This is a genomic window from Hymenobacter sp. 15J16-1T3B, assembly GCF_020711235.1.
GTDB lineage: Bacteria > Bacteroidota > Bacteroidia > Cytophagales > Hymenobacteraceae > Solirubrum.
Genome location: NZ_JAJFAV010000017.1, coordinates 1 through 56,765, shown reverse-complemented (window position 1 = coordinate 56,765; position 56,765 = coordinate 1). Strand labels below are relative to the sequence as shown.

The window sequence follows — 56,765 nt, the reverse complement described above, 5'->3', positions numbered from 1 at the left end:
CGTGTTGGGCTCCACGCTCATTAGGCTGCGCACGTCCTGGTCGAGGTCCATGTGCCAGGCCGAAGCGTGGTTGTTTTTCTTGTAGGTAGCGCCGGTCGGCAGCGGGTAGAGGCTGCTCTTGGTCCAGAACGTTTCGGGCAGGGCCGGAAAGCCCAGGCTCTGGTAAAACCGCTCGGCCTGCTTGACCTGCCATTCGGCACCTTTCTTGGCCAGAATGGGGTCGAGGTTGAGGCCTTTCACGTCGACCAGGGCGCTCCAGTCCTGGCCCCAGCGGTTAGGCAGCCAGTGAGCGGGCAGGTAATCAGGCACCTGCTTGGCGCCGTACTTTTTGGCCAGTTCGTAGCGGGCGTAGGTGTGCAGTTCGCGGTAGAGCGGGCGCAGCTCCTGGTTGATTTTGCGCACCAGCTCCATCATTTCCTGCCGGGTCATGCCGTAGTCGGAGGCCTGGTAGGTGAAGTAGTCGGGGTAACCCAAGCCCTGCACCACCTTGTTGCGCAGGGCGCGCAGGTTCAGCAGGCCGTCCTTGAGCGTGGGCCCCACGGCCTTGGAGGCTTCCCAGGCGGCCAGACGCTTTTGCGGGTTCTTTTCCTCGCGCAGCACCCGGTCCAGGTCGTTGGTCGTCACCGCCTTGCCCTGGTACTTGTAGGTGAAGCCGTAGAGCTTCTCGGTTTGCTGGGTTTCGGCCTTGATGCGCAGTTTCACCACGTCGCCGGCCGTTTGGGGCGAGGCGGCGGCGTTGTAGAGGGCAGTTTTGAGCTGCTTGACCTGCAGGGGCGTCAGCTCGCTTTCGTGGCCCAGCAGCTGGCGCAGCCGCTCGATGTTGACGGTGCTGCCGGTGAAGGCGGCCAGGGCTTCGTTGGCGCGGGCCGTGGCGGCGGCGTTGCTGGAGTCGCCGGCCACGATGTGGGTGTTGGAGCGCCATTCCGCCTCGCTCGACTGGGTGTAGAGCTGCTGGTATTTGCCCGAGTAATCTTTCAAAAACTCCTCGGCTTCGTTGCGCCAGTTGGTGGGCGCAACGGGCTGGGTGGCCGGCTCGGCCGGCGCGGGCGGCGGGGTGGCGGCGGTGGGGGCGGTGGCTTTCTGGGCGCAGCCGGCCAGCAGGGCGGCCGTGAGCAGGGGCAGGACGTGCTTGTGCATGGGGAAAAGCGGAAAACCGGGCGCAGGGCCGCCCGAACCGGTGAAGTGCGCCGAAAATAACCATCCGCAGCCATACCGGCCCGGCGGCGCACCATTGAGCGGACCGGGCGCTATTTTCGACGGCACGTTGTTGCCCTCAGGTCTTCTGCCGTTTTAAGTCATGCCAGCCCCCGTCTCCTTCGCCGAAATCGGCGCGCATTACGCCGTCAACCTCGTTATCCTGGTTATGCGCTACGCCCTGTTTGCCGGCGTTGCCTACCTGGTATTTTGGGTGTGGCGCCGCGCCCAGTGGCAGCCCCGCCGCATTCAGCCCTCGTTTCCGGAGCGTCAACATCTGCGCACCGAAATCGTGTATTCCGGGCTCAGCTGCCTGATCTTCGCGGCGGTGGGAGCGGGGTTGTTCGTCGCCCGCAAGCACGGCTACTCGCTCCTGTACACCGACGTGAGCCGCTACGGCTGGCCCTACCTCGTGCTGAGCGTGGTGGTGGCCATCGGGGCCCACGACGCGTATTTCTACTGGACGCACCGCTTCATGCACCTGCCGGTGGTGTTTCGCTATGTGCACCGGGTGCACCACCTCTCGCGTAATCCCTCGCCCTGGGCCGCTTTCTCGTTTCACCCCCTGGAAGCGGTGATTGAGGCCGCCATTGTGCCGTTGCTGGCGTTTGTGCTGCCCCTGCACCCGCTGGCGCTGGGCGGGTTTATGCTCTACCAGATGGGCATGAACGTGCTCGGTCACCTCGGCTACGAGCCCTACCCGCGGTGGTTTCTCCAGACGCGCTTCGGGCGGCTGCATAACACCAGCACCCACCACAACATGCACCACCAGTACGTCCGCCACAACTTCGGGCTGTACTTCAACTGGTGGGACCGGCTCATGGGCACCAACCACCCCCGCTACGAGGAGCGGTTTGAGCAGGCCGCCGGCGGCCTGCCCGCCAAGGAAAAACAATTGGCTTAGACCGGCCCCCGGCTGGTGGCGGCAAGTGGGCGCGGGAAAACAGGGCCACTCACATGAATTGGGGATGCGCGCGAGGCGGCCTGGCTGGTATACTTGCGGGGAAGTTCTCCCTCTCGCCGTCCATGGCCACCAGACACAAAGTCATCCTGCTCGGCGCCTTGGCCATTGCCTACGGCTGCGGCCACATCTACCTGCAGCAGCGCTATTCCGATACCGTGCTCGACCGCATCCGCGCGCTGGAGCCGCAGTCGGCCGCGGCGGTGCGGGCCTTGCCGACGGGCGCGCCCGTGCTGGTGGAGGGCACCGTCGCCGAAACCAACCCCAAGCACAACTACTCGCTGGTGGCCTACGTGCGCAGCAGCGAGCTGAAGCTGTCGAGAAACGAGCCGGGCCACTGGGTGGAGGACGACTGGGTGGCGCCCCGGCTGCAGCTCAACATTGCGGGCGGCACCGCTACCCTGGAGCCGGGCTACGCCCTGCGCAAGACGTCGGTGGGCCGCCAAACCAAGCTCTACCACTACAGCGGCTTCGACCGCGGCGCCAAGGTGTTTGCCGTGGGCACGCGCACGGCGGCGGGCACCATTCGGGCGCGGGCGCTGTACGGCGGCACGCGGGACCGGTTTCTGTTCACGAGCACCGGCGAAACCTGGGTTACCTACTTCACCGATTTGTTTGCCATCGGCTTGGGCACCCTGATGATAGGCGTGACGGTGTGGGCCACGCGCGGCCGGCCGGTGGCGCCGCGGCGGGCCGTGCGCGTCAGCTAACTGCGCCCTTACGCCGCGTCGGCCTCTTGGGCGCGCTGGCAGCAGTTCTTGAACTTCTCGCCTGAGCCGCAGGGGCAGGGGTCGTTGCGGCCCAGGCGCTTGGGCGCTTTCTTGAGCAGGCGGCGCGGGTCGAAGCGGGCGTAGCGCAGGCCGGGGTCCTGGCGAAAGGTGCGGGTGAGCAGCTCGTAGAGGGCCGGGTGGTGTTGCTCCAGCTGCTCGGGCTTCTCGAAGAAGTACTCCAGCACCACGGCGAAAAATTCGGCCGTGCTCGTGCCGCCGTAGTCGCCGATGGTGGATTTGCCGGCCCGGATCTGCTCGATTTCCTCGTGCATCACGCGCCGCCACTCCGGCACCAGCTCCCGCGGCAGCATGAGCAGCGGCACCCCGTCGATTTGCCCGTCGGCCTCGTCGAGCAGGTGGGCAAACTCGTGAATGCCCACGTTCTGCTTGTCCTTGGCGTCGCGGAAGCCCTGCTCCAGCGCGGCCTTGCTCAAGCGCATGTAGTGGTCGGTCTGGAAGTTCTGGACCGAGCCGAGCAGGGTGCCTTCCAGCGGCGCCACTTCCTGGAATTCGTCGCGCGGCAGCTGCCAGGCATCGGGGAAGACGAGCACCTCGCCCAGGTTGTCGTACTCCCAGCCGCCGCGGAAGCCGAAGATGGGAATGACGGCCGAGCAGGCCACCAGCAGCCGCGTCGCATCATCGATGCTGGTTTTGATGCCGGTGATGCGCGTTTGGGCGAGAAACAGCTGCACTTGCTTTTCGAAGCGCAACTTTTCCGTGTCGGTGAGGGCGGAGTAAAAGGCCACGCGCTCGGTCAGCAGCTGCCGCCAGGCCTCGGGAAAGGGCTGGCGCAGCACCGCCGCCCGCTGCCGCGGGCCGGCCGTGGCGAAGCGGTAAATCACGAAGGCCACCAGGGCCAGTACGGCCAGGCCGATGAGGTAATTCATAGCGCGCAAGAACGGCAGGCGCGGCGGATAGTTGCGGCCCGGGCCGTAGCAAGGGAACCAGCACGTCATCCTGAGCAGAGCGAACCGAAGGTCGACGTAGTCAAGGACCTTCGGTTCGCTCTGCTCAGGATGACGGGCTAATAACCTGCGTACCGCTGCTATTCCGCACTCACTGCTTCACCACGCGGCGGTGCGTCTGCCCGCCACTGGTGCTGACCGTCAGCGTGTAGATGCCCGCCGGCAGGCCGCGCAGGTCTAGTTGCCCGCGGCGGCTGATGCTCAGGCGGCGGCAGGCTCGCCCCGTCAGGTCGCGCAGCGTCAGCTCGGCCGGTTCGGCGCCGGTCGTCACGTTCAGCACATCCTGCGCCGGGTTGGGATACACTTGCGCCTCGGCGGCGCCCGTTGCAGCCGCGGCGGCCGTAACCAGGCTGCCGCGGGCTACCGGCGCGGGCACGAAGCCCTGGGCGTTGAGCCGCCACTTAAACGAGGAGAGGCTGGGGTCGAGCACGTTCTGCACGATGGCGGCGTTGTCGGCCGTGGAGCCGCTTTGCGGGCGCAGGTACTTGCCGGAGGAGCGGTTTTTCAGCCAATAGTAGTCGGCGTCGCCGGAGGGCTGCAGCTGCCACTGGCTCGCGGACTCGTAGCGGTTCGTGGCGTCGAGCACCACCTGGCCAATGGGGCGGCCGTCGAGGTTGTACTCGGCGCTGCTGCCGGTGGGGCGCAGGGCGCGGCCGGTGTACTGGTTCAGCAGGTAGAAGTAGCCCGGCTCGGCCGGCTGCACCAGCCACCGGAAGGAGCTGAGCGTGAGGTCGGGGCTGGTGTCCTGCACGATGTTGTTGGTGCTCAGCCCGTCCAGGGGCCGCAGGTAGCCGCCCGTAAGCTTGTCGACGGCCAGAAAGGTCTGCTGCTCCACCGGGGCCGCGTCGCCCTCGGCGTACACGAGCTGGCTGAGCACCTTGCCCTGATAATCCAGGTTGTAGACGTGGGTGCTGCGCGGGGCCAGCGTGCCGTTGAGCTGGGTGGTGGCGCCCGGGTAGCCTTCGAGTTTGATGCGCACCTGCTCGGCGCCGTGGTAGGCGTTATCGAGGGCGGCGCGGTAGGTATAGCTGGTGCTGGCCTGCAGGTTCATCAGCATCACGGTGTAGCCCGGGGCCGTGCCCGTGGAGCAGCGCATGGCCACGACCACCACGCGGTCGGCTTCGCCGCTTTGCTGGCCGTTCATCACGTTGTCGCGGCGGTGCTGGCTGAGCAGCGCCAGGTGCTGCAGGGTGGAGCGGCGCGAGCCGTCGGCGTTGAATAGGGAGAAGTCGGTGCTGCCCTGGCTGCCGTTGCTTTCGTAGATGCTCCAGGGTACCACGGCCAGGCCGCTGCGCTTCATCACCTCTTTGGCCATCAGGGCCACAAACTGCCCGGCCCGAAAATCCCAGGGCTTAAGCTGCCCGCTGCCCGAGCCGGCTTCGGCATTCACCTCCATCAGGGCCAGGCGCAACGCCGGGGAACCGATGCCCAGGCCGGTGCGCGTGGCGTTGGCCGCGTCGATATAGCCCTGCAGCAAGTCAAAGCGCGCGTCCAGCTCCGACTCGGTTTTGTCGCCGTAGAAGTGAAAGGAGAGGTAGTCGAGCATGGGCACGGCGCCCACTTTCTGCACGCCCACGTCCTCCAGAAACTTCTTGTAGTAGTCGCTGATAACCTGCGGGTAGAACAGCCGGAAGTCCGGCCCGACGAGCTTGCTGCCGGGCGCGGTGGTTTTGAGCTGGGTGGCCAGCAGCTTGAACTGCGCCACCCAGCTCGCGTAGGTGTAGCCGCCGGTGGCCGGAAACGAGTAGGTGCCCGCCGACCACGCCGCCGGCTCGTTGAGGGTCGTGGTGCTGGCGTCGGCCGGGTCGGCCTCGTTGCCGATGGACCAGTAGGTAATGTTGTAGCCCTTGGTGGTGTTGAAGTAGGTGATAAAGCTGTTGAGCTGCGCCGGGGTGAGCTGGATGGGCACCTGCACGATGGGCTCACAGCCGGTGGCTTTGGCGTACTGAATGGCCGCGTCGTACTGGCTGGGCGAGGTCCAGTCGTTGTTGTAGAGGTTGCCGCCGATGCGCATCCACTGCAGGTCGGCTTCCTTCAGGCTGGCCTGCAGCGGCGAGAGGCTGGCCCCCGGGTACCAGTAGTTGACGCCGAAAAAGCGCGCGTTGATGGCCTGCGCCCCGACCCGGCTCGGGCCCGCGAACAGAAGCAGCGCCAGCAACAGCAGGCAGCGGCCGGGCCCGCCGGTGGGCAATACACGGGAATGCGGTAAGGTGTTGGGCATGATGGGAATGATGGTTGTGGTGGGAAAAGGAAGCACTCAGCCGGAGCCAGGCCCCGGAGCTGATTCGGTAGGAGTGGAGGCGGCGCGAAACCGCACGGCGGGGCATTGGTAGAGCGGCCGGCCCGGGTGCAGAGCCGATTGAACCGCGCCGGGAAGGCGTGGACCGCGGGGACGCGGCCGGCCATAGAAAGGCGGCGCGCTTGTTGGGCACGGAGTACCGGGCGCCGGTTAAAAGCCGCCGCGAAAAAATTTATGAACGAGAGCCGCTAGTACAGCCGCTTGACCTGAATACCGTTGAGCACCGCCTCGCCGCGCTGCGCCCGAAACTCCACCACGATGCCCTGCCCGGCCGGCGCCTTGACCGGAAAGCTCAGGCTCACGGCCTGCAGGGGCGTCAGGTAGTGGTCGGGGCCCAGGGCCGCGGCCACCACTTGCCCGTTGATCAGCACGTCGAAGCGGCGGCTGGGGGCGGGCGCTGCCCCGGGCGCGGCGCCGGGCTGGGCGAGGTTGTAGACCAGCTGCTCGGCGGGCGGGGCCGTTTCCAGCTCCGCGAAGTGCAGCGTCACTTCGTACTGCCCGGCGGGCACGTCGAGGCGAAACTGCTGCAGGCCCACGCGCTGGGTTTGGTACACCGCGTCGTATTCGGTGCCGAGAATGTTGCGGCTGGAGCCGTAGGGCAGCTGCCCGTTGCCAGCCTGCCGGTACACCTGCCCGCCCACGTAGCCCCAGCCGCCGGGCTGGTAGGCCTGCTCGGGCAGCCACACCTGCTGCCGGGCCTCGTCGCTGAATTGCCGCTCGTCGCCCAGGCTCACGTTCAGCTCGGTGAAGGGCACGGCCGCCGCAGTCAGCTGCGCGGGCACCAGCTGAAACTCGATGTCGGCTTGGTCGGTAACGGTCTGGCCCGGCACGGTGGCCACCAGCTGATTGGTTCCGGGACCGAACGGCACCTGGAAGCGCGCCACGCCCTCCGCAGCCGGCTTGGTGCCCAGCGTGCGGCCGTTCAGGCGCAGCTCCACGGCCGGCTGGTTGGTAAACACGTCCACGGCCTGGCGGCACACGAGCGAATCCGGGCCGGCAGCCACGCCCGCGCGCCGCCGCCAGCCCCGCGCCCCGATGGCCACAAACGGCGCGGAGAGCAGCTGGGCCTGGTAGAGCAAATAGGCGTCCTTGGGCTGCCGGTCCCCGGTTAGCAAGCCCTTGTTGTTGACGTGCGGCACGGCTTCCTGCCGCTTTTCGGAGTTGAATTCGGCCAAGTTCCACACCGCGCTGCCGGCCACGAAGGGGCGGGTCCGCATTTCCCGCAGGTAGTACTGGTGGTAGGCGGTGGAGTACTCGCTGGTTTTGTCGAAGCGCCGGGGCTGCAGGCTGTGCAGGCGGATGTCGGAATCGGCGCCGTACTCCGTGACCAGCAGCGGCTTGTCGGGCAGCTCGCGGCGGTGGCGCTCCAAAAACGCCGGGAAGTCCTCCAGCTTGGGCGAGTACCAGCCCTGGTAGAGGTTCCAGCCCACCACCGTCGGAATGCGCAGCAGGCCCGCGTCGCGGTACAGCTCGAAGGCGCCGTGGCACACGAGCATGGTGGCCCGGGCGGGGTCTTCGCGGCGGGTGAGGTCGTCGAGGCGCTGGGCCAGGCGGGCCACGTTTTGCAGGTAGGCGCGGCCGGCGTCGTTGTCCTTTTTCAGGCCCGGTGGCAGCTGCAGCAGCACCTCGTTCATGTAGGCCCAGATGACCACCGACGGGTGGTTGTAGCTCTGCCGGATCATCTCGGTCTGCATCGAGTCGCAGCGCCGGTAAAAGGCCTCCGACTCGGTAATGGCGTTGACGACGGGTATTTCCACCGAGGCTAGAATGCCCAGCCGGTCGCAGGCCTGGAGCACGGCGGGGTCCTGCGGGTAGTGCGACACGCGCAGGAAGTTGCCGCCCATCTGCTTGACGAGGCGCACGTCGCGCTCGTGCAGGGCTTCGGGCAGGGCGTTGCCGAGCCCGGGCTGGTCCTGGTGGCGGTTGGTGCCGATGAGCTTGAGCGGCTGCCCGTTCAGGAAAAAGCCCTGGGCTGCATCGAAGCGAAACCAGCGCAGCCCCACGGGGTTGACCACCTCGTCGAGCGGCTGGCCCTGCTCGCTGAGCACTTCCGACACCACGCGGTAGAGGTACGGGTCGGCCGGTGACCACAGATGCGGCCGCTGCACGGGCTTGAACGCCTGCTCGAACGCGCCTTGCTGCCCCGCCTTGAGCTTGAGTTTAACGGTGTGTTCGGCCACCACGCGGCCGGCCGCGTCGAGCAAGCGGCTGCGCACCCGCACGGTGCGCGGGGCCGCATCCGCGTTGCGGACCGCCCCGCGCAGCTGCACCGCAGCCGCCGCGGCCGACACCGCGGGCGTGGTCACGAACACGCCCGCGGAGGCGTAGTTGTCGAGGTCGAAATGCACGGGTTGGGCCGCCACCAAGGACACGCCCCGGTACAGACCGCCGTAGAAGGTGAAATCGGCCGACAGCGGCGGAATGTTCGGGTTGTGGCGGTTGGTGACTTGCACCAGCAGCTCGGCGGCGTTGTCTTGGGTAGCCGTGGCCCGCAGCGCCTCGCTGAGCGGCACGCGAAAGGCCGTGTAGCCGCCCGCGTGGCGGCCGGCCAGCCGCCCGTTCACGTACACCGCGGTTTCCTGGTTGGCCCCGGCAAAGTGCAGGTACAGGCGCTGCTGCTGCCAGCCAGCGGGCAGAAGCAATGTTTTGCGGTACCAGCCCGTGCCGCGGTAGTAGCCCGGCTCGTCGTCGAGCACGTCCTGCGCATTCCAGGTGTGGGGCAGGCTCACGGCTTCCCAGCCGGTGGCGGGCGGCGCGGCGGGGCTGAGGCGGCCTTCGGCGTCCTTCTGAAACTGCCAGCCGGTGTTCAGACGCTGGGTGGTGCGGCCCTGGGCCCAGGCGGCGGCGCTTAGCCCCGGCAACAAGAGCAACAGGATGAGCCGCCGCCCGGCCGTCGGCAACGACCGGAGCGCGGCCCCGACGGGCCAGCCAAAAACCATGATGGAGCGCGAGAAGGTGAGAAGTGCCTTCAAGCTTCCGAAACCGGAGTCCGGCAAGCAAGCAAAGCCCTGGATTTACTCACGGAAACGTTTGCGGGCGGCCCGTTGGCAGGTGCTCAGAGTCCGCCTCAAAGGCTGCCTAGCGGCAGGTGCGGCGCTAAGTTGGCGCGCAGCAAGGCCACGAGTTGCGGGTCCTGGAATTGATAATGGTCCGGAATGCGCAGGCACACCAGGGGCTTGCCGCGCAGCTCGTCGGCAAACTTGGCCCGCAACCGCTCGGCGTGCCGCTTTTCCATCACAAACACCGCGTCGGCCCAGCCCAGGTGCCCGGCCGTGACGCGCACGCGGGCGCCAGGCTCGGTGCCCGCCGAGCGGGCTTCGTAGTGCGGGTGGTGGTCGAACAGGCGCTCGGCCGTGAGGCTGCGCCAGCGGTTCATGCTGCAAATGAAGAGCAGCTTGCTGGCAGTGGCGGCAATAGTGGGCTCCGGCAAATGGGTAAGGGCAAGTAGGAGAAGGGGCCGAAAGTACGCCAGTACGTTATGAGAAATCGGCCGGCGGCCGAAGGTAAGCAGGCAACTAATTATTTCAAAGGTACCTTGCGAAACAAAGTACCTTTTCATACAATTGCAGTGCCCGGCGACGCTGATTTTCCGCCGTCAGGCTCACCTGCCCATGAGCCTCGTTCTGCACAACCTCACCAAAACCTACCCCAACGGCGTGCCCGCCCTACGCGGCGTCACGCTCACCATCCCACGCGGCCTTTACGGCCTGCTGGGCCCCAACGGCGCCGGCAAAAGCACGCTGATGCGCACCATTGCCACGTTGCAGGCGCCCGACGCGGGCAGCATCAGCTTCGAAGGCCGCTCCATCTTCGACGACCCGGAGGCGCACCGGGCGCGCCTGGGCTACCTGCCCCAGGACTTCGGCGTGTACCCCGGCGTGTCGGCGCTGGATTTGCTGGAGTACGTAGCCGTGCTCAAGGGCCTGCACGACAAAGCGGCCCGCCGCGCCCAGATCGAGGCCCTGCTGGTGCAAACCAACCTCTGGGAGCACCGCAAACGAGCCGTGAGCGGGTTTTCGGGCGGCATGCGCCAGCGCTTCGGCATTGCCCAGGCCCTGCTCGGCCAGCCCCGCCTGATGGTCGTCGACGAGCCCACCGCCGGCCTCGACCCGGAGGAGCGCAACCGGTTTCACAACCTGCTCAGCGAAATCGGCGAGCAGGTGGTGGTGATTCTCTCGACCCACATCGTGGAGGACGTGCGCCAGCTGTGCCCGCGCATGGCCATTCTGGCCAGCGGGCGGGTGCTGCGCGAAGGCGCGCCCGACGAGCTGGTGGCCGAGCTGCGCGGCCGGGTGTGGAGCAAGGCCGTGCCCAAAACCCTTGGGGCCCGGCTCAAGGCCGACGGCCTGTGGGTGCTGTCGGCGCAGCTGCACGCCGGCCAGACGCGCCTGCGGGTGCTGGCCGACGCGCCGCCCGCGCCCGGCTTCGCGCCGGTGGAGCCCGAACTGGAAGACGTGTATTTCTACGCCTTGGCCCAGGGCGAAGGCCGCGTGCCCGCCCCCGCCCTAGCCGTGCTATCCTGATGCTGCCCGGCCTGTTGCATTTCGAGTGGCGCTACCACACCCGGCGCGGCCCCTTCGCGGTAGCCGCCGCGGCCCTGGCCGTGATTAGCGCGTTTTTGGTGGGCACCGGTTATGGCCCGGCCAACGTGCACGTGAACTCGCCCTACGTGGTGGCCCAGAGCCTGGCCGTGCTCAGCCTGCTCGGCGTGTTCGTGCTGACGGTATTCTGCGCTCCGGCTGCCCTGCGCGACGTGGAGCACGGCATGACGGGCATCGTGTGGGCCACGCCGGTGGGCAAGCCCCGCTACCTGCTCGGCCGCCTGGGCGGGGCCCTGCTCGCCGGCGCGGCCGTGCTCACGCTGGCCGCGGCCGTGCTGCTGCTGGCCCCGCTGCTGCTGCCGGTGGCGCCCGAGCGCCTGGGCGCGGTGCGGCCCGGGGCCTACCTCTGGGCCTTGCTCGTGCTGGTGCTGCCCAATCTGCTGCTGGTGGGCGCGGTGCTGTTTGCCGTGGCCACGCTCACGCGCAGTACCCTGGCCACCTACGTCGGGGCCGTGGCCATCTACGCCCTGTACCTGGTCACGGCCCTGCTCATCGACTCGCCGCTGATGGCCGGCACGGCCCCGCCCACGCCCGAGGGCCTGGCCCGCGCCGCCCTGCTCGACCCGTTCGGCCTTTCGGCCTTTTTCGAGCAGACGCGCTACTGGACGCCCGCCGAGCGCGACGGGCGCCTGCTCGCGCTGTCGGGCCACCTGCTGCTCAACCGCCTGCTCTGGCTGGGCGTGACGGCGGCGGTGCTGGCGCTGGTGTACGCGCGGTTTTCCTTCGACGAGCCGGCCCGCCGCCCGGCCCCGCGGGTCCGGGCCGGTGCGGAAGCGGTTCCGGACGTCGCCTACGGGCCGGTAGCGCCGGTTTGGGGTTCGGGGGCCGCGTTTAGGCGCGCACTGGGCTGGGCGCTGCGCCTGGAGCTGCGCTACATCCTGCGCGGCTGGCCGTTTCTGACCTTGCTGGCGCTGTGGGTGTTTGTGGTGGGCATGGAATGCAGCGCCCAGACCGGCGGCGGGGAGTTCGGCACCCATCTGCTGCCCACTACCGGCCTGATGCTCGACGCCATCCGCCTGCCCCTGCTGCTGCTCGGCACGGTGGTCGTGGTGTACTACGCGGCCGAGGTGGTCTGGCGCGAGCGGGTGCTGGGCGTCGCGCCCCTGCTCGACGCCACGCCGGCCCCCAACGGGGTGTTTTTCCTGGCCAAAGCCGCCGCCCTGAGCGCCTTGCCGGTACTGCTGGCGTTGGTGGGCATAGCCGTGGGCGCCGCCACGCAGCTGGTGCAGGGCTACGCGCAAGTGGAGGTAGGCCTGTATTTGACCTTGTTGTGGTTGGCGGGCCTGCCGCTGGTGCTCTTTGCCCTGGGCGCGCTGGCCCTGCAGGTCGTCAGCCCCAACCGCTGGCTGGGCATGATGGCCGGGCTGCTGCTGGCTTTCGTGGCCTACCGCGGCAGCGTCGTGGGCCTGGAGCACCCGATGTGGCACTTCGGCACCGGCCCCAGCGGCGCCCACTCCGACCTCGACGGCTTCGGCCCGGTGCTGCCCTCGTTTGCCGCGTTCATGCTCTACTGGGCGTTGCTGGCCGGCTTGCTCACCGCGCTGAGCGGTGGCCTCTGGGCCCGCGGTACCGAAGTCCGCCTGGGCGCCCGCCTGCGCACCCTGCCCCAGCAGTGGCGCCCCGGCACCCGCCGCCTGCTGCTGGCCGGCACCGGCCTGCTGGCAGCCGTGGCCTGCTGGCTATACTGGCAAACCACGGTGCGCCACCCCTGGCAAAGCCGCGCTGCGCACGAAGCCTGGCAGGCCGATTATGAGCGTACCTACCGCCCGCTGGCCCGCCAGCCCCAGCCCGCCATCGTAGCCGTGCGCACCCAAGTCGACCTGTACCCGCGGGCCCGCCGCGCCGCCATCCGGGGCAGCTACGTGCTCGAAAACCAAACTGCCCGGCCGCTCGACACGGTGCTGGTGCAGTGGCCCGAGGACGTGGCCGAAGCCCGCCTCGCCCTGCCCGGCGCCCGCCTTCTGCGCCACGACGCCCGCTTCGGGGTGGACCTGCTGCGGCTGCCCCGGCCCCTGCCGCCCGGTGCCCGCACGCGCCTGCCCTTCCGCCTGGCCCTCGACCGCAGCGGCGTCCGCGCCGGGGGCTTCGGCTACGACGTGACGGCCAACGGCTCCATGCTGATGAGCGCCGAGGTCTTCCCCAGCCTGGGCTACCGCCCCGGCCGCGAGTTGAGCGACCCGGCCGCCCGGCGCCGGCAGCAGCTGCAGGCGCCGGCCACGGCCACGCCGGCCCTGCCTCGTACCGCTGCCGAACTGGCCGCCGTGCACGCCGCCGGCCCCGGCCGCGCCTGGCTCACCCTCGACGCCACCGTAAGCACCGACCCCGACCAGACGGCCCTGGCGCCGGGGCAGCTTGTGCGCCGCTGGACGCGCCACGGCCGGCGCTATTTCCACTACCGGCAGCCGCGCCCCATTACGCCCAATTTCGGCTTTCTCTCTGCCCGCTACGCCGTGCGCCGCGCCCGGCAGGGCCCCGTGACGGTGGAGGTGTGGTACCACCCCCAGCACGCGGCCAACGCGCCGCGCATGCTGGCCGCGGCCACTCGCTCGCTGCGGGTGCTTACCGCCCGTTACGGCGCTTATCCCCACTCCACACTGCGCATTGCCGAAGTGCCGGCCTGGGCCCCGTTCGGGGCTTATGCGCTGCCGGGCCTAGTGCTGTTTACCGAAGACCGGGGCTTCACCGCCGACCCTCAGTCCGCGGACGTGGATTTGGTGCTGCGCCGCGTCGCCCACGAGGTGTCGCACCAGTGGTGGGGCCACACCCTCGACCCGGCCGACGTGCGCGGCGGCAGCACCCTGATCGAAACCCTGGCCAAGCACTCCGAGCAGCTGGTGCTGGCCGATGCCTACGGCCCCGGCAGCCTGCCCGCCGTGCTGGCCTTCGACGAGGACCGCTACCTGGCCGGCCGCACCGTGGAAGCCGCTGCCGAGCCCGCCATGCTCGCCGTCGACGACCAAGCCTACCTCTACTACGGCAAGGGCGCGGTGATGATGAACAGCCTGCGCGTCCGGCTCGGCCCGGCCGCCGTCGACCGCGCCCTGACCCGCCTGCTGGCTACCTATGGCGGCCCGCGCGGCGGCGCCACCACCCGCGACCTGTGGACGGCCCTGCTCACCGAAGCCACCGCGCCCGCCGACCGCGCCGCCGTCGACGAGTGGCTCACCGGCCGGGTGATTCGCGAGCTGCGCGTGGATACCGCCCTGGTGACGCCGACCGGCGGCCAGTACCTGGCCGAGGTGCGCATCAGTGCCCGCAAAACCGCCGGTCAGGGCCGGCGCGACGTAGCGCTGAATCCGGACGGTGAGAGCTTCGACGTAGCCGTGCTGGACGGCCCGCCCGGAACCGGGCGGGAGCTGTACCGCGCCGAAGCGCCCGTCGTCGACGGCCGCATTCAGCTCCAGCTGCGGCTCGGCCGCCGCCCGGCCTATGTGGTGGTGGACCCCGCCGTGCGCTACCTCGACCGCGACCGGACGAACAACCAGCGGCGGTTCGCTGCCAGCAGATAAAGGGACTGAAAACAACGCGGACCGACTAGGAGAAGCAGCTGCTTCTCCTAGTCGGTCCGTTGGTGTAAGCTCAGGGCGCCGTTACCGCACTTCCGTCACGCGCACTTTCTTGCCCTTGATGCGGGCACCGGCCATGCTGTCCTGCACGGCACGGCCGGCTTCGCGGGGCACGGTGATGTAGCTGTAGTGGTCGAATACCTCGATGCGGCCGATGGCCTCGCGCTCCAGGCCGGCCACGTTGACCAGCGCGCCCACCAGGTCGTGGGCACTAACTTTCTCCTTGCGCCCGGCCGACACGTGCAGGGTCACGGTAGTCGGCTTGGGCGTCTTGGCCGCGGGCGGCAGGGCCGGGGCGTGCAGCGGTTCCCACTTGATTTCCTTGGCCACGGCCCAGCGCTGCACCAGCGCCTGCTCGGCGGGCGTGGCCAGGATGTGGGCTGTGCCCGCGGCGCCGGCGCGGGCCGTGCGGCCGGCGCGGTGCTGAAAGGTGTCGGCCTTCTCGGGCACTTCAAACTGGATAACCGTGTCGAGGTCCGTCACGTCGATGCCGCGGGCGGCTACGTCGGTGGCCACCAGGGCCAGGGCCGAGCCGTTGCGCAGCTTCAGCAGGGCTTTGTCGCGCTCGGGTTGGGGCAGCTTGCCGTGCAAGGCCTCGGCGGCCAGGCCGCGGCTGGTGAGGAAGCGGGCCAGCTCCTCGCAGCGCTGGCGGGTGTTGCAAAACACGAGGGCGCGGCCGGTGTCGGGCTTCTGCAGGATGTGAAACAGCGCGGCCGGCTTCTTCTCGGTGATGCCCACGTGGCCCAGCAGGGTCAAGGACTCGGGCAAGGCGTCAGCCTGGGCATCGGCCTGCACGTGGCGGGGGCGGGTGAGGTTTTTGCGCACCAGCTCCAGCACTTTCTCGGGCATGGTGGCCGAAAACAGCAGGGTCTGGCGGCGGCGCGGGAGGCGCTGCACGATATTGGCCAGGGCTTCCTGAAACTTCAGCTCCAGCAGCTTGTCCGTCTCGTCGATGACCAGCAGCTGCAGCTTGTTCGGGACAATCGTGCGGCGGTCGAGGTGGTCGAACAGGCGGCCGGGCGTGGCCACCACTACGTGCGGGGCTTGCTTGAGGCTCTTTGTTTCTTCCTGAAAGCTGTGCCCGCCGTAGAACGCGGCCACGCGCAGGTTCGGCAAAAACTTGCCGAGGCGCTTGAGTTCGTCGCGCACCTGCAGGGCCAGTTCGCGGGCCGGCACGAGCACCAGCACTTGCACCGCGTCCTGCGTCAGGTCGAGCTGCTGGAGCAGGGGCAAGCCGTAAGCGGCAGTTTTGCCCGAGCCGGTGGGCGCCTGCCCGGCAATGTCCTGCCCGGCCAGCACCAGCGGCACCACCTGCGCCTGAATGGCGGTAGGCTGTTCGTAGCGCAGCTCCGCGAGGGCGCGCAGCAGCGGTTCGCTCAGGCCAAGAGCGGCAAAATCGGGGGCGGGAGCGGCGGTAGGAAGGGGCGTAGCGGCAGCGTCGGACATCAGCGGAATCAACAATGGGGCTGCGAAGGTACGAAACTGCCCGGCCGCGGAGCCGGCGCCTGGGCCGCGGCGGGAGAGGAAGGTGACGAGGCGGCGTGTTCGGCCAGCCCGGCCCCGGCCGTTAGTGCGGAAAGTGCAAGCGGCGTACCGCCCGCTGCAGGCGGCTGACGGCCGCGCGCCGGTGCCGGGCCTGGGCCACTTCGGGCGTTTCGGCGGTGGCCAGGTCGGGCACGTTCACGAGGCGGTAGCGCACCCCCGAGGGCTTGGGCCGCAGCGGCTGCCCGCTGTACTGGGCGTACACTTTGGTAAAGCTGGCGCCGAAATAAAACATCATGGCCGAGTAGAACACGAAGAGCAGCAGCAGCACCACCGAGGACGCCGGTCCGTAAATGGGACCCAAGTTGCGCGGCACCAGCAGCAGGTGCAGCACCCGCTCGCCCAGCTCGAACAGCAAGCCCGTGAGCAGGGCCCCGCGCCACAGCGCCGCCCGGGGCACGTGGGCGTGGCTGAGGTTGCGGAACGCCAGGGCAAACCACGCCGTCAGAATCAGCAAGGACACCGCGTTGTTGAGCACCTGCGCCAAAACCAGCATGGCCGTCACGTCGAAATCGGCCACCAGCTCGCCAAATACGTGCAGGATGGAGTCGGCCAGGATGGCGGCCACGGCCAGCGCGGCCGTCACCAGCAGGGCCGAGGCCGAGCGGGCCCGCTCGCGCAGCACCCGCCCGAAACGGCCCACCTGCCGGCGCGGCCGCACCTGCCACAGCTCGTTCAGCGAGTTCTGAATGACCACGAACAGGGTGGTGGCCACGAACAGCAGAAAGCCAAAGCCGGCGGCCGTGACCCAGTGGCTGCGCTGCACGTTGGTCACGTTGGTCACAATCTGCTCCAGCAAATCGGCGCCGGTGCTGCTGATCAGGTCGGCCACTTTTTCCAGCAGCAGGGCCCGCACCTGCGAGGCCGGGTAAATGGCTCCGAGCACGCTGATAAACAAAATCAGGATGGGGGGCAGGGCAAACGTGGTGAAAAACGCCGTGGCCGCGCCCAGCCGCAGCGGGTCGTGGGCCGACAGCTCGCGGGCGGCGCGGCGCAGCAGCGTGAAGAAATCGGGCCAGCGGTGGTGCAGCCGGCCGGTGGGACGTACTTTTGTCATGCCGAACCCCGACAACCCGGGGCGTGGCCGGCCACTCCGGCCAGCCGTAGAAGTGTTGAGTGAAACGCGGCGCGGCCCCGGGCAGTTACCCGAAGGCAACCTGGCCGGCCCCGCGCGGCTCCTGCTGAATAGATGTCGACCGAAACCGTCACCCCCCAACCCGGATTTTTCCGCCGCCGCGTCGTCGAGCCGTTGCTCGGGCAATTACGCAAAGGTCTTTCGCCCACGCAATTGGCGCTTACCGTATCGTTGGGCGCGGCCTTCGGCTTGGTGCCGCTGCTGGGCGTGACCACCGTGCTGGGCACGGCCGTGGCCGTGTGGCTGCGCCTGAACGTGGGCGCCCTGCTGCTGGTGAGCCACCTGATGAGCCCGGTGCAGATTCTGCTGCTGCTGCCCCTGCTGCGCTACGGCGCCCAGCTGCTCGGCGGCGCCACCCGCAACCTGACCCTGGAGCGCCTGCAGTACCTGCTCAGCCACGACTGGCAGGCGGCCCTGCAGCTGTTTTGGCGGGCCGAGGTGGGGGCGCTGCTGCTCTGGCTGCTGGGCTCGGTGCCGGTGGTGCTGGTGCTGTATTTCTTGCTGCTGCCGCTGTTTCGGCGGGTGGCTCAGCGGCAGGCGGCGCAAGAGGCGGCCACCGCTGCTGAAGCCTAGCGGCGCACTGCCGGGGCACGAAAAACCCCGCGTCAACTCAATGGCGCGGGGTTTTGCTTTTGGTAGCCAGGGCTGCAGCCGGCTTAGGCCAGCGTGTCTTCGTCCGAATCCTCGGCCGTAGCGGCCAGGTCGGCGCGCAGGTACACGGGCTCCTGCTGGGTGAAGAAGGCCGTCAGCGGCTCGTTGGGGTCGGGGCTGAGGCGGGCCACGTCAATGGCCGTCTGCTCCAGGTGCTCCTGGATGGCCGGGCCCATTTCCTGCAGGAAGTCCATGTTTTCGTCCTCCACCCCGAAGGCCAGCAGCAGGCGGGAAGGCGCCTCTTCGCCCTCGATCTGCACCTGGGCTAGGTAAGCGACCATGATGTGGGCGTGCTGCGCGCAAAACTCGCGCAGCGCGCTGGCCAAGCCGGCGGGCGGCTCGGGCAAGGGCAGCAGCTGGGCCTGCGGCCCGGCTTCCTGGCCTTCCGCCGGCGGGTTGAAGATGCGGCCAGTCACCATGTCCTCGATTTCCGGGGCCACCAGCAGCTTGCCAAAGGGCGAGAAGGGATTCAGCACGCAATCGGCGCCCTGCGTCATCTGGAAGAAGCCCGGGGCCGGCACGCGCAGGTACGATACCTCGCCTTGCTGGGCGCCGCCCTCGAAAATGCGGTCGATGGAGGAGAAGATGGGCAGGCGGCCGTCGTGGAGCACGTGCAGCTGCACTTCGGTGCCCTCGGCCACGGTTACTTCGCCGGCTTCGGCGCCTTCGGGGGCGTTGGTAAGCACAAACAGCTCGGCCTGCATCAGCTCGTGGTAGAAGGCGAGGCGGTACTGCGGGTCCTGGGCGGCCAGCAGCAGCACCTGCTCCAGGTTGTTGCTGGGCTCGAAGGGCAGGGGCGGCGGCTCAGGCATGGGCGGCATGGGCGGCGCCGTGGCCGAGAACGAAGGCTGGATATCGGCCGCGCTCTTGGCGGCAAAGGCCGGGCGCTGGTAGCGCGGGCCGCCTTCGGGCTTGGCCGGGGCAGGTTGGGCAGGAGCGGGGCTGCTGGCCTCGGTGGGGGCGGGGGCAGCGGGTTGGGGGGCATTAACGGGCGGCGTGGCTGCCGGCTCGTCTTTTTTCTTTAGAAAGTCAAACAGACCCATGAGGCAATAATCGGATGAAGGTGCAAACTACGGATGTTTGGCCGAACAACCAGCCGAAAACTCCCCGAAAGCCGCCGAGGCGCCGCGTGCGCGGCTTAGCGCCCGTCGGAGCCCTGGCAGGCTTCCAGCAGCTGGCTGACTTCGCGAATGGTGTGCTTGGCTCCCCGGTTGCCCCAGGCGCCGTGCACGTAGTTCAGCAGGTTGGTTATCTGCGAGTCGGTCAGGTCCTCGTGGGCCGGCATCACCTGGTCGTAGGTCACGCCGTTCACCACTATCGGCCCGCGTTGCCCGCGCCGGATCAGGCAGGGCAGCTGGTCGCGGTGCTTGGTGAGGTAGTCGGAGCCGGCCAGCGGGGGCATGAGGCGGCGCAGGCCCTCGCCCTGCTCGCCGTGGCAGCTGGCGCAGTGTGAGGCATAGAGGCGCTGGCCCTCGTTCTGCCGGTCGGTAAAGCAGGCCGACAGCACGGCCGCGCCGGCCAGCAGCGCGCCGGCCGTGCGCAGCGCTAGGTGCAAGGAAACCGCGGCGGCCATCGGACTACTTGCTGGCCGTGGCCGCCGGCGCCGGGCCCATTTCTTTCAGCAGCCGCGGCAGCTCTTCGAGCAGGCGGTCCACTTCTTTCTCGTTCACCCCGTCGTACTGCCCGCGCACGTGGCGCTGCGGGTCCACCAGCACGAAGGCCCCGCTGTGCACGGCCCCGCCGGGGGCGGTGCTGTCGCGCTCTGCGGCCACCATGTACTGGCCGGCTAGGCGGAAAATCGTGTCGCGCGGGGCCGTTACGAAGTGCCACTGCTTGGCCGTGGGCACGCCCAGGCGCTGGGCGTAGTCGCGCAGCACTGGCAGGGTGTCGTGCTCCGGGTCGATGGTGTGGGAGAGGAAGCCCACGCGCGGGTCGTCCTTATATTTCTCGTACACGCGCAGCATCTGGCTCTGCATCTTGGGGCAGATGCTCGGGCAGGTGGCGAAAAAGAAGTCGGCGATGTAGACCTTGCCGGCAAAGGTGGCCGGGGTAACTACGGCGCTGTCTTGATCGAGCACGCTGAAGGCGGGAATGCGCGGAAACAGCGTGTCGCCGGGGGCCAGCACGGTGGGGAAGCCCAGCATGGGCAGGGGCTTGTCGGCGGCCGATTCGGCGCCGCCGTTGGGGCGGCAGGCGGGCAGCAGGGCGGCGCAGGCCAGCAGGCCCAGCAGGCCCAGCAGGGGGCGGAAAAATGCTTTTCGGGACATGGTTCAGTGGGCGGCCGGGGCGGCGGCTGACAGCTCCGCGCGGGCCGAATCAATGTTACGCTCCATCAACACGCCCACCGAGTCGATTCGTTTGAACTGCCGGTTCAGGTAGGCCATGGCCACCTCGTGGCGGGTGGTGTCGGCCGGCTTGCGGTACTGGTGCATCCAAGCCATCATGCCCGCGTCGGCGGCGAGCAGGGCGCGGCGGCGCGGGGCGGTGGCGGCCGAGTCGGGCAGCTTGCTCAGTTGCTGGCGCAGCTGGTAGAGCTCGTCCATCTTGGCCATCAGCTCGTCGTGGCGTTTGAGCACTTTTTCTTCGACGAAACCTTGCTGCTCCTTGTCGCTCTGCAGCTGCAGGCAGCCGGGCGCGAGCAGCAGCGCCAGTAAGGGCAGCGCCTGCCACCCGCTCAGGGTACTACGGTGGGTATTCACGCCCGCAAAGGTAACCCCCAAACGCCGGACGGCCAGCGGCCCGCACCTCAGCGGCCGTAGTGGGCGGGCGGGCCTGAGCAATCACCTGGTCCGCGCAGCGTGGCCTCGGACCCGGCGTGCAGGGTGCCACGCTGCGCGGACCACCAAGGTGGCCGCGCTGGAGCATAGGCGGCTACTGAAAATACGCCCAGGCCCAGCGGAACAGCTCGTAGCTGGCCCAGCCAACCAAGGCCAGGATGCCCGCCAGGGCCAGCACAACCATGACAATCAGGCCGGTGCCGGAGCCCTGGTAGCGGCCCTCGCCGTAGTGGCGGCGCAGCAGGCGCACATTTCGCTCGTTGCTCTTGTAGGCGAAGTCGAAGAGGTTGCCGATAACCGGAATGCTGCCCACGATGGTGTCGAGCAGGATGTTGAGTACCATGAGCACCACCACCTTGCGCGAGGCGCCGTGGCGCACCATGGTCAGCACCAGGGCCGCGGAAATGGCAAAAGTGCCCAGCTCCCCGACCACCGGAATAAGGCCCAGCAGCGGGTCGAGGCCAAAGCGAAAATTGGTGCCGGGCAGCCGGAACTGGCTGTCCATCAGCCGCGCCACGTGGTCGACCCACTGCAGGCGGGCGTCGGTTTCGGCCGGGCTGAGGGTGGAGCGCAAACGGGCGTATTTATTGGGCAGAGCGGTTTCCATGGGGAGTCGGAGTAGGAGGTTGGGAATTCTACGCAAACTGCCGGGTCGGGGTGATTTTTCGGGCCGGGCCAATCAATTCGGCCCGCGGACGGTTGTATGCCGTTGTTCCATTTATCCTTCTCCAAACACCTTTTTCGCATGAGCACCTTACCAACGCGCACGCTCGGCCAGCAGGGCCTACAGGTATCGGCCCTGGGCCTGGGCTGCATGGGCATGTCCGATTTCTACGCCGGCCGCGACGACCAGGAAAGCATCCGCACCATTCACCGCGCCACCGAGCTGGGCGTCACTTTCTTCGACACGGCCGATATGTACGGGCCCTATACCAACGAAGAGTTGGTGGGCCGCGCCCTCCAGGACCGCCGCCAGCAGGTGGTCATTGCCACCAAATTCGGCATTCAGCGCGACCCGAACGACCCCACCAAGCGCGGAATCAACGGCCGGCCCGAGTACGTGCGCCAGGCCGTGGAAGGCTCCCTCAAGCGCCTAGGCACCGACCACATCGACCTCTATTACCAGCACCGCGTCGACCCCAATACGCCCATCGAGGAAACCGTGGGGGCCATGGCCGAGCTGGTGAAAGAAGGCAAAGTGCGCTTCCTGGGCCTCTCCGAAGCCGGCGCCGACACCATCCGCCGCGCCCACGCCGTGCACCCCATCACCGCCCTGCAGTCGGAGTACTCGCTCTGGAGCCGCGACCCGGAAGACGGCATCCTGCAGACGGTGCGCGAGCTGGGCATCGGCTTTGTGCCGTACTCCCCGCTGGGTCGCGGCTTCCTCACCGGGCAGATCAAGCGCTTTGAAGACCTGGCCGCGGACGATTACCGCCGCCATACCCCGCGCTTCCAGGGCGAGAATTTTCAGAAAAACCTCGACCTCGTGGCCCGCATTAACGAGCTGGCCCAGCAGAAAGGCTGTACGCCCGGACAGCTGGCCCTGGCCTGGGTGCTGGCCCAGGGCGAGGACATTGCGCCCATTCCCGGCACCAAGCGCGTGCCCTACCTCGAAGAAAACGTGGGCGCCCTGCACGTGCAGCTCACCGCCAACGACCTGCGCCATATCGACGAAATAGCGCCCAAAGGGGCCGCCGCGGGCACCCGCTACCCGGCCGAGATGATGCAAGCCGTGAACCGGTAGGGGCGGCTTAGGGCGGGCGCGTATTTGTACGCGGAGACGAAATCGGGTATTTCTGCCCGCGTTCGGGGCGCCGGGGCTGATGAGGTTTGTGACGGCCGGAAAATGGGTTTCCCGCCGTCATCATTCCACTCCAATCCATGGCCTACCCCCCCGTTCACATCGTTAATTCCACGCCCGGCTCCGTTTCCGGCACGGTCACCTACCCCTCGTTTTTCTGCAGCGACGACAACTACTCGATTCCGTTTAACGGGCAGCCCTGGCAAGCCGGCGGCCGCGGTGTGTGCCTGGTAACAAAAATCACGGCGACGGTCGTCGTTGGCGGCCAGTCGTTTGAGGCGGTTCCGTACACCTCCTCGGGTACGTCCTACAGCCAGTTTGCCGTCATCCAAACGGGCGTCAACGCCTTCGCCGTCACCCGCGTAACCACCGAAGTAGGCGACGCCGGCGACAGCGTGGACGTGGGCGAATTGCTGGCCGAGCCCACCGCACAGCAGAAATAACCCCGGCGCCCGGCGCAACCACCCGTTGCGCCGGCCCGCCCGCACGGTTCCGAAAGGGCCGGCAACCCCAAGCGGGTTGCCGGCCCTTTTCTTGCTTCGTGACGCAGGCTTACTTTTTCGACGGCAGCAAATCAATCCAGCCGTCTTCGCTCACCACCACCGCCAAGGTGGCGTAGCGGGCCGACTCGACGTAGCGCACGGCCGAGTTGTAGCGGGAGCCGCGCGAGGAGTCGCCCTTTTCGGTGGCCAGCCCGTCGAGGATGGCGCCGATGGCGAAGCAGGTGCCCTGCGGGTCGATGAGCACGGCCCCGTCGATGTTGGTGACCAAGCGCAGCACCGAGGGCGTCATGTAGCGCGGCGCCACCCGGAAGCTCTGCCGCGTCAGGCGCTGGGCCTCCAGCCCGGCGTTGTCCGATACCACCAGAATGGTGCCGTGGGTCTGGTTGGTGGCCTGCATGGTCAGCTCCCAGAGGTTGGCCACAGCCGCGTCGTGCAAGTCCGGCCAGAGGTGGCGCACCGTGTCGGCAAACGCCTGCTCGTTGATGCGTCCCTTCGGCAGCCGCGGCGTGCCCGATACCACGCGCATCATCACGTGGTCAGCGTAGCTCAGCTCCCAGTTGTGGTGCGTGGTAAAGCGCACCGTGAACAGCGGCTCGTAGAGTGGGTCGGTAGGCTCGGTGAGGTAGCCCAGGCCGAATACGTGGGCCGCGTCGGAAACCAGCGAGGTGCGGTCCTCGCTCATCTCCAGTAGCTTGCGGATGGAGCGGTGGTCCCGCAGCGGCACCGGCGCCTCCAGCGTGAGCACCGGCACCACGGCCGGGTGGTTGCGGCGGGCAATGAGCATGGTGCCGTGCACTTCGGAGCCCTCGTGGCGCAGGCCGGCCACGCCGTTGCAGGCGTCGTAGAGACCGTGGTTGCCGCCGGCCGGGCCCTGCATGAAGCGCCGGGCCGCCGAGCGCAGCAGCTCGTTGTAGTCGCGGTCGAGAATGGGCCGGTCCTCCTCCTGGTCGAGGTCGGAGCCGCGCAGGGCCTTGCTGCACTCCAGCAAAAACTCGCGCACCACCGCGTGCAGCAAGGACTGCGCCCGGGACTCGTGGGTGACTTCGCCGGGCAAGCGGTAGTAGCTCTTGAGCGCCTCCGTCGAGAGCTGCAGCACCGTCATGATGAGGTAGCCGTTGATGAGTACCGGCAGGGCGCAGAAGGCGCGCTTGCCCTCCTCGGCGGCCAACGGGGCCAGCTCCAGCTCTATGGCCTGCCGCAGCATGCTGTACCAGCGCAGCTTCTCGAAGCGGTCCTGGTCGTCGTGCTGCAGGTGGTACACTAGTTCCCGGGCGCCGTCCAGTTCGAGGGCGGCGGCGCGGTCCTTCACGTGGGCAAAGGTTTCGGGTCGGTAGCGGTGGGTGGGCGGCTCCACGCGCACGGCCCCGGGGGCATCGGCTTCGCGCGCAGCGGCAAGGCCCACCAGCAGCACTTCAGGCCGCAGGTTGCGGTCGAGCAGATTGAAAACACCCTCGGCGAAGAGTTGGGCCGAGACCCGGAACAAACTTTGGTAATCCCACATGCGGCGCAAAAGAGGCCCGCCGGCCTAGGGCGGGCCGCCGGTTGTCGGGCATTCCATACGGCAAAGCCGCCGCGGAAGGTGCGCCGGGGCCGGCGTTATCGGCTGCCGGGCCGAACTTTTTCCCGGTGGCGGGGTTGAGAAACGCGGCGGGCCACGGCCGGGCTTGCGCCGGGGCGCCGGCCGTTGTATCTTGGGCTAAGGAGCTGAAGCTCTTCTGGGTGCTATGCTAGTTGATTTACTGTTCGGGGGTATTTGTGCGTTGCTGTGGCTGCCGCTGGTCACCGGCTACTGCGCGTACAGCTACGAACGGCGCTTCTGGCTGTGGTTTGCCCTGGGGATGCTACTGCCCGGCCTCTCGTTCGTGGTGCTGCTGGCCCTGTTGTGGCGCGAACAGCGTAACCCCGGCTACCGCCTGCTGCAGGAAGCCCGCCGCATCCTGGCCGAAGCCGAGGCGCACGAGGTAGAGCCCTACGAATAGCGGCATCCGGCCCGCCGCTGGGCCAGCCGTCTAGCCTTGCAGCCATTCCCGAATACCCCGCGCCGCCCACGCGCCCGTGCTGAAACAGCCCTGCAACAGGTAGCCGCCCGTGGGCGCTTCCCAATCCAGCATTTCGCCCGCCACGAAAGTGCCCGGCCGGCGCCGCAGCATCAGGTGCGCATCCACCTCCGCAAACGGCACGCCGCCGGCGGTGCTAATGGCCTCGTCGAGCGGCCGCAACCCCGTGACCGGCAGCGGCAAGGCTTGCAGCAGAGCGGCCAGCTGCGCCGGCTCGGCCAGGGCCGCCGCGGGCACCAGTTCGCGCAGCAACGTGGGCACCGGCGGACCCAGGCGCAGCGTCTGCCGCAGGTGCTCGGGCAAGGAGCGGCCGCGACGGGGCTGCTGCAGGCGCCGCAGCACGTCGGCGGGCGCCAGATCGGGCTTGAGGTTGAGCAGGAGCGGGGCCCCAGTGCCGGGTTGCAGCGCGGCGCGCAGGGCCGGGGTGAGGGCGTACACCGGCGTGCCTTCCAGTCCGTAGTCCGTTAGCATGATTTCGCCGCGCACCTCCGCAGCGCCGCAGCGCAGGGCCACGTTCTTGAGCGGCGCCCGCCCCACTTTCTCCCGGAAATAGGCCGACCAGGCGACTTCCGCGCCGCAGTTGCTGGGTTCGAACGCCGCTACCGGTACGCCGGCTTCCTGCGTGAGCACGGCGGCCCAGCGGCCGTCGGAACCCGTTTTGGCCCAGCTCGCGCCGCCCAGGGCCAGCAGCGTCGCCCGGGGCCGCACTTCGTACTCCGCGCCGCTGCGTTCGTCGCGCAAGCGCAGGCCGCCGGGGCCGCAGAAGCCCAGCCAGCGCTGCCGGGTGTGCACGGCCACGCCCAGCGCGGCCAGCCGCTGCAGCCACGCCCGCAGCAGCTGAGCCGGCTTGTGCGCCTCGGTAGGAAACACGCGCCCGCTGCTGCCTACATAGGTTTCAATGCCAAGCTCCGCGGCCCAGCGGCGCAGCTCCGCAGGGCCGAAACCGGTCAGAAACTGCTCGAAATCAGTTTGCCGGGCGCCGTAGCGCGGGCCGAAAGCGGCCACCGGCTCGCCGTTGGTCAGGTTGAAGCCGCCGTGCCCCGCCACCAGAAACTTGCGCCCGGCAGTGGCCTGGGCCTCGTACACGGCCACGCCCGGCACGCCGGCTTCGGCCAGGTGCTGGGCCGCCAGCAGGCCCGCGGGCCCGCCGCCTATGATGGCTACGTTAGGGTGATGCATGTGGGGTAAGACGGCCCGCCGCGGTGGGCAACTGCCCCGGCTGGGCGGCAAAAATACGCACGCTGCGCCGGGCCGCGCCCGCCGCGTTCCGGTTGCGTTACGTATGTTGCCCGCATGGGACCCTACTCCATCCTGATTTACCTCAGCATTGCCGTCATCCTTTCGTACCTCTTCGACATCGTCGCCCGGGCTACCAAAGTGCCCTCGGTGCTCATGCTGCTGCTCACCGGCATTGCCATCAAGCAGGCCGTCGACTACATGGGCACGGCCGTTGTGCTGCCGCGCGTTACGCTGGAGCTGCTCGGCATTGTCGGCCTGATCATGATTGTGCTGGAAGAGTCTTTGAACCTGAAAATCAGCCGCGACAAAGGCCCGCTGGTGCGCCGCGCCTTCGCCGCCGCCGCCCTGATGCTGCTGGGCCAAGCCTTGGCCATCGGCGGGCTGCTGCAGTGGTACCTGGGGCCCGCGGTGCCGTTTCAGAGCTGCCTGCTCAACGCCGTGCCGCTGGCCGTCATCAGCTCGGCGGTTGCCATTCCGAGCGTGGCGGGCCTGGGCGGCGAGAAGCAAGAGTTCATCGTGTACGAAAGCACCTTTTCCGACATCCTGGGCATCATGCTCTTCAACTTCGTGGCCCAGGACAACTTTGCCCGCGGCATCTCGGCCCTCACCTTTACCCGCGACCTGCTGGCCATTCTCGTCGTGTCGGCCCTGGCCACGGCCGTGCTGGCCTTTCTGCTCGACCGCATCCGCCTGCACGTCAAGTTTTTCCTGGTGCTGGCCTTCCTGATTCTGATTTACTCGCTGGCCAAGAAACTGCACCTCTCCTCGTTGCTGGTGGTACTGGTGTTCGGCTTGGTTGTCAAGAACGCCGACCAGTTTTTGCGCGGCCCGTTGCGGCGCTGGTTTCAGCTGGAGCGCCTGCAGGACGAGCTGCACCAGCTGCAAAGCATCACTGCGGAGTCGGCCTTTCTGATCCGCACGTTCTTCTTCCTGCTCTTCGGCTTCTCCATTTCGCTCGGCGGCATTCTCGATGCGCGCCTGCTGCTGCAGGGCGCGCTCATCGTGGTTGTGCTCACCGGCATCCGCTACGTGTACCTGCGCTACGTGGCCCGCACCAGCCTGGTTCCGGAGGTGTTTATCGCGCCGAAAGGGTTGATTACCATTCTGTTGTTTTACAGCATCCCGCCAAAGCACCTCATCGGCGAGGTCAGCGAAAACATCCTCTTCGTGGTAATTCTGCTGACGGGCGTGCTCATGCTCATTGGCCTGCAGCTCCCTAGCAAGGAGCAGCCGCAAATCGGGGAGTATTGACCGGGAAGCCGGCAAACGACGAAACGCCCCGCTGCGCCCGAAACGGAGCAGCGGGGCGTTGTGGAGCAGGCCCGGCGGCAGCAGCGGCGCTTACTGCGGCTGGTACTTGCGCTTGATGAAGTCGAGCATGTCGCGCACGTGCTCGTCGGTTTTGTTGGCCTCGATTTTCCAGAGCGCCTCCACCAGCAGCAGCAGCAGGCTGGCTTCCTTTTCGGGCTCTTCGTAGCCCAGGGCCTTGAAGGCCTTTTCCAGCAGGGCTGGCACCGGCTGCATAAACCGCTCGTGCTGCTGCCGCGCCGATTCCACGTTGGCCAAGCGGTACTGCAGCTTCCAAAAGTGGGGCTCGGTTTGCACCAGCTTCACCGGCAAATCGATGACGGCGTGGATAAACGTGAGCGGGTCCTGCTCGGAGAGCCAGCCGCGGTTTTCCTCGATGATGCGCTTGTACCCGCTCCGAATAACGAAGTCGAGCAGCTGGTCTTTGGACCCGAAGTGTTTGAAAATAAGGGCTTCGGAAACGCCGGCGGCTTTGGCAATCTGCTGCGTAGAGGCGTTTTCGAAGCCTTTCTCCCCAAAGAGCTGCAAGGCTACCTGAGCGATGTGCTGTTTGCGGTTGACTGTAGACATGGAGGCTGGTGGTTCGGCCGAAAAAACCGACGCGCTGGGTTATTAGCGGCCAAATATGGCCAAAACGCTGCAAGTTCGCCCTATATGCGCATAGTTGCTTTATTTTTTTGCGCTGCCCGAGGTAGCGCCCGCACGTGGTCGGTACCGGCCGAAAAAACGGCCGGCCGACTCGGGGTTTCCGAATCGGCCGGCCTTGGGGTTCGATAGGTCGGCTTGGGGCCGATTCTCGAAAGGTTTCCGGCTGGGGTGGGACAACAGCCGGTAGAACAGAACGTGGTAGTAAGCTAACTAGCAACTAGTGGGAGTCATTGCCCGTTAGCGAGAGCAATATTACGCAAAGGTTTGCATATCCAAGTAAGTGTTAGCTTACTTTTTTTCGTGAGTGCACACTCACCATGTCAAATCAACTGATATAAGCACTTGGCTATAAGTGAATTTTAAGCTGAAAAAAAATTAAAAGTTGCGCGGTTTTTTGATGAAAAAATACCGTCGCAGTGCTGGATGGCCCTTATTGACTCTGATAAGAGGATTCCTACACCACAAAAAAGCCCCGGCCTTAGGGCCGGGGCTAACGCAATTTTAAGGCTCGGACACAGCCTGAACTCTAGCGGGCCACCAAGCGGCTGCCGGCCCTGAACCGATCCACTTTTGCGCGGATATCGGCTAGCCCCAGGTTGTGCACGCTGCCCAAGTGAGTAGTTTGAAACTGGCGGTGCGGCTGGTAGCTGCCGTCTTCCACCGCGCGGCCAACCTGCTTGTAGGCTTCGCGGAAGGGCACGCCGGCCTGAATCAATTGGTTGATGTTTTCGACGGTGAAAATGGCGTCGTACTTCGGCTGCTCCACCAGATTAGGCTTGATCTTCAGCTCGGGCAGGGCGAAGAGCACGATGTCAAGGATGTCCAGAAACTGCGTCAGCGGCTCGAATAACAACTCCTTCAAAATCTGGAAGTCGCGGTGGTAGCCCGAGGGCAGGTTGTTGGTGGCCAAAATGATGGTGTTGGGCACACCTTGCAGGGCGTTGCAGCGGGCCCGGATCAGCTCGAATACGTCCGGGTTTTTCTTGTGCGGCATGATGCTGCTGCCCGTGGTGAAGGCAGCCGGCAGCTCCACGAAGGCCAGGTCCTGGGAGTTGTAGAGCACCAGGTCGTAGGCCATTTTCGAGAGCGTGGCCGCGGCGCCGGCCAGGGCAAAGGCCACCGTTTTCTCGGTTTTGCCGCGCAGCATCTGCGCGCCCACGCTGCTCACGGCCAGGGAGCCAAAGCCGATGTCGCGGGTGGTCTGCGCCCGGTCGATGGGGAAGGAGGAGCCAAAGCCCGCGCCGGAGCCCAGCGGGTTCTGGTCGGCCACGGTGTGAGCGGCTTCGAACAGGGCCAAATCCAGCAGCAGGTGCTCGGCGTAGGCCGAAAACCACAGCCCGAAGGAGCTGGGCATGGCCGCCTGGAAGTGGGTGTAGCCGGGCATCAAATCCGCCTGGTGCTGCTCGGCTTTCTGCAGCAACACGTCCACCAGCTGCATCATGCGGGCGGCCGCGCGCTCGGTGTAGTCTTTCAGGAAGAGCTGAATGGCCGTCAGCACCTGGTCGTTGCGCGAGCGGGCCGTGTGAATCTTCTTGCCCGCGTCGCCAAACTGCTCGGTCAGGTAGTACTCGATTTTGGAGTGCACGTCCTCGAAGCTGTCCTCGATGGTGAACGTGCCGGCTTCGAGCTGCGCGGCCAGCTCGGCCAGGCCCTGCTGCAGCTGCTCGTTTTCCGCGGCCGAAATCAGGCCCACCCGCGCCAGCATGCTGGCCTGGGCCCGCGACGCCTGCACGTCGAACTGCGCCAGGTACATATCCAGCTCCCGGTCGCGCCCCACGGTGAACTGCTCGATTTTCTTATCGACGGCAATGCCTTTGTCCCAAATCTTCATGGGTGCAAAAGTAGTGCAAGCCGCCGCAAGCGCGGTCCGCACACCCGAAACGCTGCCTCGACTCGCTGTCCGCCGTCCGCGCGCGGATGATGCAGTTGCGCGTGTCGCAAATCACCCCGCAAGTTGACGCAAGTCGCCTCCCGGCGGGCTGCAAGGAGCCGCTACTTTTGAGCTGTTTCCAATCCCCGTCAGCCATGCAGAAAATCACCACGTTCCTAACCTTCAATGACCAGGCCGAAGCCGCGGCCGAACTGTACACGCGCGTTTTCAAGGACTCGAAAATCAACCACGTCACGCGCTACACCGAGGGCACGCACATGCCCGCGGGCAGCGCCATGACCGTCGAATTTGAGCTGGCGGGGCAGAAGTACGTGGCCCTGAACGGCGGGCCGCACTTTCGGTTCACCGAAGGCATTTCCCTCTGGGTAGCCTGCGCCGACCAAGCCGAAATCGACTATTTCTGGGAGCAGCTCACGGCCGGGGGCGGGGAGCCGGGCCAGTGCGGCTGGTTGAAGGACCGTTTTGGCGTGTCCTGGCAAATCACGCCGGCCAACATGGGCCAGCTGCTGACCAGCCCCGATCCGGCCCGCGCCCGGCGCAAAATGGCCGCCATGATGCAGATGCACAAGATTGACATGGCCGCGCTGGAGCAGGCCTAGAGGCACCGTTCGACCGGTAGAAATGCCAGGGGCGGTACAACTTCAAAGTTACACCGCCCCTTCAGCTTCAGAGTACCAGCCCTTCCAGCAGATCAATATAGCCGCGGATGCCGCCACGGATTTCGCTGAGCATGATGTACTCGTCGGGCGTGTGGGAGCGGGCCGAGTCGCCCGGGCCGACTTTCACCGTGTCGAACGGCATCATCGACTGATCCGAGAGCGTAGCCGAGCCAAACGTAGTGCGCCCCAGTGCCACACCGCGCTGCACCAGCGGGTGCGTCAGGCTGATGCGCGAGGAGTTCAGGTGCGTGGAGCGCGGCACGACGTCGGCTTGCACGTGCTGCCGCACGAGGTCGACCACCTGCTGGTTGGAGTAGCACTCGTTGGTGCGCACGTCCACCACAAAGGCGCAGCGGTCGGGCACCACGTTGTGTTGCGAACCGGCTTGAATCTGCGTCACGGTCATTTTTACCGGGCCCAGCAGGGGCGACACCTCCGGGAATTGGTACCGGCGAATCCAGCTGATGTCGTCCAGGGCTTTGTAGAGCGCGTTGTCGCCCTCGTTGCGGGCCGCGTGGCCGGTGCGGCCGTGGGCGGTGCAGTCGAGCACCACCAAGCCTTTCTCGGCCACGGCCAGGTCCATCTGCGTCGGCTCGCCCACAATGCCCAGCGCCAGCGGCGGCAGCAGCGGCAGCACGCTGCGGATGCCGCCCGCGCCGGATATTTCCTCTTCTGCCGTGATGGCGCAAATCAGGTTGTAGGCCAGGTCCGCGCGTTCGTAGAAATGCAGAAACGTCGCTAGCAAGCTCACGGCCGACGCACCCGCATCGTTGCTGCCCAGGCCGGTGAGCCGGTCGCCCTCTACCACGGCCCCCAGCGGGTCGTAGGTCCAGGAGGCGCCGGCTCTCACCGTGTCGTGGTGGGAGTTGAGCAGGATGGTCGGCTTGGCCGGGTCGAAATGGCGGTTTTGGGCCCAGATGTTGTGGCCAGCGCGTTGGGGCTCCACGCCGTGGCGGCGCAGAAAGGCCGCCAGCACCGCCGCCGTTTGGGCCTCTTCCCGCGACAGCGACGGCGTGCGGATCAGCTCGATGAGCAGCCCGATGGCCGCGTCCTCCAGCGCCTCGGTTAGCTGCGGCATAGCACGGTCTTGACGGGCGCGTTGATGTTCAGCGCGTGCTCGATAACGACTTTTTCCACCCCTGCGGCCAACGCAGCAAAGGCGTTGTCCAGCTTCGGAATCATGCCGGCGGCAATGACGCCCTCGGTCTTGAGGCGCTCGTACTGCGCGGGCTCGATCTTCGGAATCACCGACTGCTCGTCGTTGATGTCGGTCAGCACGCCGTTTTTCTCGAAGCAGAAGTGCAGCTCCACTTCGTAGGCTGGGGCCAGCGCCCGGGCCACGGTGCTGGCAATGGTATCGGCGTTGGTGTTCAGGAGCTGGCCCTGCCCGTCGTGGGTAATGGCGCAGAGTACCGGCGTAAGGCCCGCTTCCAGCAAGGTGCCGAGCAGGCCCGCGTCGACGCTATCGGCGGGCAGGTCGCCCACGAAGCCGTAGTCGATGTCCTTGACCGGGCGCTTCACGGCCCGGATGACGTTGCCGTCGGCGCCCGAGAGGCCCAGCGCGTTGGTGCCGGCGGCCTGCAGCAGCGCCACCAGCTGCTTGTTGGTTTTGCCGGCGTAGAACATCGTTACCACGTCAAGAGTGGCCGCGTCGGTGATGCGGCGGCCCTGCACCATTTGCGGCTCGATGCCCAACGCCTGCAGCATTTGGCTGGCGCCTTTACCGCCGCCGTGCACCAGAATGGTGCGGCCCAATACCTGGCTGAACTCGCGCACAAACGCGCGGAGCTGCGCCTCGTCGTCGAGCACGCCGCCGCCAATCTTGAATACCTTGAGAATGTCTTTCATGTCAGTGAACTAGGCTCCTCGAAGCCGCGCGTGGCCTGGGGTGGCCGGAGAGGGTTCCGGGCCGCAATTCTACGGCGCTTTTGAAACGTTTTTTTGCCGGCTTGGTGTTATGGCGACGAAATGATCAACTGCCTTTCGGCACCTGCCATGCTCCGACGACCCCTGCCTTCAGCGCTGCCCTCTTGCCCGACGCGGGCAAGCCGGTACGGGGCGGAGCCGTTGCGGTCCTCAGCCCGCATTTGATACTGAAAACAGCCGGCCAGTTGCGTTAATTTTTTGCGCACCGCCGCTTTTTTCGCCGCAGGATTTCAGTCGCAAAGTGCCCGCACCCGTAAGAGTTAGCCAGATTTCCGGCTCCGGTTGCCCGGCCATTCATCGTACCCTTGCCCGCTGGGGCGCAAAAGTACGTTTGCATTGTAACGACTGAGGAGTATGTTTGCGAAAAATTTCAGGAGTGGGAGCCGCCGATGTTGCGCGGCCCACGAGCGGAGAGGACTCTAACGACACAAACTGGCTGCACGAGTGTAGGACGCGGTACATGTACTGATGGTGGGTTGACCTAGTCCCCGCCTGCGCAATGCCCCCGAGGGCGCGTTGCCCGCCCCAGCCAATCCTCCCCAACTGGCACTTTTCCCGGATACCGGCCGCTCATCGGAGCGGGCTGGTCGTTGCGACAACCCGCTCCCCGAGGTTGCTTCGCGCCGCGTACCGCTTGCGTACATCTGCCGTTTTCCTGACCCCCGACTTTCTTGCCGCGCCCGTTTTGCGAGTGGCCGGTACCATTGTCTCCTTCCCGATGATCCTACGAGTTGCTGATGCTGCCGACGTGCAGTATGTGGACACGCTTTGTCAATGGTACGAGGAATCGGCCAAGCAGCGGGGCGTGGGTATTGCCAAGCGCGACCCGAACTACCTGAAAAAGAAGATGGAAACGGGCAATGCCATCATTGCCTTCATCGACGAACAGCTGGCGGGCTTTTGCTACATCGAGACGTTTGAGGACGAGAAATTCGTCGTCAACTCGGGCCTGATCGTGAATACGCAGATGCGCAAAGAAGGCTTGGGCCGCGCCATCAAGCACGCCGTGTTCAAACTCTCGCGCAGCAAGTACCCGCAGGCCAAGCTGTTCGGCATCACCACCTCCGGGCCGGTGATGAAGATGAACACCGAGCTGGGCTACCGGCCGGTGGCCTTCCCCGAGCTGACGCAGTCGGACGACTTCTGGAAGGGCTGCTCTTCCTGCAAGTACTACCCGATTCTGCAGGAAAACCAACGCCGCATGTGCCTCTGCACCGGCATGGTGTACGACAACCTCAACGACGAGTACGGCCAGCGCGCCCAGGCTACCATCGACTTCCTCGACAAGCCCAAGGATGCGCCCGGCTCGGAAGAAGCGGCCGTGGCGCCGAACTCGAACTTCTCGATTTAGCGCCACTAGAACGTCATGCTGAGCGCAGTCGAAGCATCTCTACCGCTTCGCCTGCTGGTAAAATCACTTAGCCGGATGTTCTGAATAGCGCCTGCCGAAGCAGTAGAGATGCTTCGGCAGGCGGACGACAGCTAAGGCATGACGGCCTGATTTGCTCGTTTAACGCCAGCACGCGAGATGTCTCGCCAAGCTCGACATGACGGGCTGACTGAAGCCCGACCCAATAACGCACACTCTCTCAAGAACCTTCTCACAGTCTCATGTCCCAAAAAAAGGTAGTTCTCGCCTATAGCGGCGGCTTGGATACGTCCTACTGCGTCGTGTATCTGACGAAAGAACTGGGCCTGGAAGTCCACACGGTCATCGTCAATTCGGGCGGCTTCTCGCAGGAGGAGCTGGCCGGCATCGAAAAGCGCGCCTACGAAATGGGCTCCAAGCGCCACGAGGTTATCGACGTAACCGAACGATTCTACCAGGAGTGCCTGCGCTACCTGCTGGCGGGAAATATTCTGAAGAACGACACCTATCCGCTGAGCGTCAGCGCGGAGCGCATGTTTCAGTCCTTGGCCCTGGCCGAGTACGCCCGCGAAAACAAGGCCGACTACATTGCCCACGGCAGCACCGGCGCCGGCAACGACCAGGTGCGCTTCGACGTGGCCTTCTCGGTGATTTCGCCCAACACCGAAATCCTGACGCCCATCCGCGACCTGCGCCTCTCGCGCCAGCAGGAAATCGAGTACCTGCAAGCCAATGGGGTGGAGATGAGCTGGGAAAAAGCCAAATACTCGATCAACAAGGGCATCTGGGGCACCAGCGTGGGCGGCGTGGAAACGCTGACCTCGCGTCAGGGCCTGCCCGAGTCGGCCTGGCCGACCCCGCTGACGAAGACCGAGCCGCAGGAAATCAGCATCACCTTCGAAAAGGGGGAGCCGGTGGCCCTGAACGGGGAGCAAATGAAGCCGGTAGACCTGATTGTGGCGCTGAACGAGCTGGCTGGGCAATACGCCATCGGCCGCGACACCCACGTGGGCGACACCATTCTGGGCATCAAGGGCCGCGTGGGCTTCGAGGCGCCGGCGCCGCTGATTCTGATCAAGGGCCACCACCTGCTGGAAAAGCACACGTCCTCGCGCTGGCAGCTGCTGCACAAGGATTATATAGCCAACTGGTACGGCACCCTGCTGCACGAGGCGCAGTACCTCGACCCGGTGATGCGCGACATGGAGGCTTTCCTGGAGTCGTCGCAGGAGCGGGTGTCGGGCACGGTGTACGTGACCTTGAAGCCCTACCAGTTCGAACTGCTGGGCATCGAGTCGAAGTTCGACATGATGCAGTCGAAGGTGGCGACCTACGGCGAGGAAAACAACGCCTGGGATTCGCGCGACGCGAAGGGCTTTATCAAGATTTTCAGCAACCAGCTGCGCATTCACTCCTCTTTCAACGATGAAAATTAAGGTTGGCATCGTCGGCGGGGCCGGCTACACGGCGGGCGAGCTGATTCGCATTCTGCTGCACCACGAGTTCGTGGAGCTGGGCGCCATCGTCTCCTCCTCCAGCGCGGGCAGCCCGGTGTACCAGGTGCACGACGACCTGGTGGGCGAGACGGAGCTGCGCTTTGCCGCCGCGCTGGCCGGCGACGAAGACGTGGTGTTTCTCTGCCTGGGCCACGGCAACTCGCGGGCGTTTCTGGAGAAGCACCCGCTGCCGGAAACCACCCACGTCATCGACCTCAGCAACGATTTTCGCCTGAGCGCCGACCGGGAATTCGCGGACCGCGAGTTCGTGTACGGGCTGCCGGAGCTGAACCGCACGCGCATTCAGCAGGCGCAGAGCATTGCCAACCCCGGCTGCTTTGCCACGGCCATTCAGCTGGCTTTGCTGCCGCTGGCTCAAGCCGGCAAGCTCACCGACGACGTGCACGTATCGGCCATTACCGGCTCGACGGGCGCGGGACAGAGCCTGTCGGAGACGGTGCACTTCTCCTGGCGCGCCAACAACGTGTCCATTTACAAGCCTTTCACACACCAGCACCTGGGCGAGATAGGGGAGAGCTTGACGCAGCTGCAGCCGGCGCTGGAAAGCGAGATGCACTTCATTCCGTACCGCGGCAACTTCACCCGCGGCATCTTCGCCACGGTCTACACCCCGTCGGATTTGACGCAGGACGAGGCGCGCGCGTTGTATAAGGAGTTCTACGCCGACGCCGCATTTACCACGGTGTCGGACGCGGAGGTGCACCTGAAGCAGGTGGTCAACACCAACAAGTGCCTGCTGCACGTGCAGAAATTCGGCAAGCAGCTGCTCATCACCTCGGTTATCGACAACCTGGTGAAGGGTGCCTCGGGCCAAGCCATTCAGAACATGAACCTGCTTTTCGGCCTGCAGGAAACGACGGGGCTGCAGCTCAAGTCGGTGCTTTTTTAAGGCAGTAGCCCGTCATGTCGAGCTTGTCGAGACATCTCGCATGCTGACGTCCGAGAGTAATCTTCTAATAAGAAGTCACTATCGGCCATCAGCACGCGAGATTCCTCAACTTCGCTCGGAATGACGTTCGGTAGAGGCGGCCGCGTCTCACTTCTCATATCTCACAGTCTCACTTCTCGCTACAGAATGGAGCTTTTCAATGTCTATCCGCTCAACGACATCACGCCGGTGCGCGCCCTCGGGGCGCAGCTCTGGGACGATAAGGGCGAGCAGTATCTCGACTTCTACGGCGGCCACGCCGTGATTAGCATCGGCCACAGCCATCCGCACTACGTGCAGCGCATCACCGAGCAGGTGCAGAAAATCGGCTTCTACTCGAACTCGGTGCACATCCCGATTCAGCGCGAGCTGGCGCAGAAGCTGGGCGAGGTGTCGGGTTACCAGGACTACGCGCTGTTTCTGTGCAACTCGGGCGCCGAGGCCAACGAGAATGCGCTGAAGCTGGCGTCGTTTCACACCGGCAAAAGCCACGTCATTGCGTTCAAAGGCGCTTTCCACGGCCGGACCTCGGGCGCGGTAGCGGCTACTGACAACCAGAAAATCGTGGCGCCCTTCAACGCCGGGCACCAGATCAGCTTCCTGCCCTACGATTTGGCGGACGTGGAGCGCGTGCTGCAAGCGGGCCAGACTTGCGCCGTCATCATCGAGCCGATTCAAGGCGTGGGCGGCATCATCATGCCCTCCGACGAGTTTCTGCAGGGGCTGGAGCAGCTGTGCCGGCAGTACGGCGCGGTGCTCATTGCCGACGAAGTGCAGAGCGGTTACGGCCGCAGCGGCAAGTTCTTCGCCCACCAGCACGCCGGCGTGCGGCCCAGCATCATTTCGGTGGCCAAGGGCATGGGCAACGGCTTTCCCATCGGCGGCATTCTGATTTCGCCGGAGTTTAAGGCCTCGTACGGGCTGCTGGGTACCACCTTCGGCGGCAACCACCTGGCCTGCGCCGCCGCGCTGGCCGTGCTGGAAGTCATCGAGCAGGAAAACCTGCTGGCCCACGCCGCCGAAATGGGCGAGTACCTGCGCACCGAGCTGCTGGCCAATGCCGGCGCCCAGGAAGTGCGCGGCCGCGGGCTGATGGTGGGCATCAAGTATGACTTCCCCATCAAGGAGATGCGCGACAAGCTGCTGACCGAGTACCATATCTTCGTGGGCAACGCCTCCGACCCCGGGGTGCTGCGCCTGCTGCCGCCTTTGAACATCAAACGCGAGGAAATCGACCAGTTTTTGCGGGCGCTGTACGCAATTATTCCGGCCGAGGTAAGGAGTTAAGCGACTTGTGGCCTAACTTGCGGCCTTAATGAGTGGCCCGACGAAGTTCACGAGCATTACGCTCCTTCCGATAAGCTGCACGCTGCCGTTTGCTACAACTGCGCAGCCCCTGGCCGGTTCTTTCCCCGAAAGCACTGCCACCCAACCCCTTTTCTTCCAGCAGGCCTGCCCGCCCGATTTTCCGATGCCCGACATCTGGGAGCGGCCGGGTGCGGGACCGATTGATTTACCATCCTTCGCTCCCGTCTGGCTTAAGTCCTCGTTCGGCTGGAATAGACCTCTACTGTTTGGTTCTGTTCCAGCCGAAATTGTATCCGGCCGGTTCCGTAAGCAGGCCAAAACCGCACCTCACACCCTCGCGGACAATGGTGCAACCAACGTGGGTGCGCCAGATAGATGCAGCGGCAGTCTAACTGCTCCTCAACCAGAAAAACCGGCTGCCTTCAGTTTCCCGTCTGGCTCCCCCTCACTTTTGGAGAGTGGGGCCGGGGGTGAGGCGCACCGCAGAAAATCAAATAGCATAAACCCTTTTTCGCACAACAGAGTGGAAAACGCTAAATCGGTGAAGCTGGTGCTCGAAGACGGCACCGAAATCCAGGGCCAATCTTTCGGCGCCTTCACCTCGGCCGCGGGCGAAGTGGTGTTCAGCACGGCCATGACCGGCTACCCCGAAAACCTCACCGACCCGTCCTTCGCCGGGCAGATCCTGGTGCTGACGTACCCCATCGTGGGCAACTACGGCGTGCCGGGCGAGGAACTGTACGAGTCGATTTCCAAGATTTTCGAGTCGGACAAGATTCACGTGGCCGGCCTGGTGGTCAACTACTACTCCGAGCAGCACAGCCACTGGCACGCGGCCAAGAGCTTGGGCGAATGGCTGGCCGAGTACAACATTCCCGGCATCTGCGGGGTGGATACCCGCATGCTCACCAAGAAGCTGCGCGAGAAGGGCGCCATGCTCGGCAAAATCGTGGCCGAGCAGGACGTGCCCCTGCACGACCCCAACCAGGACAACCTGGTGGCGCAGGTAAGCCCCGAAGGCGTGCAGCACTACGGCACGGGCAAGAATAAAATCGTGCTGGTGGACTGCGGCACCAAGACCAACATCATCCGCTGCTTCCTGGAGCGCGACGTGGAGCTCATCCGCGTGCCTTGGGACTACGACTTCACCCAGCTCGACTACGACGGCCTGTTCCTGAGCAACGGCCCCGGCGACCCGAAAATGTGCACCGCCACCATCCACCACCTGCAAAAGGCGCTGCAGCAGGACAAGCCCATCTTCGGCATCTGCCTGGGCTCCCAGCTCATGGGCCTGGCTGCCGGCGGCGACACATTCAAGCTCAAGTACGGCCACCGCAGCCACAACCAGCCGGTGAAGCTCACGGGCACCCAGCGCAGCTACATCACCAGCCAAAACCACGGCTTCGCGGTGGACACCGCCACGCTGCCCGCCGAATGGGACATGCTGTTCGAGAACCTGAACGACGGCACCTGCGAAGGCATCAAACACAAAACCAAGCCCTTCTTCTCCACCCAGTTTCACCCCGAAGCCGCCGGCGGCCCCCAGGACACGGAGTTTCTGTTCGACCAGTTCCTGGACGAGGTAGAGAAGTATAAGGCTGGTAAGTAGCCGAACGACCAAGCTCAGCGCGACAAACAAGAACGTCATGCTGAGCTTGTCGAAGCATCTCTACCGCTTCGTTGCTAGAGCCCAAGACAAGCTTCACTGCTCATCGTTTTGGTCCATGTTTTTACCCACTTGGACAGCCACCCAAAGGATGCCAATGCCAACTATTATCCAGCCCAGTGCTGAAAATAGCTTGCCATAACCTCCTAAGATTTTTTGTCCTTCATTCGCATAAGATGAATGGGGCAAGCAGATTATCAGGCTGATAACAAGTGTAAAAACAATGGCGTCAAGGCGAAGTCTCATACTCAAAAGTAGCTGTAAAGCCTTGCAAGTCGCCCTTTACACTGAGCTTTTAAAGCACTAGAGCTACTTCAACTCAGGTTCACTTCACCCTATAACTTCGCTCCCTCAAACGCACTGCTTATATGCCAGAACAACGTAGAGGTATGCCGAATTGGGTGTTTATCGTGGCCGGCGCGCTGGTTCTCGCCGTGTACTTGTTCAGCAAGTTCCTAGGTCAGCGCACCATCTTGAAAGCCGTAATGGGGGAGCCAGGGGACTTGGTCAATCGGGCCATGCAATCGGCCAAGATTTCCCCGCGCATCACCAGCCGCACCGGCGAAATAACCGCCCGAAACTTCAAGGTAAAGCAGCTCGGTGCCCAAAAGGATACGTCCGTCTTTCAGTTCTTTCTGCAGGGCGAACGGGCCGACGCCACCATCAAACTCTGGATGATTAAGCGGCCGTCTGGGCAATGGGATATTATCAAAACCGACACGCTCTTTAGCGCGACGAAATCCGCTGCTGCTCAGGCAAGCGAATAAGCTGTAGCCAGCTCCACAAGACTTTTAACACGACCCCGCGCGGGTTTGCTCCTCTAACTCCTAGAATGGAAAAACCACAGAAAGTTCTCATCCTCGGTTCCGGTGCCCTCAAAATCGGGGAGGCCGGTGAGTTCGATTACTCCGGTTCGCAGGCCCTCAAGGCGCTGAAAGAGGAAGGCATCCGCACCATCCTCATCAACCCCAACATTGCCACCGTGCAGACGTCGGACGACATTGCCGACGACGTGTACTTCCTGCCCGTGACGCCCTACTTCGTGGAGGAAGTCATCAAGAAAGAGCAGCCCGACGGCATCCTGGTGGCCTTCGGCGGCCAGACGGCCCTGAACTGCGCCGTGGCCCTGTACCGCGCCGGCGTGTTCGAGAAGTACCACGTGCGCGTGCTCGGCACGCCCGTGCAGAGCATCATCGACACCGAGGACCGCGACATCTTCAAGGAAAAGCTCGACCAGATCGGCGTGCTCACCGCCCGCAGCGAAGCCGTGACGACGATGGAAGACGCCTTGGCCGCGGCGGAGCGGATTGGCTTCCCCATCATCGTGCGTGCCGCCTTTGCGCTGGGCGGCCTGGGCAGCGGCTTCGCCAACAACATGGACGAGCTGCGCACCCTGGCCCAGAAATCCTTCTCGACCTCCGACCAGATTCTGGTGGAAGAGTCGCTGAAAGGCTGGAAAGAGGTGGAGTACGAGGTGGTGCGCGACCAGTTCGACAACTGCATCACCGTCTGCAACATGGAGAACTTCGACCCCATCGGTATCCACACCGGGGAGAGCATCGTGGTGGCCCCGTCGCAGACGCTGAGCAACCGCGAGTACCACAAGCTGCGCAGCATCGGCATCAAGACCATCCGCCACCTGGGCATCGTGGGCGAGTGCAACATTCAGTACGCCCTCGACCCGCACTCGGAGGAATACCGCGTGATTGAGGTGAATGCCCGCCTGTCGCGCTCCTCGGCCCTGGCTTCCAAGGCCACGGGCTACCCGCTGGCTTTCGTGGCCGCCAAGCTGAGCCTGGGCTACTCGCTGGCCGAGCTGAAAAACAGCGTGACGCAGACCACCTCGGCCTTTTTCGAGCCTTCCCTGGACTACCTGGTGGTGAAGCTGCCGCGCTGGGACTTGAGCAAGTTCTCGGGCGTGCAGCGCCAGATCGGCTCGGCCATGAAGAGCGTGGGCGAGGTTATGGCCATCGGCAAAACCTTCGAGGAGGCCGTGCAGAAGGGCCTGCGGATGCTCGATACCGGCCGGCGTGGCTTCGTGGCCAACAAGCCCGAGCCCATCGACCTCACGGACCTCGACCGGCTGCTGAGCGAGCCGAACGAGGAGCGCATCTTCGCCATCAACGAGGCCTTCCAGGCCGGCTACGACGTGGAGCGCGTGTACGAGCTGACGCGCATCGACCGGTGGTTTTTGCAGCGCCTCTACGGCATCTACCAGCTGGGCCAGCAGCTCGGCGAAAAGCGCCAGCAGGGCGGCCTCGATGCTCTCGACACCGAGCTGCTGCGCCAGGCCAAGAAATCGGGCTTCTCCGACCAGCAACTGGCCGTGCAGCTGCTCGGTCCGGCTGAGGTGAAGGCCAACGAAATGCTGGTGCGCGCCCGCCGCAAGGCCCTGGGCGTGGTGCCCGTGGTCAAGCAAATCGACACGCTGGCGGCCGAATTCCCGGCCCAGACCAACTACCTCTACCTGACCTACCACGGCACCGAAAACGACCTGGAGCCCGAAACCGACAAGTCGGTGGTGGTGCTGGGCTCGGGCGTGTACCGCATCGGCTCGTCGGTGGAGTTTGACTGGTGCGGCGTGAATGCGGCCCAGACGGTGAACGAGGAGGGCTACAAGTCCATCATCATCAACTACAACCCCGAAACCGTAAGCACCGACTACGACGTGTCGGACCGCCTGTACTTCGAGGAACTGTCGTACGAGCGGGTGATGGACATCCTGGACTTCGAGGCGCCGCAGGGCGTGATTCTGAGCACCGGCGGGCAGATTCCGAACAACATTGCCACCCGCCTCGAAGCCGCCGGCGCGCCCATTCTGGGCACCGCCGCTTCGCGCATCGACGAGGCCGAAAACCGCCACAAGTTCAGCAGCATCATGGACGAGCTGGGCATTGCCCAACCGCGCTGGAGCGAGCTGACCACCATGGAGGCCATCTACGACTTCGTAAAGCAGGTGGGCTTCCCGGTCCTGATCCGGCCGAGCTACGTGCTGTCGGGCGCGGCCATGAACGTGGTGTCGAACCCGCGGGAGCTGGAGGAGTACCTGAAGCTGGCCGCCGAGGTCAGCGCCGAGTACCCGGTGGTGGTGTCGCAGTTTATCCAGGATGCCAAGGAAATCGAGCTGGACGCGGTGGCCGACAAGGGCGAAATCGTGTCGTACGCCATTTCGGAGCACGTGGAGTTTGCCGGCGTACACTCCGGCGACGCCACCATGTACTACCCGCCGCAGCGCGTGTACGTGGGCACGGTGCGCAAGCTCAAGGTCATTGCCGAGAAGATTGCCAAGCGCTTCCAGATCAGCGGGCCGTTCAACATCCAGTTCCTGGAGAAAAACCGCGAAATCCGCGTCATCGAGTGCAACCTGCGCGCCTCGCGCTCCTTCCCGTTCGTGAGCAAGGTATCGGGCAACAACCTGATCAAGAAGGCCACGAAAGTGCTGCTCGGGCAGCACGTGGACCGCGACGCGAGCGAGTTGGTGTACGACCTGCCCTTCGTGGGCGTGAAGGCTTCGCAGTTCTCCTTTACCCGCCTGCAGGGCGCCGACCCGGTGCTGCGCGTGGACATGACCAGCACCGGCGAAGTGGGCTGCCTGGGCGACACGGCCGAGGAAGCGCTGCTGAAGTCCCTGCTGTCGGTGGGCTACCGGATTCCGGAGAAGACGGTGCTGATGTCCAGCGGTCCGCTCACGTCCAAAGTGGCCCTGCTGGAATCGGCCCAGGTGCTGGTGCAGCGCGGCTACACCATCTACGCCACGCACGGCACGCACAGCTTCTTCGCCGAAAACGGCGTGCCCAGCTCCCTGGTTTACTGGCCCGACGAGCTGCAGGAGCCCAACGCCCTGACTTACCTGCGCGAACGGAAAATCGACCTGGTCATCAACATTCCCAAGAACACGACCAAGGGCGAGCTGGACAACGACTACAAAATCCGCCGCACGGCCGTCGACTTCAACATCCCGCTCATCACCAACGCCCGCCTGGCCAAAGCCTTCATCCACGCCTTCACCACGCTGAAGCTGGAGGATCTGAGCATCAAGAGCTGGAAGGAGTTCAAGGCGCAAACCGAGCCGGTGCTGTAAGCACGTGTCAGCTGGTTAGAACGCATGGTTTCCGGGTGCCTTTCCAGTGGAAGTTGCCCGGAAACCATCGTTTCCGGGCAACTTTCCAGTAGGAGCCGACCTGAAGTCAGACCTTGACAAACAGAACGTCACGAAAAAGCCGTGATGCCGAGCTTGTCGAAGCATCTCGCGTGCTCAGCATCACGTTTTTGCGTTTATGATTTGGTTGCTACTGTATTATCATGGTTAAACAGTTTGCTAGTTGCCTCGTGCTTACCACCCTGGGTTTAAGCTCATGTAACATGAGTGATGATTACCACGAGCTAGGATCCGGCTATAGCTACGTTGGGGAAGGTGGCAATATGAATCACATCAGCGGTGGCAACGTCCTCGACAATACCGCTATTCACGGCAAGGTGACACGGTTCAACGTTGATGAAACGTTCATCATTGCTGAGCAGAAGCCGGATTACGAAGAGTATACATCAGCGGTAAGTACGGAGTTAGGAATCAACTACTACAAATACCACCAATACCTTACCGACTCGGTTAACTGGAAAAAAGACTGGTCAGCAGCAGACTTGCACGAGGTTAGGCGGTTTAAGCCGCTGTATGACGTGCTCAGTGGCCGAGGAGTGTCTTTTGATAACACGGAGTCGGATATGCTTAAGTGCACTGCCGTTGCCGATAGCCTGTTGAGAAACGAGCCGTACTACCGCAACATCTTCAAACGGCAGCGTAACTACTGGATTATCAACAAGCAAACTGGTAAAGGCTTAGGTCCTTATGATTTAGCTCAGTTTAGTCAGCAGTGCAAGCAATCAGGCATTAACCTCAAATTGGAAGCACACAACGTCGCCATAGATTGAGCTTGACGTCCTGAAACCCCGTAGACACCCCATGAAAAAATTCACCTCGTTCGCCGACGTACCGGACTACCGCGCCCTGCTGCAACAGGCGCTGGAGATTAAGCAGAACCCCTTCGGCTACCAGCACCTGGGCAAGAACAAGACCGTCGGGCTGATTTTCTTTAACCCCAGCCTGCGCACCCGCCTGAGCTCCATCAAGGCGGCCTACAACCTCGGGGCGCAAGCCTGGGTGCTCAACGCCGGCGCCGATTCCTGGACCCTGGAAATGGCCGACGGCGCGGTGATGAACGGCTCGACGCAGGAGCACATCAAGGAGGCTATTGCCGTGATGAGCCAGTACTGCGACGTGCTGGGCGTGCGCACCTTCCCCGGCCTCAAGGACCGCGACGAGGACTACAACGAGGTAGTCTTCAACAAGATTCTGCAGTACGCCACCGTGCCCGTCATCAGCCTGGAAAGCGCTACGCTGCACCCGCTGCAGAGCTTTGCCGACCTCATCACCGTGGCCGAAACCAAGCAGACCGAGCGCGTGAAAGTGGTCTTGACCTGGGCCCCGCACGTGCGCGCCCTGCCCCAGTGCGTGCCCAACTCCTTCGCCGACTGGTTCTCCGAGGTCGACTGGGTGGACTTCGTCATTACCCACCCCGAGGGCTACGAGCTAGCCCCGCAGTTCACCAAGGGCGCCCGCATCGAGTACGACCAGGCTAAAGCCCTGGAAGGCGCCGACTACGTGTACGCCAAAAACTGGAGCAGCTACCAGGACTACGGCAAGGTGCTAACCCAGGACCCGAGTTGGATGGTGGACGCGCGCCACATGGCCCTGACCAACAACGGCAAGTTCATCCACTGCCTGCCGGTGCGCCGCAACGTGGAAGTGGGCGACGCGGTGCTCGACTCGCCCAATTCCCTGGTCATTCAGGAAGCCGGCAACCGCGTGTTTTCTATGCAGACGGTGCTGCACGAGATGCTGAAGTAAAAGCCGGCAGGAAGAAGAACGGCGTCCGGCATCCGCTAGGCAAACCGTAGGACGACATAGCCAAGTGCCTGGCTCGTACGCCTCAACCTGTTCTGGCCGGGAGCCAACGTACGCCGGTCGAACAAAGAAGCGCGGCCATCAACGTGTCATAGCGTTGATGGCCGCGCCGTTGATGGATAAGCTAAAGCGCTGTGGTGTATTTGTCGAACACAAAAGGATACACCACAACATGAGGCGTGGAATTGTGGTGTATTCGTCAAAAACGAAAAATACTCCACAAGCCGCCGTGCCCCGGCTTACTCCGTGCGCAGGCTCTTCACCGGGTTGGCGCGGGCCACGCTTACCGTTTGCGACACGATGGTGGCCAGGGCCACGCCGGCGGCGGCCAGACCCGCCAGCGGGAACACCCACCAGGGCATATCGATGCGGTAGGCGAAGTCCTGCAGCCAACGGTGCATGGCGTACCAGGCCAGCGGGAAAGCCAGCAGCGCCGCTACCAGCACGAGTTTCATAAAGTCGCTGGAGAGCAGCATGACGATGGTGGAGGTGCTGGCCCCGAGCACCTTGCGGATGCCAATTTCCTTCACGCGCTGGGTGATGGCGAAGGACGACAGCCCGAACAAGCCCAGGCAGGCAATGAGAATGGCAATGCCGGCGAAGATGCTGAACAGCAAGGTCTGGCGCTGCTCGGCCTGGTAGAGCTTGGCGTAGCTCTCGTCGAGGAAAGTGTAGGTGAAGGGCTGGTCGGGTAGAAACTGCTTCCAGGTGCGCTCCAGGTGCTGCAGCGCGGTCGGCACGTCGGCCCCCGCCAGCTTCACCGACAAATCGTTGTAGGAGGCCCGCGAGGTAACCGTGCTCAAAAACATCACCATGGGCACGATGGGTTGGTGCAAGGACTCGAAGTGGTAATCGTTCGTCACGCCCAGCACCCGGCCCCGCACCCCGCCGTAGCGAAACTCCTGGCCCACGGCCTCGGCCGGCGACTTCCACCCGATCGTGCGCACGGCGGTGGCATTCAGGATAAAGCCCATGGTATCGGTGGGAAAGGCTTTAGGGTCGAAGTTGCGCCCGGCGGCCAGCCGGATGCCGTAGGTTGGCAGGAAATACTCGTCGATGCTGAGGTACTTCACGTCGGCCGAGGTGGGCCGCAGCGAGTCGCCCACGGCCGCCGCGGCGTCGCTGGCGTCGAGAAGGCGGCCCGTCGGGATGCGCGAGGACCGTCCCAGCGCCTGCACGCCGGCTTGCTGCTGCAGGGCGTGGCGGAAGGCTTCGTACTGCGGGGTCAGGCTCGGCGGGTAGGCCAGCGTGACAATCTGCTCCCGCTCATAGCCCAGCGGGGCCTGCTGCAGGTAGCGCAGCTGCAGGGCCACCACGGCGGTGCTCACCAGCAGCCCGATGGACACCACGAACTGCACCACCACCAGCACCCGCCGGAAGGCCAGCCCGCCGCTGACCTTGAGGAAGCCCTTCAAGATCTGCTGGGGCTGGAATGAGGACATGAACAGGGCCGGGTACAGCCCCGACACCACGCCCACCACCAGCGGCAGCACCAGCAAAGCCAGCAGCACCGGCGGCTGCCACAGCAGCTGCGAGGGCAAGGCCGTGCCCGCGAGCCGGCTCAGCCAGGGCAGGGCCAGCACCGTGCAGCCTACCGCCAGCACCGTGGCCACAGCCGTAATCAGCACCGACTCGCCCAGAAATTGCAGGATGATTTCGGAGCGCTGGGCGCCCACCACCTTGCGCACGCCCACTTCCTTGGCGCGCAGCGCGGCCCGGGCGGTACTCAGGTTCATGTAGTTGATGCAGGCAATCAGCAGCACAAACAGGGCAATGATGCCGAAGATGTAGACGCGGTTGATGTCGCCGTTGGCCTCGATTTCGTCGGCGCGGTTGGAGTGCAGGTGAATGTCGGTGAGGCGCTGCAGGGCCAGGCTAGTGGTTTTGGAGGGCCGCTCGTAGGAAGTGGCCCGCTTGCCCTGGGGCTTGTGCCGGTCGAGAAAAGCCGGAAACTGGGCTTCCAGCTGGGCCGGGTCGTAGCCGGCCGGCAGCTGGATGTAGGTGCGGAAGGCGTTGTTGCTCCAGCTGGTGCGCAGGTTTCGCTCCCCGTAGATGGTCGAGTCGTTCAGGGTGCTGAAGGAGACGAGTACGGCCGGGTGCAGGTGGGCATTTTCGGGCAGGCCCTGGTACACGCCCACCACCTTGCAAAGGATGCCCGCGTCGATTTTTAGCTCCTGGTTGACGGGGTTGTCGTTGCCGAAGTACTTGCGGGCTGTGCGCTGCTCCAGCAGCACGGCCCGCGGCTCCTGCAGGGCCGTGCGGGCGTCGCCGCTCAGCATGCGAATACCGAACATGGGCAGGAAGCTCGGCTCGGCAAAGGCCAGGCTGTCCTCGGTCAGAATCTGCTCCCCGTGCCGCACCACGATGGGCCCGCTGAAGAGCAGGCGCGTCATCTGCTTGATCTGCGGGAAGTCGCTCTGCAGCAGCGGGCCGATGGGCGGGGCCACCGAGCTGAGCTCCAGCGTGGTAGCCCCGTCGGGGGTGTAGAAGTCGCGGGTGACGCGGTAGATGCGCTCGGCCTCGGGCACGCGGCGGTCGTAGCTGGTTTCGTGCAGGATGTAGGCCAGAATCAGCAGGCAGCAGGTCAGCCCCGTGGTCAGGCCGAAGAGGTTGATGCCGGATATCAGCTTGTGCTTAAGCAGATTCCGCACGGTGACGGTGAGGTAATGACGGAGCATGGCGGTTGGAGAAAGGAGGGAAGCTTGTTATCAGGTAGCTCAGAAAGGGCAGGGGCGCGGAGGGCGTGGTAGATGACGTTGTTTGTCAGCCCGTCATGTCGAGCGCAGTCGAGACATCTCGCTGAATAGTAATTCCCCTATTGAGTTTACTATCTGGCATCAGCACGCGAGATGTCTCGACAAGCTCGACATGACGTTCTTCTTAGGGCGTCGGGGCGCAGCCAGGCTACGTCAGGATGTTCTCCGTCACCGTCTGCCCGTCGAGCATGCGCACGATGCGGTGGCTGTAGCGCGCGTCGTGCTCGGAGTGGGTGACCATGATGATGGTGGTGCCCTGCTCGTTCAGCTCCGAAAGCAGGTCCATTACCTCGTTGCCGTTGGAGGAGTCGAGGTTGCCGGTGGGTTCGTCGGCCAGGATGAGGCGGGGGCGGTTCACCACGGCCCGGGCCACGGCCACGCGCTGCTGCTGCCCGCCCGAAAGCTGCTGGGGGTAGTGGTTGCGGCGGTGCATGATGCGCATTTTGTCAAGCACTTCCTCCACGCGCTGCTTGCGCTCCGCGGCGGGCACGCCGGTGTACACCAGCGGCAGCTCCACGTTTTCGTACACGGTCAGCTCGTCGATGAGGTTAAAGCTCTGGAACACGAAGCCGATGGCGTGCTTGCGCAGCTCGGCCCGGCGCCGCTCGGAGTAGCCCACGGTTTCCTTGCCGTCGAAGACGAAGGAGCCCGCGTCGGGGTCGTCGAGCAGGCCCAGGATGTTGAGCAGCGTCGATTTGCCGCAGCCCGAGGGGCCCATCACGGCCACGAACTCGCCTTCCTGCACCTCCAGGTTCAGCTCGTGCAGCACCGTGGTTTCCACGTCCTCGGTGCGGTAGGTTTTTTCCAGGTTGGTAATCTTGATCATCGGAATAGGGAGAAAAGGCGGGTTGAGAGAAGAAAAGGAGGGAGGGCGTCGAAGCAGCACCGCCGGGTAAGGCCGGAACCACTCATTCACCACAACTCGTAGCTGCGTCGCTGCCGGCAGCACCGCTTCGGCGCCCTCCTTGGTTTCGGGGTATGATTGAAAAAAGGCCGTCATCCTGAGCAGAGCGAAGAACCTTCTCACGCCAAGGCTGGTGTCGGTCTTTCTTCGGTGGTAAGGTCCTTCGCTCTGCTCAGGATGACAGGTGTGTTTAGGCAGTTCTGACCCTACTTACCCAGCACCAGCTCCTGCATGGTGCCGTAGGTGTCGTAGCCGGAGGTAATGACCCGGTCGCCGGGCTGCAGGCCGCCGAGCACTTCGTAGTAGTCGGGGTTTTGGCGGCCCAGGCGCACGTCGGCGCGGTAGGCGCGGCGGCCGTCGGGGGTGAGCTTGTAGACCCAGGCGCCGCCGGTTTGCTGGTAGAAGCCACCCTTGGCCAGCAGCAGGGCCCGGGTTTCGTCGCCCAATGTCAGCCGAATCTGCAAGGTCTGCCCGCGGCGGATGGCCTTGGGCACGGCTTCGGGAAACACCATGTCGACCTGGAAGCGGCCCTGCGCGACCTGGGTGTACACCTTGCGAATTTGCAGCGGGTACTCGCGGCCGCTCACGGTGCAGGTGCCGCGCAGCCCGGGGAAGATGCGGGTGATGTAGTGCTCGTCGATGTCGGCGCGCACCTTGTGGCCGGTGGCCGCGTCGAGCTGGCCCAGGCGGGCGCCCTTGTTGATGTTTTGCCCGATTTCGGCGTCGAGCGAGGTCAGCTGCCCGTCGATGGGGGCGCGCACGATCAGGTCGCCCACTTTGCGGCGCATCAGCGTCAACGCGTTCTGCATGCGGGCGTAGGAGCGGGCGGCCTGGGTGGTTTCCTGGCGGGTGGCTGAGGAATCCTGGTGGAGCATGGTGCGGCTCAGGCGGCGGCGGCGGGTCTGGTAGTGGTAGGCGTTTTCGGCCTGCTTGTAGTCCTGCAGAGCAATGACTTTCTGCTCGTATAGGGTTTTTTGCAGCTTAAACACCCGCTCGGCCTCTTGGTAGGCGTTGTCGGCGTCGGCCAGCTGGTTGAGGCGGGCGTTGGTATTCTGTTGGGCCGCGTTGCGCGACATCTGCATCTGGGTGAACAAATTCAGCACGGCCGTTTCCTGGTTCACCAGGCTCAGCTCCAGGTCGGCGTTGGAGAGGCGCAGCACCGGCTGGCCCTTCTTCATCAGGGCACCGTCCTCCACGTATTTTTCCTCCACCCGGCCGCCTTCCAGCGCGTCGAGGTAGATGGTGGTTTCGGGCAAGACCACGCCGCTGACGGGGATAAACTCCTGGAAGCTACCCTGCCGCACCTCGCTCACTGTCACCCGCGCCGGGTCCACATTGAGCTGGCTGGGGCCGGCACCGTAGTAGTAGCCGCCCACGGCCAGCAGCCCGAGCAGGGGCAGGCCGCCGGTCAGCAGCACTTTGCGGGTTGTCCATTTCTTGGGGGTAATAGCGCGGTCCACGGCGGCAGATTTTTTTTGCGTCGGGCCGAAAAATTTTCAGCCGGTTTCTCCTGGTGTGGCGCCATAGCCGTGCCGAAAATGCAAAACGCTTGTTTTCAAAGTATTGCTAAATAGCCGTTTCCGAACAGTGTTCGGTTTTGATACAATCGGTGTGCGGCACTGATACAGTTGGCCGCCCGGTGGCATTATTGCCGGAGCGGGCTGGATTGGGGGCAGCGGCGGCAGGACTTGATTTTGCCCCGAAAATTTAGCGTGCTTTGTCGGGGCGGGCCAATTTTTGAGGCGGCACGGCGGCCGTGGCTGCGTCCGCTGATAGACCTTGTCAGCGGCCGCAGCCTGGTTATCAGGTCGAAACCTGTCCATTGATTGCCGCACAGGCCGCTGCCGTCTCGCGTTGGGCGCTACTCCACGAGAGGCGTAGTCGACGCGGATGTGCCCGACGTCCTGCCTGCCGCCGCCCCCGCTCTCACTACCTCCGCTATGAACCTGCGCGCCGCTTCCGTCTTAGTCCTCGATGACGACCCCGACATCCTGACGGCGGTGCGCCTGCTGCTCAAGACGCAGGTGCGCGAGGTGACGGTGGAGCGCCGCCCCGAAGCCCTGCCCAGCCTGCTGACCGCCCGCTCGTTCGACGTGATTCTGCTCGACATGAACTACCACAGCGCCGTCAACACCGGCAACGAGGGGTTTTTCTGGCTCAAGCGCATCAAGGAGCTGCGCCCGGCGGCGGCCGTCATTATGATTACCGCCTACGCCGACATCGAACTGGCCGTGCGCGCCCTCAAGGAAGGCGCCGCCGACTTCGTGGTGAAGCCCTGGCACAACGACAAGCTGCTCGACACGCTCACCGAGGCGCTGCGCCCCGCCGGTGCCCCGGCAGCGGCCACAGCGGGCCGGGCTCCAGCCGACCCCGATCTGCTGGGCTCGTCGGCGGCCATGCAGCAGATATTACGCACCCTCGAAAAGGTGGCCCCGACCGACGCCAACGTGCTGATCCTCGGCGAAAACGGCACCGGCAAGGATTTGGTGGCCCAGGCTGTGCACCGCGCCTCGCGCCGCGCCGCCGGGCCCTTCGTGAAAGTCGACGCCGGCGCGCTGACGCCTTCGTTGTTTGAGTCGGAGCTGTTTGGCCACAAGAAGGGCGCCTTCACCGACGCCCGCGAAGACCGGGCCGGCCGCTTCGAAGCCGCCCACGGCGGGACCTTGTTTCTCGACGAAATCGGCAACCTGGGCCTGGCCCAGCAGGCCAAGCTGCTTACCGCCCTGCAAAACCGGCAGGTCACGCGCCTGGGCTCGAATCAGCCCATTCCGGTGGATATCCGCCTGATCTGCGCCACCAACGTGCCGCTGAGCGAGCTGGCCGACGAGCGGCGCTTTCGCAAGGATTTGCTCTACCGCATCAACACCGTGGAGCTGCTGGTGCCGCCGCTGCGCAGCCGCCCCGCCGACATTGCCGTGCTGGCCCGGCACTTCGCGGGGCAGTACGCGGCCAAGTACCACCGGCCCGCGCCCAGCCTGAGCCCGGCGGCCCTGCGCAAGCTGGAGCAGTACGCCTGGCCCGGCAACGTGCGCGAGCTGCAATACACCATCGAGCGGGCCGTCATCATGGCCGATGCGCCCGAGCTGCAGGCCGAGGACCTGCACTTTTCGCAGCTGGAGCCGGCTGCGTCAGCCGGAGTGGAAACGCCGGACAACCTCACCCTCAGCGCCGTGGAGCGCAACGCCATTTTGCGCGTCATCGAAAAGCACGGCGGCAACATCACCCGGGCGGCCCAAGAGCTGGGCCTGACGCGCACGGCCCTCTACCGCCGCCTCAACAAGCATGCGCTCTAGCTACCGCCTGCGCCTGGCCGCCACCGTGCTGCTGCTGGCCGCGTCGCTGGGCGCGGCGGCCTGGCTGCAGCTGCAGGGGCGCGGCCCCTGGGCGCTGCTGGCCCTGCTGCCCGCGCTCGGGGCCGTCCTCGACTTATACCGCGGCCACGCCGCCGTGCACCGCGAGCTGCAAGACTTTACCGAAGCCGTGCGCTACCGCGACTTTTCGCGGCAGTACGGGCGGCGCAGCGGCCGGCCCGAGCAGCAGCTGTTGCACCAGAGCTTTCAGGAAATCAACGCGGCGTTTCGCAGCATCAGCCGGGAAAAGGAAACGCAGTACCAGCACCTGCAGAGCATCTTGGAGCTGATCCAGACCGGCATTGTGTCCTTCGAGCCGGCTACGGGCGCGGTGTGGTGGCTCAACGACGCCCTGAAAGACATGCTGCGCCTGCCCCACCTGAAGAACCTCAGCGGCTTGGCCCGGCGCTACCCTGCCCTGGCCGCCCAGCTGGCCGCGCTGCGCCCCGGCCCGCCGCAGGTCGCCGCCGTGACGGTGGGCAGCGGCACCTTGCGCCTGCTGCTGGCCGCCAGCGTGTTTCAGGCCGAGGGCCGGCAGTACAAACTGGTGGCGCTGCACAGCGTGGGCGACACCCTCGACGAAACCGAGGCCGACGCCTGGCAGAAGCTGCTGCGGGTATTGACGCACGAAATCATGAATTCGGTGGCGCCCATTGCTTCCCTGGCCGAAACCCTGCAGCAGCGCCTGCGCACCGCCGACCCCGCCGACCCAGAGCTGCGCGAGGACCTGGAGCTGGGCATCGAAACCATCAAGCGCCGCAGCGACGGGTTGCTGCAGTTTTCGACTACCTACCGCAGCCTGAGCAAAATCAGCGCGCCCAACCGCCAGCCGCTGCCCGCCTACGAGCTGCTGGAAACCGTGCACCACTTGCTGCTACCCAAGCTGCAGGAGCGCGGCATTGCCCTGGACCTCGTGCTGCCCGACCCGCAGCTGCGCTTGCAGGCCGACCGCGTCTTGCTCGAGCAAGTGCTCATCAACTTGGTCCTCAACGCGGTGGATGCGCTGGCCGGCCGGCCCGCGCCGCGCATCACGCTCACCGCTACGGCCGCCGACGCCGGCCGGGCCGTGCTCAGCGTGGCCGACAACGGCGCCGGCATGGACGAAGAGACGCAGGAGCAAGTATTCGTGCCCTTTTTCACCACCAAGAAAAACGGCAGCGGCATCGGATTGAGCCTCTGCAAGCAAATCATGCTGCTGCACAAAGGCGGTATTCAGCTGCGCTCCACGCCAGGCGTGGGCTCGGTGTTTACCCTCACGCTGGGGCCCGGGTAAGCGCGCCGCGGGCTAGTTGGGCCGCCGGTTTCGTCGACGGAAGCGGGCCGCCGGCCCCGCCCGGCCAACAAGGGCGGCCCCGCCCGGCCGCGAAGCAAACAGTCGGAGCCACCGGCGGTTGATGTGGCAGCCCACCCGTCACTATTTCGCCTGCTCGTCGTAGGTTGCGCCCGTGCTCCAAGTCGCCCCCGTCCCCGCCATGCTCTCCGAACCGACCTACCTGGCCGCCCGCATGGCGGCGCCCACCATCGAGCGGCACTTCGCCGACCACCGCCTGCTGGCTACGGCCGCGCAACGGGCCTTGCTGGCCGCGCCGCCCGAAGCCGCCGTTATCGAAGCCGTCATCGACGTGACGTTTTGGGCCAGTCTGCGGCGGGAGGAGGGGCACCCGCCCAAAATCACCCTCGCCCTGCTGCCGCCCGAGCAGGCCTCGCAGCCGCTGGTGTTTGGGCAGCGCAAGCGCCTCACCCCGCAAAGCCTCATCAAGCTGGCCCCGGCCGTGGAGCAGCCCGGTATTCACCTGGGCGTGTGGTACGATGCCGAGGGGCTGCACGTGTGGGGCACCGTCACCGAGCTGCCCCCGCTGTGCTTCGTGCTCGAAGTCATCGAGCCGGGCCTGCTGGTGGTGAAGCACCCGCGCGTCGACGGCTTCGGCAAGTTTGTGAACGTGGCCATTCTGCGCGGCGACCAGCTGCAGGTCGTCGATGCCGACAACCACGGCGTGGCCGATTGCCAGGCGCTGCGCCGCTTTTTGCCCGGCAGCGGCCTGCCCGGCCACGAGGCCGACGAGGTGCTGGTGGAGCTGGCCGCCACCATGCGCGCCCACGGCCGCGGCGGGCTGGTGCTGGTGGTGCCCGAGGCCGCCGGGCAGTGGCAGGCGTCCATCGTGCAGCCTATGTCGTACCCCGTCACGCCCGCCTACGAGGGCATTGCCCACGTGCTGGCTCAGCGCCACGACGACCCCGACTGGCCCCGCGACCTGCGGCGCGCCATCGGCATCGTGGGTGGCTTTACCTCCGTCGACGGGGCCACGGTCATCACCCAGGACTACCAGTTGCTGGCCTTTGGGGCGAAGGTGGCGCGGGCCAAGGGCAGCGGCGCGGTGGAGGAAATGATGATAACCGAGCCGGTAGTAGGCAGCACGGCCCGCCGCTTGCACCCGGCCCAGAACGGCGGCACGCGCCACCTGGCCGCCGCCCAGTTCGTGCACGACCAGCGCGAGGCGCTAGCCTTAGTGGCCTCGCAGGACGGCTTTTTCACCGTCTTCGCCTGGTCGCCGAAATACAACATGGTGCACGCCCACCGCATCGACGTGCTGCTGCTCTGAGGCGGCGTTACTGGTTCGCGTGGCCCCAACCAAGCCGGGGCCGGCAAACTGCAGCAGCTCCTGCAACCTTACCTATTCCCCACAAAAAAGCCCGGTCGCAAATAGCGACCGGGCTTTTTTGTGGGGAATAGGTAACGGTTAGCGCCCAATGACTTCTACCCACCCTTTAAAAGTCTGGCGGGTGCGGGCCTGATCGGCAAATTCCACTTCCACGAGGTAGTAGTAGGTGCCGGCGGTGGCCTTGGCGCCGGCGTCGCGGCCGCCGTTGTCCGGGCTGCTGGTGCCGCCGCCGTCCCACAGCTGCAGGTCCGGGCTGGCGGTGCCTTCGTACACCTTGGCCCCCCAGCGGTTAAAGATTTTCACCTTGGCCTGGGTTACCGGGCTGGCGAAGATGGGGCGGAAGGTGTCGTTCTGCTGGTCGTTGTTGGGTGAGAAGATGTTGGGCAGCACGAAGATGCGGCAGTTGTCGCTGGTCACGATGTTGCTGCTGGCCGTGGTGCCCTGCCCGTCAACGGCCAGGATGCGGTAGCAGCCGGCAGCCGAGGTCAGGTTGGTGTGGGCGTAGGTAAACGTGGTCGTGGTGGCGGAGCCGGGTACGCGGCCGATTTCCCGGAAAGCCGTGCTGTCGCACACCGGGCTGTAGAGCACGCGGTACTCCACGATGTCGGGCGAGCAGCCGGCGGGCTGGTTGCTCAGCGTCCAGCTCAGGTTATTGGTGAAGGTGAGCGGGCGGGGTAGGGGCGAGGGAAACTGCCGGGCCAGCTCGGCCAGCCGGTCGCAGTCGGGCCCTTCCAGGGTGAGCACCGGGCGGCAGGGCCGCGGCGCCAGCAGCACGCACAGCTCCTGGCTGCGGTTGACGAGGTTCTGCGGCTGGCGCGGCGAATCGTAGTTGCCCACGGTTTCCACGTAGTAGCAGTAGGTCTGGTTCAGGCGCAGGACCGGGTCGTTGTCGAGGTACGAGCCCTCGGTGCGGTTGCCGGCGGCCGTGCTGCTGATGAGCGTGAAGGTGGTGCTGTTCGGGTTCTTGCGGTACACGCGCGTGACGTTGCCGCTGTTGTTCCAGGGCACGTTGTATTTCCACGTCACGCTGATGGTGGGCGCTACGCCGGGGTTGGCCACGGCGTTGAGGCGCACGGAGCTGGCCGGGGCGGTTTGCTCCAGCACCTCGGGCGTGCCGCGGAAAAAGTCCACGCGGTAGGTGTAGGTTTTGTCGCGCGTGTTCAGGTTGGTGTCCACGTGCACCGTGTCGCTCAGGCTGGTGGCCGTGCGCACCAAGGTAAATTGGGCGGCGGTCGGGTTTGGCACCTCGGCGCGGTAGAGGCGGTAGCCGCGCGGGGCGGGGAAAGCGGCGGCCGGGGCCGGGGCGGTCCAGCGCACGGTGAGCTGGCCGGTGGCCGCGTCGGTGCGGTCCACCGTCACGTGGGTGAGCAGCGTGGCGCGGCCCTGCATGTCCAGGCAGGCCTCCTGCGAGGCGATGCTGGCCCCGCCGGCGGGCCGCGGGAACTCGGCGTAGAGGCGGTAGCAGTAGGTCTTGCCCCGCTCCAGCCCGCGCCCGCCGTTCGTGTCGGTGAAGGTCTGCAGGTTGGCCGCCACCTCCCCGATCTGCTGGTAGCCCGCGCCGGCCGGGATGCCCGTCTCGCAGGCGCCCGGGCTCCACGTGGCGCGGTTTTCCTTGCGGAAGACGAGCAGGCGCGTCGCGTTCTGGCACTGGTACCGGTCCCAGGTGAGCACGGCCTGCGCCCCGCTGGCCACGGCGCGCAGGTTGGTCGGCGGCGGGCCCACCACCGTGATGCGCCACGGCCGCTGGTCGATGAGCACTTGGCCCGAAGCGGGCAGGTCTTCCACCTTGAAGACGACCTGCTGCGGGTCCGAGGCCACGTCCGCGCACTCGGTGGCCCAGGTGAAGCGCCCC

At 65.4% G+C, this 56,765-nt stretch carries 45 protein-coding genes (1 of these 45 running past the window's edge); 22 read left to right on the top strand and 23 right to left on the bottom strand.

Going from position 1 to position 56,765, the window contains the following annotated elements:
* Nucleotides 1–1,137 carry the 5' portion of a M2 family metallopeptidase gene (locus tag LJ737_RS22635; RefSeq protein WP_227769039.1) on the bottom strand. 720 nt of this gene lie to the left of the window's left edge, so 1,137 of the gene's 1,857 nt are visible here — the first part of the coding sequence; its start codon is at nt 1,135–1,137; its stop codon lies off the left edge, out of view.
* A gap of 160 nt (nt 1,138–1,297) precedes the next feature.
* Between LJ737_RS22635 and LJ737_RS22630 the strand changes: the two genes are divergently transcribed.
* Nucleotides 1,298–2,098 (top strand): sterol desaturase family protein, encoded by an 801-nt coding sequence (locus LJ737_RS22630; protein WP_227769038.1) that lies wholly within the window; start codon nt 1,298–1,300, stop codon nt 2,096–2,098.
* 122 nt (nt 2,099–2,220) lie between these two features.
* Nucleotides 2,221–2,865 (top strand): hypothetical protein, encoded by a 645-nt coding sequence (locus LJ737_RS22625; protein WP_227769037.1) that lies wholly within the window; start codon nt 2,221–2,223, stop codon nt 2,863–2,865.
* Nucleotides 2,866–2,873: 8 nt separating this feature from the next.
* Here LJ737_RS22625 and LJ737_RS22620 read toward each other — a convergent pair whose 3' ends face one another.
* The 4 genes from LJ737_RS22620 to LJ737_RS22605 all read right to left on the bottom strand — a co-directional run bounded on the left by LJ737_RS22620 (nt 2,874) and on the right by LJ737_RS22605 (nt 9,619).
* On the bottom strand, nt 2,874–3,812 hold the full coding sequence (locus tag LJ737_RS22620; RefSeq protein WP_227769036.1) for a zinc-dependent peptidase: 939 nt from the start codon (nt 3,810–3,812) through the stop codon (nt 2,874–2,876).
* Nucleotides 3,813–3,981: 169 nt separating this feature from the next.
* Nucleotides 3,982–6,111 carry an RICIN domain-containing protein gene (locus LJ737_RS22615; protein WP_227769035.1) on the bottom strand — a complete coding sequence of 710 codons (2,130 nt, stop codon included), beginning with the start codon at nt 6,109–6,111 and terminating at the stop codon, nt 3,982–3,984.
* A gap of 266 nt (nt 6,112–6,377) precedes the next feature.
* The gene (locus LJ737_RS22610) at nt 6,378–9,128 is read right to left on the bottom strand and encodes a glycoside hydrolase family 2 TIM barrel-domain containing protein (RefSeq protein ID WP_227769034.1); all 2,751 of its coding nucleotides are present in this window, start codon (nt 9,126–9,128) and stop codon (nt 6,378–6,380) included.
* Between the two features lie 128 nt (nt 9,129–9,256).
* Nucleotides 9,257–9,619 (bottom strand): low molecular weight protein tyrosine phosphatase family protein, encoded by a 363-nt coding sequence (locus tag LJ737_RS22605; protein WP_227769033.1) that lies wholly within the window; start codon nt 9,617–9,619, stop codon nt 9,257–9,259.
* A 181-nt stretch (nt 9,620–9,800) separates the two neighbouring features.
* Between LJ737_RS22605 and LJ737_RS22600 the strand changes: the two genes are divergently transcribed.
* A complete protein-coding gene (locus tag LJ737_RS22600; protein WP_227769032.1) occupies nt 9,801–10,712 on the top strand; it encodes an ABC transporter ATP-binding protein in 912 nt (303 codons plus the stop codon).
* On the top strand, nt 10,712–14,299 hold the full coding sequence (locus LJ737_RS22595) for a M1 family aminopeptidase (protein WP_227769031.1): 3,588 nt from the start codon (nt 10,712–10,714) through the stop codon (nt 14,297–14,299). Before LJ737_RS22600 ends, LJ737_RS22595 begins: the two co-directional genes overlap by 1 nt.
* Before the next feature lie 81 nt (nt 14,300–14,380).
* Here LJ737_RS22595 and LJ737_RS22590 read toward each other — a convergent pair whose 3' ends face one another.
* Nucleotides 14,381–15,802 carry a DEAD/DEAH box helicase gene (locus LJ737_RS22590; RefSeq protein ID WP_227769030.1) on the bottom strand — a complete coding sequence of 474 codons (1,422 nt, stop codon included), beginning with the start codon at nt 15,800–15,802 and terminating at the stop codon, nt 14,381–14,383.
* Between the two features lie 121 nt (nt 15,803–15,923).
* Complete coding sequence (locus LJ737_RS22585; protein WP_227769029.1) at nt 15,924–16,955, bottom strand: YihY/virulence factor BrkB family protein; 1,032 nt, start codon at nt 16,953–16,955, stop codon at nt 15,924–15,926.
* A gap of 132 nt (nt 16,956–17,087) precedes the next feature.
* On the opposite strand from LJ737_RS22585, the gene LJ737_RS22580 reads away from it, so the two are divergent.
* The gene (locus tag LJ737_RS22580; RefSeq protein ID WP_227769028.1) at nt 17,088–17,606 is read left to right on the top strand and encodes a DUF2062 domain-containing protein; all 519 of its coding nucleotides are present in this window, start codon (nt 17,088–17,090) and stop codon (nt 17,604–17,606) included.
* A gap of 83 nt (nt 17,607–17,689) precedes the next feature.
* Here LJ737_RS22580 and LJ737_RS22575 read toward each other — a convergent pair whose 3' ends face one another.
* The 5 genes from LJ737_RS22575 to LJ737_RS22555 all read right to left on the bottom strand — a co-directional run bounded on the left by LJ737_RS22575 (nt 17,690) and on the right by LJ737_RS22555 (nt 21,068).
* Nucleotides 17,690–18,727, bottom strand: coding sequence for an enhanced serine sensitivity protein SseB C-terminal domain-containing protein (locus LJ737_RS22575; protein ID WP_227769027.1), 1,038 nt, complete (start codon nt 18,725–18,727; stop codon nt 17,690–17,692).
* A 95-nt stretch (nt 18,728–18,822) separates the two neighbouring features.
* Complete coding sequence (locus LJ737_RS22570; protein ID WP_227769026.1) at nt 18,823–19,257, bottom strand: c-type cytochrome; 435 nt, start codon at nt 19,255–19,257, stop codon at nt 18,823–18,825.
* Nucleotides 19,258–19,261: 4 nt separating this feature from the next.
* Nucleotides 19,262–19,951, bottom strand: a complete 690-nt coding sequence (locus LJ737_RS22565; protein ID WP_227769025.1) for an SCO family protein — start codon at nt 19,949–19,951, stop codon at nt 19,262–19,264.
* 3 nt (nt 19,952–19,954) lie between these two features.
* Nucleotides 19,955–20,383 carry a hypothetical protein gene (locus LJ737_RS22560; protein ID WP_227769024.1) on the bottom strand — a complete coding sequence of 143 codons (429 nt, stop codon included), beginning with the start codon at nt 20,381–20,383 and terminating at the stop codon, nt 19,955–19,957.
* A 172-nt stretch (nt 20,384–20,555) separates the two neighbouring features.
* Nucleotides 20,556–21,068, bottom strand: coding sequence for a DUF4112 domain-containing protein (locus tag LJ737_RS22555; protein ID WP_227769023.1), 513 nt, complete (start codon nt 21,066–21,068; stop codon nt 20,556–20,558).
* Nucleotides 21,069–21,206: 138 nt separating this feature from the next.
* On the opposite strand from LJ737_RS22555, the gene LJ737_RS22550 reads away from it, so the two are divergent.
* A complete protein-coding gene (locus LJ737_RS22550; protein WP_227769022.1) occupies nt 21,207–22,205 on the top strand; it encodes an aldo/keto reductase in 999 nt (332 codons plus the stop codon).
* Nucleotides 22,206–22,342: 137 nt separating this feature from the next.
* Nucleotides 22,343–22,705 carry a hypothetical protein gene (locus LJ737_RS22545; protein WP_227769021.1) on the top strand — a complete coding sequence of 121 codons (363 nt, stop codon included), beginning with the start codon at nt 22,343–22,345 and terminating at the stop codon, nt 22,703–22,705.
* A gap of 109 nt (nt 22,706–22,814) precedes the next feature.
* On the opposite strand, the gene LJ737_RS22540 is transcribed toward LJ737_RS22545, so the two are convergent.
* On the bottom strand, nt 22,815–24,266 hold the full coding sequence (locus LJ737_RS22540) for a diadenylate cyclase (RefSeq protein ID WP_227769020.1): 1,452 nt from the start codon (nt 24,264–24,266) through the stop codon (nt 22,815–22,817).
* 223 nt (nt 24,267–24,489) lie between these two features.
* Here LJ737_RS22540 and LJ737_RS22535 point away from each other — a divergent pair, with 223 nt between their 5' ends.
* Complete coding sequence (locus LJ737_RS22535) at nt 24,490–24,744, top strand: hypothetical protein (RefSeq protein ID WP_227769019.1); 255 nt, start codon at nt 24,490–24,492, stop codon at nt 24,742–24,744.
* Nucleotides 24,745–24,774: 30 nt separating this feature from the next.
* On the opposite strand, the gene LJ737_RS22530 is transcribed toward LJ737_RS22535, so the two are convergent.
* Nucleotides 24,775–26,001: a TIGR03862 family flavoprotein gene (locus LJ737_RS22530; RefSeq protein ID WP_227769018.1), complete on the bottom strand. Its 1,227-nt coding sequence runs from the start codon at nt 25,999–26,001 to the stop codon at nt 24,775–24,777.
* Nucleotides 26,002–26,115: 114 nt separating this feature from the next.
* On the opposite strand from LJ737_RS22530, the gene LJ737_RS22525 reads away from it, so the two are divergent.
* Nucleotides 26,116–27,312: a cation:proton antiporter domain-containing protein gene (locus tag LJ737_RS22525; RefSeq protein WP_227769017.1), complete on the top strand. Its 1,197-nt coding sequence runs from the start codon at nt 26,116–26,118 to the stop codon at nt 27,310–27,312.
* A 90-nt stretch (nt 27,313–27,402) separates the two neighbouring features.
* Here LJ737_RS22525 and LJ737_RS22520 read toward each other — a convergent pair whose 3' ends face one another.
* Both LJ737_RS22520 and argH read right to left on the bottom strand, forming a co-directional pair.
* Nucleotides 27,403–27,939: a TetR/AcrR family transcriptional regulator gene (locus tag LJ737_RS22520; protein WP_227769016.1), complete on the bottom strand. Its 537-nt coding sequence runs from the start codon at nt 27,937–27,939 to the stop codon at nt 27,403–27,405.
* A 604-nt stretch (nt 27,940–28,543) separates the two neighbouring features.
* Nucleotides 28,544–29,848, bottom strand: coding sequence for an argininosuccinate lyase (argH, locus tag LJ737_RS22515; protein WP_227769015.1), 1,305 nt, complete (start codon nt 29,846–29,848; stop codon nt 28,544–28,546).
* 194 nt (nt 29,849–30,042) lie between these two features.
* Here argH and LJ737_RS22510 point away from each other — a divergent pair, with 194 nt between their 5' ends.
* Nucleotides 30,043–30,507 carry a VOC family protein gene (locus tag LJ737_RS22510; protein ID WP_227769014.1) on the top strand — a complete coding sequence of 155 codons (465 nt, stop codon included), beginning with the start codon at nt 30,043–30,045 and terminating at the stop codon, nt 30,505–30,507.
* A 67-nt stretch (nt 30,508–30,574) separates the two neighbouring features.
* Here LJ737_RS22510 and LJ737_RS22505 read toward each other — a convergent pair whose 3' ends face one another.
* Together LJ737_RS22505 and argB are read right to left on the bottom strand one after the other, a co-directional pair.
* Nucleotides 30,575–31,645, bottom strand: coding sequence for a M20 family metallo-hydrolase (locus tag LJ737_RS22505; RefSeq protein ID WP_227769013.1), 1,071 nt, complete (start codon nt 31,643–31,645; stop codon nt 30,575–30,577).
* Nucleotides 31,633–32,415 (bottom strand): acetylglutamate kinase, encoded by a 783-nt coding sequence (gene argB / locus LJ737_RS22500; RefSeq protein ID WP_227769012.1) that lies wholly within the window; start codon nt 32,413–32,415, stop codon nt 31,633–31,635. Before argB ends, LJ737_RS22505 begins: the two co-directional genes overlap by 13 nt.
* A gap of 796 nt (nt 32,416–33,211) precedes the next feature.
* Between argB and LJ737_RS22495 the strand changes: the two genes are divergently transcribed.
* The 5 genes from LJ737_RS22495 (at nt 33,212) to carA (ending at nt 39,224) form a co-directional block, all read left to right on the top strand.
* Nucleotides 33,212–33,844, top strand: a complete 633-nt coding sequence (locus LJ737_RS22495; RefSeq protein ID WP_227769011.1) for a GNAT family N-acetyltransferase — start codon at nt 33,212–33,214, stop codon at nt 33,842–33,844.
* Nucleotides 33,845–34,104: 260 nt separating this feature from the next.
* Complete coding sequence (gene argG / locus LJ737_RS22490; RefSeq protein WP_227769010.1) at nt 34,105–35,298, top strand: argininosuccinate synthase; 1,194 nt, start codon at nt 34,105–34,107, stop codon at nt 35,296–35,298.
* Entirely contained in the window at nt 35,288–36,268 is a 981-nt protein-coding gene (gene argC / locus LJ737_RS22485; protein ID WP_227769009.1) for an N-acetyl-gamma-glutamyl-phosphate reductase, read from the top strand. Before argG ends, argC begins: the two co-directional genes overlap by 11 nt.
* A 186-nt stretch (nt 36,269–36,454) precedes the next feature.
* Entirely contained in the window at nt 36,455–37,594 is a 1,140-nt protein-coding gene (locus tag LJ737_RS22480) for an aspartate aminotransferase family protein (protein ID WP_227769008.1), read from the top strand.
* A gap of 544 nt (nt 37,595–38,138) precedes the next feature.
* Complete coding sequence (carA, locus tag LJ737_RS22475) at nt 38,139–39,224, top strand: glutamine-hydrolyzing carbamoyl-phosphate synthase small subunit (protein WP_227769007.1); 1,086 nt, start codon at nt 38,139–38,141, stop codon at nt 39,222–39,224.
* A 93-nt stretch (nt 39,225–39,317) separates the two neighbouring features.
* Here the strand turns inward: carA and LJ737_RS22470 are convergent, their stop codons facing one another.
* Nucleotides 39,318–39,527 (bottom strand): hypothetical protein, encoded by a 210-nt coding sequence (locus LJ737_RS22470; RefSeq protein ID WP_227769006.1) that lies wholly within the window; start codon nt 39,525–39,527, stop codon nt 39,318–39,320.
* A 122-nt stretch (nt 39,528–39,649) separates the two neighbouring features.
* On the opposite strand from LJ737_RS22470, the gene LJ737_RS22465 reads away from it, so the two are divergent.
* The 4 genes from LJ737_RS22465 (at nt 39,650) to LJ737_RS22450 (ending at nt 45,186) form a co-directional block, all read left to right on the top strand.
* Complete coding sequence (locus LJ737_RS22465) at nt 39,650–40,048, top strand: hypothetical protein (protein WP_227769005.1); 399 nt, start codon at nt 39,650–39,652, stop codon at nt 40,046–40,048.
* A 65-nt stretch (nt 40,049–40,113) separates the two neighbouring features.
* Complete coding sequence (gene carB, locus LJ737_RS22460; protein WP_227769004.1) at nt 40,114–43,362, top strand: carbamoyl-phosphate synthase (glutamine-hydrolyzing) large subunit; 3,249 nt, start codon at nt 40,114–40,116, stop codon at nt 43,360–43,362.
* Between the two features lie 221 nt (nt 43,363–43,583).
* Nucleotides 43,584–44,210, top strand: coding sequence for a hypothetical protein (locus LJ737_RS22455; protein WP_227769003.1), 627 nt, complete (start codon nt 43,584–43,586; stop codon nt 44,208–44,210).
* 31 nt (nt 44,211–44,241) lie between these two features.
* Complete coding sequence (locus LJ737_RS22450) at nt 44,242–45,186, top strand: N-acetylornithine carbamoyltransferase (protein ID WP_227769002.1); 945 nt, start codon at nt 44,242–44,244, stop codon at nt 45,184–45,186.
* 296 nt (nt 45,187–45,482) lie between these two features.
* On the opposite strand, the gene LJ737_RS22445 is transcribed toward LJ737_RS22450, so the two are convergent.
* The 3 genes from LJ737_RS22445 to LJ737_RS22435 all read right to left on the bottom strand — a co-directional run bounded on the left by LJ737_RS22445 (nt 45,483) and on the right by LJ737_RS22435 (nt 50,363).
* Nucleotides 45,483–47,921, bottom strand: a complete 2,439-nt coding sequence (locus LJ737_RS22445; RefSeq protein WP_227769001.1) for an ABC transporter permease — start codon at nt 47,919–47,921, stop codon at nt 45,483–45,485.
* 226 nt (nt 47,922–48,147) lie between these two features.
* Nucleotides 48,148–48,825 carry an ABC transporter ATP-binding protein gene (locus LJ737_RS22440; RefSeq protein WP_227769000.1) on the bottom strand — a complete coding sequence of 226 codons (678 nt, stop codon included), beginning with the start codon at nt 48,823–48,825 and terminating at the stop codon, nt 48,148–48,150.
* Nucleotides 48,826–49,109: 284 nt separating this feature from the next.
* Nucleotides 49,110–50,363, bottom strand: a complete 1,254-nt coding sequence (locus LJ737_RS22435) for an efflux RND transporter periplasmic adaptor subunit (protein ID WP_227768999.1) — start codon at nt 50,361–50,363, stop codon at nt 49,110–49,112.
* Nucleotides 50,364–50,843: 480 nt separating this feature from the next.
* Here LJ737_RS22435 and LJ737_RS22430 point away from each other — a divergent pair, with 480 nt between their 5' ends.
* The 3 genes from LJ737_RS22430 to LJ737_RS22420 all read left to right on the top strand — a co-directional run bounded on the left by LJ737_RS22430 (nt 50,844) and on the right by LJ737_RS22420 (nt 54,853).
* Complete coding sequence (locus tag LJ737_RS22430; protein ID WP_227768998.1) at nt 50,844–52,196, top strand: sigma-54-dependent transcriptional regulator; 1,353 nt, start codon at nt 50,844–50,846, stop codon at nt 52,194–52,196.
* Complete coding sequence (locus LJ737_RS22425) at nt 52,186–53,526, top strand: sensor histidine kinase (protein ID WP_227768997.1); 1,341 nt, start codon at nt 52,186–52,188, stop codon at nt 53,524–53,526. The genes LJ737_RS22430 and LJ737_RS22425 overlap by 11 nt, the downstream gene beginning before the upstream one ends.
* Before the next feature lie 199 nt (nt 53,527–53,725).
* Nucleotides 53,726–54,853: a putative sensor domain DACNV-containing protein gene (locus tag LJ737_RS22420; protein ID WP_227768996.1), complete on the top strand. Its 1,128-nt coding sequence runs from the start codon at nt 53,726–53,728 to the stop codon at nt 54,851–54,853.
* Nucleotides 54,854–54,991: 138 nt separating this feature from the next.
* On the opposite strand, the gene LJ737_RS22415 is transcribed toward LJ737_RS22420, so the two are convergent.
* On the bottom strand, nt 54,992–56,765 hold a 1,774-nt coding region (locus tag LJ737_RS22415), incomplete at its 5' end, for a T9SS type B sorting domain-containing protein (protein WP_227768995.1).

What these genes read in the sequence shown, in the direction of transcription:
- LJ737_RS22630 (WP_227769038.1), top strand. Translation starts at nt 1,298, where the DNA reads ATGCCAGCCCCCGTCTCCTTCGCCGAAATCGGCGCGCATTACGCCGTC.
- LJ737_RS22625 (WP_227769037.1), top strand. Translation starts at nt 2,221, where the DNA reads ATGGCCACCAGACACAAAGTCATCCTGCTCGGCGCCTTGGCCATTGCC.
- LJ737_RS22620 (WP_227769036.1), bottom strand. Translation starts at nt 3,812, where the DNA reads ATGAATTACCTCATCGGCCTGGCCGTACTGGCCCTGGTGGCCTTCGTG.
- LJ737_RS22615 (WP_227769035.1), bottom strand. Translation starts at nt 6,111, where the DNA reads ATGCCCAACACCTTACCGCATTCCCGTGTATTGCCCACCGGCGGGCCC.
- LJ737_RS22610 (WP_227769034.1), bottom strand. Translation starts at nt 9,128, where the DNA reads ATGGTTTTTGGCTGGCCCGTCGGGGCCGCGCTCCGGTCGTTGCCGACG.
- LJ737_RS22600 (WP_227769032.1), top strand. Translation starts at nt 9,801, where the DNA reads ATGAGCCTCGTTCTGCACAACCTCACCAAAACCTACCCCAACGGCGTG.
- LJ737_RS22595 (WP_227769031.1), top strand. Translation starts at nt 10,712, where the DNA reads ATGCTGCCCGGCCTGTTGCATTTCGAGTGGCGCTACCACACCCGGCGC.
- LJ737_RS22590 (WP_227769030.1), bottom strand. Translation starts at nt 15,802, where the DNA reads ATGTCCGACGCTGCCGCTACGCCCCTTCCTACCGCCGCTCCCGCCCCC.
- LJ737_RS22585 (WP_227769029.1), bottom strand. Translation starts at nt 16,955, where the DNA reads ATGACAAAAGTACGTCCCACCGGCCGGCTGCACCACCGCTGGCCCGAT.
- LJ737_RS22580 (WP_227769028.1), top strand. Translation starts at nt 17,088, where the DNA reads ATGTCGACCGAAACCGTCACCCCCCAACCCGGATTTTTCCGCCGCCGC.
- LJ737_RS22575 (WP_227769027.1), bottom strand. Translation starts at nt 18,727, where the DNA reads ATGGGTCTGTTTGACTTTCTAAAGAAAAAAGACGAGCCGGCAGCCACG.
- LJ737_RS22570 (WP_227769026.1), bottom strand. Translation starts at nt 19,257, where the DNA reads ATGGCCGCCGCGGTTTCCTTGCACCTAGCGCTGCGCACGGCCGGCGCG.
- LJ737_RS22565 (WP_227769025.1), bottom strand. Translation starts at nt 19,951, where the DNA reads ATGTCCCGAAAAGCATTTTTCCGCCCCCTGCTGGGCCTGCTGGGCCTG.
- LJ737_RS22555 (WP_227769023.1), bottom strand. Translation starts at nt 21,068, where the DNA reads ATGGAAACCGCTCTGCCCAATAAATACGCCCGTTTGCGCTCCACCCTC.
- LJ737_RS22550 (WP_227769022.1), top strand. Translation starts at nt 21,207, where the DNA reads ATGAGCACCTTACCAACGCGCACGCTCGGCCAGCAGGGCCTACAGGTA.
- LJ737_RS22545 (WP_227769021.1), top strand. Translation starts at nt 22,343, where the DNA reads ATGGCCTACCCCCCCGTTCACATCGTTAATTCCACGCCCGGCTCCGTT.
- LJ737_RS22540 (WP_227769020.1), bottom strand. Translation starts at nt 24,266, where the DNA reads ATGTGGGATTACCAAAGTTTGTTCCGGGTCTCGGCCCAACTCTTCGCC.
- LJ737_RS22535 (WP_227769019.1), top strand. Translation starts at nt 24,490, where the DNA reads ATGCTAGTTGATTTACTGTTCGGGGGTATTTGTGCGTTGCTGTGGCTG.
- LJ737_RS22530 (WP_227769018.1), bottom strand. Translation starts at nt 26,001, where the DNA reads ATGCATCACCCTAACGTAGCCATCATAGGCGGCGGGCCCGCGGGCCTG.
- LJ737_RS22525 (WP_227769017.1), top strand. Translation starts at nt 26,116, where the DNA reads ATGGGACCCTACTCCATCCTGATTTACCTCAGCATTGCCGTCATCCTT.
- LJ737_RS22520 (WP_227769016.1), bottom strand. Translation starts at nt 27,939, where the DNA reads ATGTCTACAGTCAACCGCAAACAGCACATCGCTCAGGTAGCCTTGCAG.
- argH (WP_227769015.1), bottom strand. Translation starts at nt 29,848, where the DNA reads ATGAAGATTTGGGACAAAGGCATTGCCGTCGATAAGAAAATCGAGCAG.
- LJ737_RS22510 (WP_227769014.1), top strand. Translation starts at nt 30,043, where the DNA reads ATGCAGAAAATCACCACGTTCCTAACCTTCAATGACCAGGCCGAAGCC.
- LJ737_RS22505 (WP_227769013.1), bottom strand. Translation starts at nt 31,645, where the DNA reads ATGCCGCAGCTAACCGAGGCGCTGGAGGACGCGGCCATCGGGCTGCTC.
- argB (WP_227769012.1), bottom strand. Translation starts at nt 32,415, where the DNA reads ATGAAAGACATTCTCAAGGTATTCAAGATTGGCGGCGGCGTGCTCGAC.
- LJ737_RS22495 (WP_227769011.1), top strand. Translation starts at nt 33,212, where the DNA reads ATGATCCTACGAGTTGCTGATGCTGCCGACGTGCAGTATGTGGACACG.
- argG (WP_227769010.1), top strand. Translation starts at nt 34,105, where the DNA reads ATGTCCCAAAAAAAGGTAGTTCTCGCCTATAGCGGCGGCTTGGATACG.
- argC (WP_227769009.1), top strand. Translation starts at nt 35,288, where the DNA reads ATGAAAATTAAGGTTGGCATCGTCGGCGGGGCCGGCTACACGGCGGGC.
- LJ737_RS22480 (WP_227769008.1), top strand. Translation starts at nt 36,455, where the DNA reads ATGGAGCTTTTCAATGTCTATCCGCTCAACGACATCACGCCGGTGCGC.
- LJ737_RS22470 (WP_227769006.1), bottom strand. Translation starts at nt 39,527, where the DNA reads ATGAGACTTCGCCTTGACGCCATTGTTTTTACACTTGTTATCAGCCTG.
- LJ737_RS22465 (WP_227769005.1), top strand. Translation starts at nt 39,650, where the DNA reads ATGCCAGAACAACGTAGAGGTATGCCGAATTGGGTGTTTATCGTGGCC.
- carB (WP_227769004.1), top strand. Translation starts at nt 40,114, where the DNA reads ATGGAAAAACCACAGAAAGTTCTCATCCTCGGTTCCGGTGCCCTCAAA.
- LJ737_RS22455 (WP_227769003.1), top strand. Translation starts at nt 43,584, where the DNA reads ATGGTTAAACAGTTTGCTAGTTGCCTCGTGCTTACCACCCTGGGTTTA.
- LJ737_RS22450 (WP_227769002.1), top strand. Translation starts at nt 44,242, where the DNA reads ATGAAAAAATTCACCTCGTTCGCCGACGTACCGGACTACCGCGCCCTG.
- LJ737_RS22445 (WP_227769001.1), bottom strand. Translation starts at nt 47,921, where the DNA reads ATGCTCCGTCATTACCTCACCGTCACCGTGCGGAATCTGCTTAAGCAC.
- LJ737_RS22440 (WP_227769000.1), bottom strand. Translation starts at nt 48,825, where the DNA reads ATGATCAAGATTACCAACCTGGAAAAAACCTACCGCACCGAGGACGTG.
- LJ737_RS22430 (WP_227768998.1), top strand. Translation starts at nt 50,844, where the DNA reads ATGAACCTGCGCGCCGCTTCCGTCTTAGTCCTCGATGACGACCCCGAC.
- LJ737_RS22425 (WP_227768997.1), top strand. Translation starts at nt 52,186, where the DNA reads ATGCGCTCTAGCTACCGCCTGCGCCTGGCCGCCACCGTGCTGCTGCTG.
- LJ737_RS22420 (WP_227768996.1), top strand. Translation starts at nt 53,726, where the DNA reads ATGCTCTCCGAACCGACCTACCTGGCCGCCCGCATGGCGGCGCCCACC.